The organism is Pseudomonas quasicaspiana, assembly GCF_021147825.1.
GTDB lineage: Bacteria > Pseudomonadota > Gammaproteobacteria > Pseudomonadales > Pseudomonadaceae > Aquipseudomonas > Aquipseudomonas quasicaspiana.
In genome coordinates this window covers 1-55,709 of record NZ_JAGTPI010000033.1, presented here as the reverse complement: position 1 = coordinate 55,709, position 55,709 = coordinate 1, and the positions used below count along the sequence as shown (strand labels likewise).

Here is a 55,709-nt window from a genome sequence, read left to right as displayed (position 1 = left end):
GCCAGGTCTGTCGCCGTGGAGAAACCGCGCAGCGCCGCTTCGCGCATAATGGCGTGCTTGGGCTTGATCGCCGGGATCATGTCGGCAAAGGCACGCAAGGAGTCGCGCAGCGTGTCGGCGGCATCGAACAGTGGCTCCTTGTCTTCCTGATTGTCCTTGTTGTAGGCCAGTGGCTGGCCCTTCATCAAGGTCAGCAGGCCCATCAGGGCGCCGAATACGCGGCCGCTTTTGCCACGCACCAACTCCGGTACGTCAGGGTTTTTCTTCTGCGGCATGATCGAGCTGCCGGTGCAGAAACGATCCGGTAGATCGATGAACTGGAACTGGGCGCTGGTCCACAGCACCAGCTCTTCCGAAAAGCGCGACAAATGCATCATCGCGATGCTGGCGGCCGAGCAGAATTCGATGGCGAAGTCACGATCCGAAACGCTGTCCAGCGAGTTACCGCCGACGACGTCAAAGCCCAGCAGTTTGCAGGTCAGTTCGCGATCAATCGGGTAAGTCGTACCGGCCAGTGCTGCGCTGCCCAACGGCATGCGGTTCAGGCGCTTGCGGCAGTCGACCAGACGCTCGTAATCGCGACTGAGCATCTCGAACCACGCCAGCATATGGTGACCGAATGTGACCGGTTGCGCGGTCTGCAAATGGGTGAAGCCCGGCATGATGGTGTCGGACTCACGCTCTGCCTGACCCAGCAGGCCCTGTTGCAGGCGAGTGATTTCCGACAGGATCAGGTCGATCTCGTCACGCAGCCACAGGCGGATATCAGTTGCCACCTGGTCGTTACGGCTGCGACCTGTGTGCAGTTTTTTACCGGTGATGCCGATGCGGTCAGTCAGACGCGCCTCGATATTCATGTGCACGTCTTCCAGATCGACGCGCCACTCGAAGCTGCCCGCTTCGATCTCGGTCTGGATAGTCTTCAAGCCGTCAATGATGGTGTCGCGTTCGGCATCGGTGAGAACGCCGACCTTGGCCAGCATCGTCGCGTGGGCGATGGAGCCCATGATGTCGTGGCGATAAAGGCGTTGGTCGAAGGTGACGGAGGCCGTGAAGCGCGCGACGAAGGCGTCGACGGGTTCACTGAAGCGGCCGCCCCAGGACTGGTTGGTCTTGTCGGTGCTCATGGATTCGCTCGTGATCTGCTGAAGAATGACATGCCCGCGTCTGCTCGCCGGGCACTCGCGATCATAACAGGTTGGCATTTTTTTATTTGCGGGCAGCTTGCCGCACAGCCCCGCACAGTCGAGACTGGGCTGATGCGAAATAGCTTATTGAAACAACCCTCGCCCAAAGGGCCTGGCAAAGAGTTTTTCCTCCCTGAGCTGTGCCTTCCGCAAGCGCTGTTGGTACTGGTCCTGCTCGCCGAATTATTGGTTCTGGTGTTGGTGCTGGTCGAACCCATGCGTCCGGGCTTTGATTGGGTGCGGCTGGCGCTCATGTCGTTGTTCGTGCAGTGGATTGTGCTCTTGTCAGCGGCTTTGTTGTGCGGGCTTCGACCGTGGCTGGCACGCTTGCCTGCGGGGCGTGCGGGGGTATTCGGTTGTTTGCTGGTTGTGGCGATTACCCTGCTCTGCACGGCAGTCACCGACGTTTGCCAACTGACCGGCAGAGTGACGTTTGGCGTGATGGTCGAGCGCTACGTACGTTATGGCCTTATCGCGCTGATCATGTCGGCCCTGATGCTGCGCTACTTTTATTTGCAGAGTCAGTGGCGCAAGCAGCAGCAGGGCGAGTTGCGTGCGCGCATCGAATCGCTGCAAGCGCGTATCCGGCCGCATTTTCTGTTTAATACCCTGAACAGCATCGCGAGCCTCGTGGCGACCAATCCGGTCAAGGCCGAGCAGGCGGTGCTGGATCTTTCCGACCTTTTTCGGGCCAGCCTGGCCAAGCCGGGAAGCCTCGTCACCTGGCGCGATGAGCTTGAGTTGGCAAAACGATATTTATCGATTGAGCAATATCGTCTTGGCGAGCGTCTACAGTTGGACTGGGTGATCAGTGGAATTCCAGACGACCTTCCAATTCCCCAGCTAACCTTGCAGCCACTACTCGAAAACGCTTTGCTTTATGGGATTGCACCTCGGGTCGATGGAGGTGTCGTAAAGGTAGAAGCAGATTATGAAAGGGGGGAGTTCATATTGTGTGTAAGCAATCCCTATGACGAAGTTGCCAGTCGGCAGACTTCCAACGGCACTCAGCAAGCACTGGTAAATATCGGTGCGCGCCTCACGGCACTTTTTGGTCCGCACGCGAGTCTGAGCGTGGAGCGCCGTGACGGTCGTCACTACACCTGTCTACGCTATCCTTGTGCGAGACTCACGCAGGAAGCCAGAGCTATATGAATGTCCTGATCGTTGATGACGAACCCCTGGCCCGCGAACGGCTTAGCCGGATGGTCAGTGAAATTGAGGGTTATCGGGTTCTGGAACCCGGTGCGTCCAATGGCGAAGAAGCCTTGGCGCTGATTGAAAGCCAAAAGCCGGATATCGTTTTGCTGGATATCCGCATGCCAGGCATTGATGGCCTGCAAGTCGCTGCCAGATTGTGCGAGCGGGAAACCCCGCCTGCTGTCGTCTTTTGTACTGCGCACGACGAATTTGCCCTTGAAGCTTTCCAGGTCAGCGCGGTCGGCTACCTGGTTAAACCTGTGCGGCCTGAGCATTTGATTGATGCCCTGAGAAAAGCCGAGCGCCCAAACCGCGTGCAGTTGGCGGCCATGACGCGCCCTGCGGCAGAAAGCGGCAACGGACCACGCAGCCACATCAGTGCACGGACCCGTAAAGGTATCGAGTTGATCCCGCTGGATCATGTGATCTATTTCATCGCTGATCACAAGTACGTCACCTTGCGCCATGAAGGGGGCGAAGTCCTTCTGGATGAGCCTTTGAAGGCACTCGAAGATGAATTCGGCGACCGTTTTGTGCGTATCCATCGCAACGCACTCGTTGCCCGTGAACGTATCGAGCGTCTGCAACGCACGCCTCTGGGGCATTTCCAGTTGTTCCTCAAAGGCCTCAATGGCGATGCCTTGATCGTCAGCCGTCGGCATGTGGCGGGTGTGCGCAAGATGATGCAGCAGCTGTAAAGCGGATTGAAATGCTATTCCTGTGGGAGCGGTGCTTGCCCGCGATAAGGCTGGACGTGATCTAAAGTGAACCGCGTCCAGCCTTATCGCGGGCAAGCACCGCTCCCACAATGTGTTCCAAGTCAAGAACTCACTGCTGGGATGATGCGTTGCACTGGTGCGACGACAGAGCACTGAGCCGTTTTTCCTGAACTGTTATCATCCGTTGCAACTACTACCCTGTACGGATTGATACATGTCCTCTCGCGAAATCCGCATTGCCACCCGCAAAAGTGCGTTGGCCCTCTGGCAAGCCGAATACGTCAAAGCCCGCCTGGAGCAGGCTCATCCGGGGCTGGTCGTGACATTGGTGCCGATGGTTAGCCGTGGCGATAAGTTGCTTGACTCGCCCCTGTCGAAAATCGGCGGTAAAGGGCTTTTCGTCAAGGAACTGGAAACAGCTCTGTTGGAGGATCGCGCGGACATCGCGGTGCATTCCATGAAAGATGTGCCCATGGACTTCCCGCAAGGCCTTGGCCTGTTTTGCATCTGCGAGCGTGAAGACCCGCGAGATGCGTTTGTCTCCAACCAATTCGCCAGCCTTGAGGCGTTGCCCGCTGGCAGCATTGTCGGCACCTCCAGCTTGCGTCGCCAGGCTCAGTTGCTGGCGCGTCGTCCTGATCTGAAAATTCATTTCCTGCGCGGCAACGTCAATACCCGTCTGGCCAAACTCGATGCGGGCGAGTACGACGCGATCATTCTTGCTGCAGCGGGTTTGATTCGCCTCGGGTTCGAAGACCGGATCACCGCAAGCATCAGCGTCGACGACAGCCTGCCAGCCGGTGGCCAGGGTGCAGTGGGTATCGAATGCCGCAGCGTCGATGCTGAAATTCACGCCCTGCTTGCGCCGTTGCATCACGATGCAACCGCCATCCGGGTGGTTGCCGAGCGCTCGCTGAACAAGCACCTCAACGGTGGCTGCCAGGTGCCCATCGCCTGTTACGCCGTGCTTGAAGGTGAGCAGATCTGGTTGCGCGGTCTGGTGGGCGATCCGTCAGGTGCATTGCTGTTGCGTGCCGAAGCGCGTGCGCCACAGGCTGATGCTCAGGCGCTGGGTGTTCAGGTTGCAGACGCACTGCTGGAGCAAGGCGCAGAAGACATCCTGAAGGCTGTTTACGGCGTGGCGGAACGAGAATGAGTGGCTGGCGACTGCTGCTGACCCGTCCGGCAGATGAGTCTGCCGCGTTGGCGCAGACTCTGGCTGACGCCGGGGTGTTCAGCAGCAGCTTGCCATTGCTCGATATTGAGCCGCTCCCGTCCAGTCCCGAGCAGCACGCTCTGGTTCAGGATCTGGACCTCTACAGCGCCGTGATTGTGGTCAGCAAACCCGCTGCGCGCCTTGGTTTGAAACTGGTTGCACAGCTCTGGCCGCAGACCCCCATCCTGCCCTGGTTCAGCGTCGGTGCAGGCACTGCGCAAATTCTTCAGGACTATGGCCTGGATGTCAGCTGGCCCGAGAGCGGCGACGACAGTGAGGCGCTGCTGGATCTGCCCAGGTTGCAACAATCCATCGCCATACCCGGCTCGCGCGTGTTAATCATGCGCGGTGAAGGCGGCCGCGAGTTGCTCGCCGAGCGTTTGCGCAGTCTTGGCGCCAGTGTTGATTATCTGCAACTCTACACACGTAACCTGCCCTATTATCCATCGTCGACGCTGGCTCAGCGTATCCAGGCGGAACGCTTGAACGCGGTAGTGGTCAGCAGTGGGCAGGGTTTTGAACACTTGCGTCAGTTGGCGGGCGATGCCTGGCCTGAGCTGGCGCGTTTAACTATATTCGTGCCGAGCCCACGTGTTGCCGACATGGCGCGCGAAGCCGGAGCCCGAACAGTTCTGAATTGCCGCGGCGCCAGCGCTGCGGCTTTGCTGGCAGCGTTACGGGAACACCCCGGGCCTGCCCCTCAGGCGTATTGATCGACGTGCTCTCTTTACCGATTACGCCCAAATGCAAAGGATGGATACGTGAGCGAAACAGCCTTGCCTAAAGATGATTCCGAATCTGTGCTGACACCACCGACACCCGACCCATTGCGCCCTGAGCGTCCGGCCGGACGCAGCAACGGGCTGGTGGTGCTGGCTTTGTTATTTGGCGTTGCTGGCATCGCCGTCGCCGGTTGGGGGGTATGGCAACTGCGCGCTGTTCAGGCGAGCCATCAACTGCAACGCACTCAAATGCAGGATATCGCCGCGCAAACCCTGACATTGCAAACCAGCGAGAAACAGCTCTCCGAGCGGCTGGCGCAATTGCCTCCTGCCGATGAGCTGGAAGAGCGTCGGCGTCTGGTTGCACAGTTGCAAGGCGATCAGCAACGCTTGAGCCAGCGGCTGGAAACCGTACTCGGTGCCAGCCGCAAGGACTGGCGTCTTGCCGAGGCCGAGCATTTGCTGCGTCTGGCGAGCTTGCGCCTCTCTGCATTGCAGGACATCAACAGCGCTCAGGCGTTGGTGCAGGGCGCTGACGAGATTCTTCGCGAGCAGGATGATCCAGGTTCCTTTGCCGCCCGTGATCAACTGGCGAAAAGCCTGGCGTCGCTGCGCAGCATCGATCAGCCGGACCGTACCGGTCTGTTCCTGCAGCTTGCAGCGTTGCGTGATCAAGTCGCCCAACTCAATGAGCTGGCCCCGGAATACAAAGACAAGGGCGAGTCGCTGCTTGGATTGACCGATGGCAAAAGCGAAGACAGCCATCTGGTGCAGTGGTGGAATGAGATCTCCCACTACATTCGCATCGATTTCAACGCCGACAAAAATATTCGTCCCTTGCTGGCCGGACAAAGCCTTACCCAGGTTCGCCTCGCGCTGAGCCTGGCGCTCGAACAAGCGCAATGGGCAGCCCTGAATGGCCAGCCACAAGTGTTTGAACATGCACTTGCCGAAGCCAAAGAGGTGTTGCGCACCAACTTCAATCAAGATGATTCCCAGAGCAAGATGCTATCCGCACGTCTGGACGAGCTTTCCAAACAGCCGGTTTCGGTGATGACTCCTGATCTCGCCCAGAGCCTCAGTGCCGTTCAGGCCTATCTTGAGCGGCGTCATGCCTCGGCCGGTGCGCCGGCAGCCGTGAAAAGCCAACCTGCTGAAGCCCGCGAGGGGACCAGCCCATGAAACGTGCCTATGTGCTGTTGTTCATCGCAATCGCCGTAGCTGCGGCGATTGGTGTGGCGATTGCCGAGCATTCCGGCTACGTCCTGATTGCCTATAAAAACTTCCGCTACGAATCCAGTCTGTGGGCCACATTGGGCCTGTTGTTTGCCATCTGGCTGGTGCTTGTCGTGGTGCGTCTGCTGGTCCGTCTGCTCACGACGTCCGGTTCGGTCGCAAATCCATGGTCGCGGCGCAATCGCACCCGACGCATTCAGGTGGCGATCGAGCAAGGTCAAATGGATCTGGTCGAAGGCCGCTGGGCCAGCGCACAGCGCCATTTGCATCGTGCCGCCGAATCAGAGCCGCAGCCCTTGCTGTATTACCTCGGTGCGGCTCGCGCCGCCAACGAGCTAGGCCATTACGATGAGAGCGACAGCTTGCTCGAGCGCGCCCTTGAACGTCAGCCTCAAGCAGAGCTGGCGGTTGCTCTGAGCCACGCCCAGTTGCAGCAGGACCGTGGCGACAGCGATGGCGCGTTGGTGACATTGCAGGCCATGAACGAACGCCATCCTCACAACGCGCAAATTCTGCGTCAGCTACAGCGGCTGTATCGCGAGCGCGGTGAATGGTCTGCGTTGATCAAACTCATGCCTGAACTGCGGAAAGACAAGGTTCTGCCACCGCAGGAGCTGGCGGAACTGGAGAAACGCGCCTGGGGTGAAAACCTCACGCTGGCGGCCTACCGCGAGCATGATGAAAACGGTAGCTCCGCGGGGTTGCCCGGTCTCGATAGCGCCTGGAAAGGCTTGACCTCGGCGCAACGTCAGGAGCCGCAACTGGTGCTGGCTTATGCCGAGCAGCTGCGCCGGTTAGGCGCAGACGCACAGGCCGAAGAGGCGCTGCGTGCTGCGCTTAAACGTGAGTACAACAGCCACCTCGCTCGTCTGTACGGTCTGGTGCGCGGCAGCGATCCTTCACGGCAGCTTCAAACCGCAGAGGGCTGGTTGAAAAACCATCCTGATGATCCGAGCCTGCTGCTGACCCTGGGTCGGCTGTGCCTGCAAAGCAGTTTGTGGGGCAAGGCGCGGGACTATCTGGAAACCAGCCTGCGATTACAGCGCAATCCGGAAACCTGTGCAGAGCTGGCGCGTCTGCTTGGCCAATTAGGCGAGACCGAGCGCAGCAACCAGCTCTTCCAGGAAGGCTTGGGCTTGCTTGACGAGCGACTGCTGGCACGACCACTCCCCGCCTTGGCAGGCTGATCAAACAGCCAGGATCTCTGGCTGCTTGAGATGTGTTTTGGCCGCCTATGTAGGAAAAGTCTTTCCTGTTTGCTTTTTGTAGGCAATGTCCTTCAAGAGATCGTGATGAAGCGTGCATCCATCGTCTGCAAATGCCCACCTAAACAGGGACGTATCCTTACGCTGGTGCCTTGAAAGGGTTGAGCGCTTTCACTACCGTAACTGCCTTCGTCTCTGGTTACGGATTTGCCATGCAACTGGCTCGCACACGCTCCCTGTTTTTTCTGGTGTTTATTGCCTGTGCAATGATCGTCGGCTCTGTTGTTTATCTGCAGTGTGTTGTCGTCGGGCTCTCACCTTGTGTGCTTTGTCTGTGGCAGCGTGCCGTCTTCGTGGCCAGTGGTCTTGTGGCATTGATCGCTACAATCCATGCGCCAGGCCGGGCAGGATGCGGGGCTTACAGTGCTGTCATCCTGCTGCTCACCTTGTCGGGTGCGGCAATAGCCGGTGGGCAAGTCTGGCTGCAGACGGCAACCATCGACCAGACCGCAGAGGTGATTGCGCAGGTCGAACGGCTGCTGGATATGCTCTCGCTTCATTCGCAGGTCGACAGATTGCGCAGTGATGCCGCGTTTTGTGCGGAAATTTCCTGGTCTTTGTTCGGCATCAGTTTGCCTGAGTGGAGTTTGCTGGCTTTTGTGGGCCTGGCGCTGGTCATGCTGTACGCACTGTTCAACGCTTCGGTCCGCGCTCCGACTGCCGAAAGTCGGGCCGGGGATTAAACACTTGTATGAACTTTATCTCCTGCGTACCTTGATGGGCTGGTCGTGCGGGCATAATCTGGCCCGCAAGCGTTATTGGATATATGCATCATCTGTTGCCCACAAAGCCTGTGTCGTCGACGCCGACGAGATCAAAACCAGGCCTGCGCAGACTGCATGCCCCTGAAGGGAAGTGATCATCATGTTGGAAAGCTGTCAGAACGCGCAGGAACGCTGGGGCGGGGTCAATAAGCTGATTGATCGCTGGCTGCAGGATCGCCTTGAACTGATACGCGTCTACGATGCTCTCGGTGACACACCCGAAGCCTTGGCGGCGGATCGTGAAGGCCTTCAGAAATTCTGCGAAGTACTTGTCGATTATGTTTCGGCCGGGCACTTCGAAATCTATGAGCAGCTCAACAGTGAAGCCAAGGCTTTCAATGATGAGCGTGGTCTTGAGCTGGCAGATACCATCTACCCGCGTCTGAAAGTCATCACTGAGTCCGCACTGGCCTTCAATGATCGCTGCGACAATGGCGACTGCTCTGATTGCACCGTTGTTGCTGCGGAGTTCAACAAACTGGGCGGCTTGTTGCATGAGCGTTTCGAGCTGGAGGATTGCCTGATCGAGGTGCTCCACAACTCCCACAAGGAAGAAGCGGCAACTCAAGCCTGATGACTTCTGCGTGAATGAAAAAAGGGGTGCCAGTGGGCACCCCTTTTTTGTTTCTGTCGGGATTAAAATTGAATCTCACTGTGGGAGATTCTGTTGTCTTCAAGCTTGATCGGCTTTAGCCGGGAGAGCGGTATTTCTGACGAAGAAAACTTAGCGAATGTACCGACGCCCTCCCGGCTAAAGCCGGTCCTGCGGGATTGTGGAACCTGCGGGAGCGAATTCATTCGCGAATGCGGCATTTCAAGCGATACATCAGCTGCGGATGTGCCGGCCCTTCGCGAATGAATTCGCTCCCACGGATTTGTGTTTGCAGGCCAACTGAGAATCTCCCACAGAGTTCAGTGCTGGATGATTACTGCGACACCCCAACCAGTTCGATTTCAAACACCAGCGGCGTGAATGGATCGATCAAGTCACCGGCACCCTCTGCGCCGTAAGCTTCAGCCGAAGGAATGACCAGGCGCCATTTGGCACCGACGGGCATATTTTGCAGTGCAGTGGTCCAGCCGCTGATTACGCTGTCGAGGCGAAACCATTGTGGCTGGGCGCTTTGGTCGAAGACGGTGCCATCTGGCAGACGACCGACGTAGCGAACCTGAACCCGGCCATCAACGCTTGGCTTGGGGCCTTTGCCTGCGACCAGTTCGGTCATCAATATGCCGTCTGCCAACTCGGTGACACCGGGTTTGGCTTTTTCGCTGGCCATGAATTTCTGTTCGCCTTCCATTGCAGCTTCGCTGAGCGGCTCGACGCTGCCTGACGCTTCGGCTTCGGCCACGGCGGCGTCATGTTCGCGCAGGATCTGCTCGATGCGCTCCTTCTTCAGCGCCAGAGGTTTGCCTTGGTAAGACTGCTGCAAGCCTTCAATCAGGGCAGGCAGATCAAGGTCCGGCACTTCCTGATGCAAACGCTCACCCAGGCTTGCGCCGAGGCTGTAGGCGAGATCGTGTGCCTCGCTGGAAGGTGCGGCGTGCACAGCCTGAGCCACCGGCAACAACAGGAACAACGACGTTAACAGGTAGCGCGACATGAATGCTCTCCGGCCTGGGAAGGCAGCGATTATGCCAGTGCAATGGCCCGTGTGTGATGAGTGTTTGAAGATGAATTTCGCACTGCATTGGCAGTGACTGCAACAAGCATTTATCCGGGTATGCAACAGGGAGCGTTTCATGCTGTCAAGATGCCCTAGCGGCGCTGCGGGCAGAGGTCTAGTATGGGCCGCAAATCAGTCAGCCTGGAGGTAAGTCATGTCGGCCAAAAACAAGCCAGTAAATACCCCGTTGCATTTGCTACAACAGCTGTCGAGCAGCCTGCTCGAACACCTCGAAGACGCCTGCTCCCAAGCGCTGGCTGATGCGGAAAAACTGCTCGCCAAGCTTGAAAAACAACGTGGTAAAGCGCAGGAAAAACTGCACAAGTCGCGTACCAAATTGCAAGACGCAGCCACCGCTGGTAAAGCCAAGGCACAAGGCAAGGCCAAGTCTGCCGTGGCTGAACTTGAAGAGTTGCTGGACGCGTTGAAAGAGCGCCAGAGCGAAACTCGCGGCTACATCCTGCAGCTCAAGCGCGACGCTCAGGAAAGCCTGAAACTGGCTCAAGGCGTTGGCCGGGTCAAGGAAGCCGTCAGCAAGGCGCTGGACAGCCGTGCCGCTAAACCGGCTCCTGCCAAAGCAGCTCCGGCCAAAGCGGTCGCTGCAAAAGCCAAAGCACCAGCGGCCAAAACCGTTGCTGCAAAAGCTCCCGCTAAAACTGCGGCCAAGGCTCCAGTCAAAGCACCTGCCAAAGTAGCGGCCGCCAAGCCTGCCGCGAAAACGGTTGCCAAGGCTGTTCCTGCCAAAGCAACGCCAGCCAAAGCAGCCGTAAAACCGGCCGCCAAAGCACCGGCTGCCGCAGCAAAACCAGCCAGCAAGCCAGCCGTTAAAACCGCAGTCAAAGCCCCTGCGAAAACCACGACAGCAAAGCCAGCGTCAGTTGCTAAAGCCCCGGCCAAAACTGCAGCGGCAAAACCTGCCGCAGCGAAAGCGCCAGCCAAACCTGCCGCTGCTGCCAAGCCAGCCGTCAAAGCACCTGCTGCAAGCGCAGCCAAGCCAGTTGCGAAACCTGCTGCTAAAACTGCTGCCGCCAAGCCGGCTGTGAAAGCACCGGCCAAGGCTCCTGCCAAACCAGCCGCAGCCAAGCCCGCTGCTAAACCAGCTGTCGCCAAGCCAACTGCGGCGAAACCAGCCGTGAAGCCTGCCGCTAAACCCGCTGCTGCCAAGCCAGTCGCTGCCAAACCTGCAACGCCGACTGCTCCCGCTGCGACTGCAACCCCTGCTCCAGCGCCAGCCACTGCTGCGACGCCTGCGCCTTCGGCATCCAACAGCAGCACCCCGACCAGCGCTTCCTAAGGCCGGTCCATCGCGACGCGCAGCACCTGCAGCGCGTCGTGATTTTGCCCGGCGGCCTCGCCCGCCAGGCAAATCAACCAATCCCCTTGTTCTGCGGTTTCCTGTGCCGACCATTTCAGTGTCTGCGCTTCCAGCCTCCTCAGCAGTTCTCGTTCCGCCTCCAGTTCCAGGGCTTTGACTTGCTCGCGTAGCACGCTCAAGGGCGTATCGTGCTGAGCGCTGTTGCGCCATTGCGTGCGCAATTCCCGGAGCGGGCGCACCACGTCGTCATGCCAGGGCGTGGCCAACTGTCCGATTTCCAGCGCGCGTTCGGTTGTGCAAACGACACCGCGTTGACTCAGCCATGCGCCGCACAACAGCAGGCAAACATTGGCGCCGCTGGCCTGCAGGCTCAGACAAGCCTGCTCGACACCCGGCCTGGCATACAAATCGAGGGTGAAACTCCAAAGGTCAGAAGGCATAGTGCGCTACCTGTTTGAGACGAAGCTGGTAGACTCCGCCGCCATTATGATTCGACTTCAAAGCCTTACCTTACAGCGTGGCCCGCAACGTCTGCTAGAAGACGCCGAGCTGACCCTGCACGCCGGTCAAAAAGCCGGCCTGATCGGTGCCAATGGCGCCGGTAAATCCAGCCTCTTCGCTTTGCTTCGGGGTGAACTGACCCCCGATGCCGGTGACTGTCTGCTGCCCGCCGACTGGCGTATCGCACACATGCGCCAAGAGGTCGACACCCTTGAGCGCATCGCCGTGGACTATGTCCTCGATGGCGACCTGCGCTTGCGCGAGGTGCAGCGCCTGCTGGTTGAAGCTGAAGCTGCTCAGGACGGCGCAGCCCAGGCACGTATGCACTCGGAGTTGGATAGCGCCGACGGCTATACCGCCGATGCACGGGCCCGCAAGTTGCTGGCCGGGCTGGGCTTCAGCAATGAACAGATGGAAAAGCCGGTCGGAGATTTCTCCGGTGGCTGGCGGATGCGCCTGAACCTGGCGCAAGCCTTGATGTGCCCTTCGGATCTGTTGTTGCTCGACGAACCGACTAACCACCTGGATCTCGATGCGATCCTGTGGCTGGAGGACTGGCTGAAGAGCTATCCCGGCACGCTGCTGCTGATCTCCCACGACAGGGATTTTCTGGATGCCGTGGTTGACCATGTCGCGCACGTCGATCAGCGCAAAATAACCCTCTATCGCGGCGGCTACAGCGCTTTCGAGCGCGCCCGTGCGGAACGTATGGCCCAGCAGCAACAGGCCTACGAGAAGCAGCAGGCGCAGCGCGCGCACATGGAAAAGTTCATCACGCGCTTCAAGGCTCAGGCCACCAAAGCCAAGCAGGCACAGAGCCGGATCAAGGCTCTGGAGCGTATGGAAGAGCTGTCCGCGGCGCATGTGGACTCGCCATTCGACTTCACTTTCCGTGAGTCCAGCAAGATTTCCAGCCCGTTGCTGGATCTGTCCGATGCGCGTTTGGGTTATGGCGACAGAGCGGTGCTGGAGAAGGTCAAGCTGCAACTGACCCCGGGTGCCCGTATCGGCTTGCTCGGGCCAAACGGCGCGGGTAAGTCGACCCTGATCAAAAACCTTGCGGGTGAACTCGAACCTTTGAGCGGCCACATGGCTCGGGGCGAAAACACGGTGGTGGGCTACTTTGCCCAGCACCAGTTGGACTCGCTGGATGCCAAGGCCAGCCCGATGCTGCACCTGCAGCGTATCGCTCCGACCGAGCGCGAGCAGACGCTGCGTGACTTCCTGGGTGGCTTCGACTTCCGCGGCGGACGTCTTGATGAGCCGGTGCTGAATTTCTCGGGTGGTGAGAAGGCGCGTCTGGCCCTGGCGTTGATCGCGTGGGACCGGCCGAACCTGTTGCTGCTCGATGAACCTACCAACCACCTGGATCTGGAGATGCGACTGGCGTTGACCATGGCCCTTCAGGAATTCAGTGGCGCGGTATTGGTGGTCTCCCACGATCGGCATCTGCTCAAAAGTACGACCGATGATTTCCTGCTGGTCGCTGACGGCCGTGTTCAGGAGTTCGACGGCGACCTGGAAGATTACGCACGCTGGCTGGCTGAGTATCGGCTGCGCAATGCGCCGGTCAGCAATACGCCGATCAACGTCGACAAGACCGATAAAAAGGCCCAGCGCCAGCAAGCGGCTGCGCTGCGTCAGCAGTTGGCTCCGCACAAGAAGTTGGCGGACAAGCTTGAGCGCGACCTTGGCACGTTGCACGAGCGGCTCGCCAAGGTTGAGGCGGAACTGGCCGACAGCGCCAATTACGAAGCGGCCAACAAAGACAAACTGCGTGATTTGCTCGCCGAACAGGCGAAGCTCAAAGTGAGTGAAGGCGAGTTGGAAGAGTCGTGGATGGAGGCTCTGGAGTTGCTGGAGTCCATGCAGGCTGAACTGGAAGCACTTTCGTGAGCACGTCGAGGGACTGATGGAAGCATTTGCATCGCTGGTTCCGCCGCACTGGGTGGAGCCGATCTGGCTGGGATTGCAGATACTGCTGATTCTGGTCGCCGGTTACATGGCGCAGCGGCTGGTGGGCCGTTTTCTGACCCGTCTCGGCGAGCGCTATCCGTTGCCCCCTGAACTACTGCTGCCACTGCGCGGTGGTTTACGCTGGTTCATCATGGGCAGTGCATTCGTGATTGTGCTGGGCCAGCTCGGGGTTTCTGCCACGGTACTGTGGACCGCTCTCTCAGGCTTCGTGGCGGTCGCTGCGGTGGCGTTTTTCGCCATGTGGAGCGTGTTGTCCAACCTGCTTTGCGCCGTGTTGATCTACACCATCGGGCCGTTTCGAATTGGCGATGTGGTGGAGTTGGTCGACACCCTCGACAAGCCGGGCGTCAAAGGTCGCGTGCTGGAAATCAACCTGATGTTCACCACCCTGATCGAGCCTCCCGAGGCCGGTGGCGCGCTGGTGCAGGTCCCCAACAGCCAGTTCTTCCAGAAGTCGGTGCGTCGCTGGCGCGGTTCCGATGGCTTCCCGACCATTGCGGTCGACAAAACGCCGGAAAATTAATTTTCGCGGCACCCCCTGATGGATCTAGTCAATTGCCCGAGAAGCCACTAGCTTATCGGGCATTGGTGTTTGTCCGAGGTGTGTAATGTCTTTTGATACATGGCTGGCTTTCTTTGCTGCTTGTTGGGTGATCAGTCTGTCGCCGGGTGCAGGCGCTATCGCGTCGATGTCCAGCGGCTTGCGTTATGGTTTCTGGCGCGGCTACTGGAATGCCTTGGGCCTGCAGATCGCATTGGCGGCACAGATCGCAATTGTCGCTGCGGGCCTCGGCGCGGTGCTCGCTGCCTCGGACATGGCATTCACACTGATCAAGTGGTTCGGTGTGGCCTATCTGGTTTATCTGGGCATCAAGCAATGGCGGGCACTGCCTGCCGACCTGTCCGAAGACTCGGCCGTTCGGCCTGTTGGTAAGCCCATGGCGTTGGTCGTCCGCGGGTTTCTGGTGAACATCAGTAACCCGAAGGCAATGGTCTTCATGCTGGCAATCCTGCCGCAGTTCATCGACCCTAACGCACCGCTGCTCGCTCAGTACCTGACCATCGGAGCAACAATGGTCACTGTGGACATGATTGTCATGGCGGGCTACACCGGGCTGGCTTCGAAGATATTGCGCGCGCTCAAGACCCCAAAACAGCAACGCCGCATGAACCGGACCTTTGCCGGTTTGTTCGTGGGCGCTGCGGGTTTCCTGGCAACGCTGCACAGGGCGTAGCAGCAACCTTTGTGGGAGCCGAGCTTGCTCGCGATGAACGATAACGCGACCGGACTTTTAAACTGTGTCGTCCTTATCGCGAGCAAGCTCGGCTCCCACAGGGGGCCGTTCAGACTTTTGACCCGCTCTGAAGATTACAAATACTCCCCCGCAGCCTCCGGCTGATACTCCACCGCCAGCAATGTCAGCTTGAGGGTCTTGCCGCCCGGGGCGGGCCAGTCGATGTGTTGGCCGACCTGCAGGCCCAGCAAGGCTGAGCCAATAGGTGCGAGGATTGAGACTGTGTCCTCGGCACCGGCATCTTTCGGGTAGACGAGCTTCAAGTGGTAATCCTTGCCACTGACTTCTTCGCGGCAATGCACTTTTGAATTCATGGTCACGACACCGGCGGGTACGTCTTCGTGGCTGACCACTTGCTCGGCGCGGTCCAGCTCGGCTTGCAGGGCTTCGAGGCCGGGAGTGGTTTCCTCAAGGCTCTCGATCAACTGTTCAAGACGCTGCACGTCCAGCCGGGTCAGGATGATGGAAGGTTGTGTCGACATGTTGGCAGGCTCCTTTTTCTGCGCTGCATAAAACAAAACCCCGCCTGAAGTGGCGGGGTTTTGAAGGGCTTCATCGATGAAGCATGTCTGGACACTAACACAGCAGGGGCATTACACAACCCGGCAAGACCGTTATGCGTCGGGAGACTGAGTAGCGTCAGCCACTTCTCGGCGCTGGTCTGCATTGGCGCGAATCTGTCGGCGTCGATTGTCGTCTGCCGAGCGCCATTCACGGATGTCTTCCACATGGCGGAAGCAACCGAGACACACTTTCTGCTCGTCGAGCCGGCACAGGCTGATGCAAGGCGAAGGCACTGCCGGGCTGACGTTACTGTACAGCGGCTTGGGCGGTCGGACGGAAGTAGCGGTCACGCTCAAATCTCGTCGAAGTCTAGTTCGACGCCAGCCTGCTCCAGCGTGAAGCGCTTGAGCATTTCGCTCAACAGCTCATCGCTGGTGTCGCAACTCCAGCGCTGCTCTTCTTCGTCGTAGTCGAAGTGAAAGCCGCCCGAACGCGCTGCCAGCCACAGCTGACGCAGGGGTTCCTGACGGCTGAAAATCAGCTGAGTGCCATTTTCGAACTTGACGGTCAACACACCGGCCGAGTTTTCAATGTCCAGATCCAGACCACTCTCGTCGAAAACATCTTCCAGATTTTGCTGGGTGGCATCGACCAGGTCGTGAAAGCGGGCTTCGGTCAAACTCATCAGGGGAACCTCAAAAAGTGTCTGCTGTTGGCGCAGCGACGCAAGATACGGTCGCTTTGAAGCAAATGCAAAGCTTACCCGCCCAACGAACAACACAGCGCCAATAATTCGCTCTGGCTACCACTGAATCAGTGGCGGAGCGTCAAAGCCCCGCCGGACGGGAACCCGGCCACGTAGGCAAGCCGCTGGGTGGCCGGTATACTCGGGCGCAATTAATGCTTTTACAAAGGATTTCGCCATGAAGCGCCTGATCTCTTCGCTTGCTGCGCTTGTCGCGGTCGCTTGTCTTGTTACTGCCTGCGGCCAAAAAGGCCCGTTGTATCTGCCGGATGACCAGAAATCTTCCGATGACCAGGCCAAGTCGCAATCGCACAAGCATCTTTAAGGGAATTACATGGACGCCTTCAACTACCGCGATGGTGAGCTGTTCGCGGAAGGTGTAGCGTTGTCTGCCATTGCCGAGCGTTTCGGCACGCCGACCTACGTCTACTCCCGCGCTCACATCGAAGCGCAATACAACGCCTATGCTGATGCCCTGAGCGGTATGCCGCACCTCGTCTGCTACGCCGTCAAAGCCAATTCCAACCTGGGCGTGCTCAACGTACTGGCGCGTCTGGGTTCAGGCTTCGACATTGTTTCCCGTGGCGAACTGGAGCGAGTGCTCGCTGCAGGCGGCAAAGCAGAAAGGATCGTGTTTTCAGGGGTCGGCAAGACCCGTGATGACATGCGCCGCGCGCTGGAAGTGGGCGTGCACTGCTTCAACGTCGAGTCCACCGACGAGCTTGAGCGTCTGCAGATTGTCGCGGCCGAAATGGGCGTTCGTGCCCCGATCTCGCTGCGCGTCAATCCGGACGTCGATGCTGGCACGCATCCGTACATCTCCACCGGCCTCAAGGAAAACAAATTCGGCATCGCCATCGCTGATGCTGAAGACGTCTACATCCGCGCTGCACAGTTGCCGAATCTGGAAGTCATCGGCGTCGATTGTCACATCGGCTCGCAACTGACCACGCTTGAGCCGTTCATTGACGCGCTTGATCGCCTGCTCGCGCTGGTGGATCGTCTTGGCGATTGCGGCATCCTGCTGAGCCACATCGATCTGGGTGGCGGTCTTGGCGTGCGTTATCGCGATGAGGAGCCACCGCTGGCTTCGGATTACATCAAGGCCGTGCGTGAGCGGATGGAAGGTCGTGACCTGTCACTGGTTTTCGAACCCGGCCGCTTCATCGTTGCCAACGCGGGCGTGCTGCTGACTCAGGTCGAGTACCTCAAGCATACCGAGCACAAGGATTTCGCCATCGTCGATGCGGCGATGAACGACCTGATTCGCCCGGCGCTGTATCAGGCCTGGATGGACGTCACTGCCGTTCGCCCACGTGACAGCGCGCCTCGCGCCTACGACATCGTCGGGCCGATCTGCGAAACCGGCGATTTCCTCGCCAAGGGCCGCGAACTGGCTCTGGCTGAAGGTGATCTGCTGGCCGTGCATTCGGCCGGTGCCTACGGTTTTGTCATGAGCTCGAACTACAACACCCGCGGTCGCACCGCTGAAGTGTTGGTCGACGGCTCGCAGGCTTTCGAAGTACGCCGCCGCGAGACCGTGGCCGAGCTGTTTGCTGGCGAAAGCCTGCTGCCGGAGTAACCCATGCTGCTGCGTTTTACCAAGATGCATGGCCTGGGCAACGACTTCATGGTTTTGGACCTGGTCAGCCAGCACGCGCATATTTTGCCCAAGCACGCCAAACAATGGGGTGACCGGCACACCGGCGTCGGTTTCGATCAGCTGTTGCTGGTTGAGACCCCGACCAATCCGGATGTCGATTTCCGCTACCGGATTTTCAACTCCGATGGTTCCGAGGTTGAGCAGTGCGGCAATGGTGCCCGCTGCTTTGCGCGTTTCGTGCTGGACAAGCGTTTGACCGCCAAGCGCCTGATCAAGGTCGAAACCAAAAGCGGAATTATTGAGCTGGAAATCCGCAATGACGGGCAGATCAGCGTCGATATGGGGCCGCCACGGCTGGTCCCGGCGGACATCCCGTTTCAGGCCACCGAGCAGGCATTGAGCTACAGCGTCGACGTTGACGGCCAGACGGTCGAGCTGGCCGCGGTGTCCATGGGCAACCCCCATGCGGTGTTGCGCGTGGACGACATCAACAACGCGCCCGTGCATGCACTGGGTCCGAAAATTGAACACCATCCGCGCTTTCCGGCGCGGGTCAACGTAGGCTTTCTCTACGTCGTCGATCGTCAGCGTGCGCAATTGCGTGTCTGGGAGCGCGGAGCCGGGGAAACCCAGGCCTGTGGTACTGGTGCGTGTGCGGCAGCCGTTGCGGCGATCAGCCAGGGCTGGATGGATTCGCCTCTGCTGATCGATCTGCCGGGTGGACGTCTGTCTATCGAGTGGGCTGGTCCGGGCCATCCGGTCCTGATGACCGGTCCCGCTGTACGGGTCTATGAAGGCCAGGTTCGTCTATGAGTGAGCAAAAGCGATGACTGACAAGCCTAAGACTTCAACCGACAAGCCTGGCGAATCGCCGGTCGATACCGCAGCGCCAAACCTTGAAGCAGAGGCGATCATCGCTTACCTGCTCGACCGCCCGGATTTCTTTGCCGAGCACGACGAGTTACTGGTGTCGATGCGTATCCCGCATCAGCGCGGCGATACCGTTTCGCTGGTCGAGCGTCAACTCAAGCTGCTGCGCGAGCGCAACATCGAGATGCGCCATCGTCTGTCGCAGTTGATGGACGTCGCCCGGGACAACGACCGGCTGTTCGAAAAGACCCGCCGTCTCAACCTCGCGCTGATGGATGCCAGCAGTCTCGAAGAAATCGTGATCGCCGTTGAAGACAGCCTGCGGCAGGACTTTCAGGTGCCTTTTGTCAGCCTGATTCTGTTCAGTGACAGCGCGATGCCGGTTGGCCGTTGGGTCAGCAGTGTGGATGCGCAAAAAGCTATAGGTGGTTTGATCGGCGACAAGACCGTGTGTGGCGCGCTGCGCGAGCATGAGCTGACCTTCCTGTTTGGCGCTGAGCAGGGCAAGGAAGTCGGTTCAACCGCCGTCGCGACCCTCAGCCATCTCGGCCTGCATGGCGTGCTGGCCATTGGCAGTCGCGATCCGCAGCATTACAAAAGCTCGGTGGGGACCCTGTTTCTCAACTACATCGCCGATGTACTGAGCCGTCTGCTGCCGCGCTTCACCCACTCCCTACGCTCGGTTCGCTAGTGATGGAACGACAGCTGGACGCTTACTGCACACATTTGCGCAGTGAGCGCCAAGTGTCGCCACACACACTTGAAGCCTATCGCCGTGACCTCAACAAGGTGCTGGCGTACTGCGAGAAGCAACAGCTGAACAGTTGGGCTGCGCTGGATATTCAACATCTGCGCAGCCTGATCGCCCGCCAGCATCAGCAGGGGCAATCCTCGCGCAGCCTGTCGCGTCTGCTGTCAGCAGTACGTGGGCTTTATCACTACCTCAATCGCGAAGGCATCTGCGAGCACGACCCGGCCAATGGCCTGTCGCCCCCCAAAGGCGAACGACGCCTGCCGAAAACCCTCGATACCGACCGTGCCCTGCAATTGCTGGACGGTGGTGTTGAAGACGACTTCCTCGCCCATCGTGATCAGGCGATTCTGGAGTTGTTCTATTCGTCGGGCTTGCGCCTGTCCGAGCTGACCGGTTTGAACATGGAGCAACTGGACCTGAGCGAAGGCCTGGTGCAAGTGCTCGGCAAAGGCAGCAAGACCCGCGTTCTGCCGGTGGGCAGGAAGGCCCGTGAAGCGCTGCAGGCGTGGATCGCACTGCGGGCGCTGGCCAATCCTGAGGATGACGCCGTGTTCATCAGCCAGCAGGGCCGACGCCTCGGGCCGCGCGCCATTCAGAAGCGGGTCAAGGCCGTTGGTGAGCGCGAGTTAGGGCAAAACCTGCACCCGCACATGCTGCGGCACTCGTTTGCGAGCCATCTGCTTGAGTCGTCCCAGGATTTACGCGCAGTGCAGGAGTTGCTCGGTCACGCTGATATCAAGACCACGCAGATTTATACCCATCTGGATTTCCAGCATTTGGCATCGGTCTACGACAGCGCCCATCCGCGGGCCAAACGCAAAGGTTCTGACCATGATTAAGCTGATCACCTTCGACCTCGATGACACGTTATGGCACACCGCACCGGCTATCGTCGGCGCCGAAGCCACCCTGCGTGACTGGCTGGCTGCCAACGCGCCAAAGCTTGGTCCGGTGCCTGTCGAGCATTTGGGGGAGATTCGTGCGCGGCTCGTGGAAGCTGATCCGACCTTCAAACACCGCATCAGCGCACTGCGGCGGCGCGTGCTGTTCCATGCGCTGGAAGACGCCGGTTATGCCTCGGCTGAAGCTCAAGCGCTGGCTGATCAGGCTTTTGAGGTGTTTCTGCATGGCCGCCATCAGGTCGAGATATTCCCGGAGGTCCATCCGACCCTGGAGATTCTGGCCACGACCTACACGCTGGGTGTGATCACCAACGGCAATGCCGATGTGCGTCGTCTGGGGCTGGCCGATTATTTCGCCTTCGCGCTGTGTGCCGAAGATCTGGGGGTTGGCAAGCCAGACCCTGCGCCATTCGTGGAGGCACTCAAGCGTGCGAATGTCGATGCGGGCGCTGCGGTGCACATCGGCGATCACCCCGGCGATGACATCGCAGGCGCCCAGCAGGCCGGTATGCGAGCGATCTGGTACAACCCGGCGGGTAAGCCTTGGGAAGCAGACAAGCAGCCTGACGCCGAGATCAGCAGCCTGACGCAGTTGCCAGGGGTGTTGAGTCGCTGGGTGTAGGTGATGTGCGGTTGCTGATGACTGTGGGAGCTGGGCTTGGTCTGGGCGGCATTCCGACGATAAGGCTAGACGCGATCTAAAGTGAACCCAGTCCAGCCTTATCGCGGGCAAGCCCAGCTCCCACAGGGGATCGCGTCTCTTCCATAAAATTTACCCAAAAAAAAGCCCGCAGCGACAGCGGGCTTTTTCTTATCCGGCAACAGACTCCCTTAGATAGGGCGGCTACCGTATTTGTTATCCGGCTTCTTGGGCGGATCGGCGACCACGTTGGCCTCCACTTCCTGCACCTTGCCACCGCGGGCGAGGAACTCTTCCATGGCACGAGCCAGAGCATCACGCTCTTTGTTCTTGGCTTCGACACTAGGCAGTTCATCAACCGAGACAGCAGCCTTGGCCTTGCCTTTGGTCGGGGTTACCGTAGCTTCCGCACCGTCATCGGCATCAGCGCCATCTTCTTCGGGAGCAGCCGCAAGCTCCTCACCGTCCTCTTCACCTTCCAGATCATCAACCAGATCGTCGTTGTCATCGTCGCTCATGTTCTACCTCATGACTTGCGAAAGCAGATTAGTTATAGCCCAGCTGCGTACGTTTACGAATGCTGCCGGAAGAAATTCAACATCCGCTGCAAAACAGCGGTTATGCCTGTTCACCCTGAAGGGTGGCGAGGACGTTGCGAGCACCGCCAGCATCACGGTGCTCACCCAGATAAACACCTTGCCAGGTGCCTAGCGCCAATCGACCCGCCGAAACCGGCAATACCAACTGGCAGCCTAGCAAACTGGCCTTGAAATGCGCCGGCAGATCGTCAGGGCCTTCGTCTTCATGTTCAAAGCCGTGGGTGCCTTGTGGCACCAGACGGTTGAAAAAGCGCTCGAAGTCACGACGTACAGCCGGGTCGGCGTTCTCGTTGATGGTCAACGAAGCCGAGGTATGCTGCAGCCACAAATGCAGCAACCCGACTCGACACTCTCGCAGCTCCGGCAAGCCTGCGAGAATTTCATCGGTTACCAGATGAAACCCGCGTGGCCTTGCCCGCAGGGTAATTCTGGTCTGTTGCCACATACAGTTCTCCGCATATTCGGCGCGCATTCTAACGCGCTGGCAGAAAAAGCAAAGCGCGCAATAATCCGTCTTTTCTGTAAGCCATCAGCGCTTGTTCGCCAACTTGACCTGTCTTTCCGCAAACTGTCAGGAATGCCCCTTGCAAAGCCATTCATGTACTGGGGTGAGAGGTTTGAACCAGGCAATCTATCGACAAACGCCAGACAAAAAAATGCCCGGTAAACCGGGCATTTTTTTACAGTGGCTTACAAGTTGTAGCCACGCTCGTTGTGTTGCGCAAGGTCGAGGCCGACAGCTTCTTCCTCTTCAGTGACACGCAGACCCATAACAGCGTCCAGCACCTTGAGGATGATGAAGGTCACAATCGCGGTGTAGATGATCGTGAAGCCGACGCCTTTGCACTGAATCCAGACTTGAGCTGCGATGTCAGTCACGGTGCCGAAGCCGCCCAGAGCAGGGGCTGCGAACACGCCAGTCAGGATTGCGCCGATGATGCCGCCGATGCCGTGAACGCCGAAAGCATCCAGGGAGTCGTCGTAGCCCAGCTTGCGCTTGAGGCTGGTGGCGCAGAAGAAGCAGATCACGCCTGCAGCCAGACCGATGATCAGGGCGCCCATTGGGCCAACAGTACCGGCAGCCGGAGTGATGGCAACCAGGCCAGCAACCACGCCCGAAGCGATACCCAGTGCGCTTGGCTTACCGTGGGTCAGCCACTCGGCGAACATCCAGCCCAGAGCAGCAGCGGCGGTCGCGATCTGGGTAACCAGCATCGCCATGCCTGCAGTGCCGTTGGCAGCCGCAGCGGAACCGGCGTTGAAGCCGAACCAGCCTACCCAGAGCATTGCCGCGCCGATCAGGGTGTAACCCAGGTTGTGCGGAGCCATTGGAGTGGTAGGGAAGCCTTTACGCTTGCCCAGTACCAGACACGCAACCAGACCCGCTACACCCGCGTTGATGTGAACAACGGTGCCGCCTGCGAAATCCAGGACTCCCCAGTCCCACATCAGGCCGCCGACGCCGCCCCAGACCATGTGCGCGATTGGCGCGTAGACCAGAGTGAACCAGATAGCCATGAAGATCAGCATCGCGGAGAACTTCATGCGTTCTGCGAAAGCACCGACGATCAGGGCTGGAGTGATGATGGCGAAGGTCATCTGGAAGGTGACGAACACCGCTTCAGGGAACAGTGCAGCAGCGCCGGTGATGCTGGACGGCGTGATGCCTGCCAGGAACGCTTTGCCCATACCGCCGAAGAAGGAGTTGAAGTTGACGACGCCTGCTTCCATACCGGTAGTGTCAAACGCAATGCTGTAGCCGTAAACGACCCACAGGATGCTGATCAGGCCGGTGATGGCGAAACACTGCATCATCACAGAAAGAATGTTTTTCGAGCGGACCATGCCGCCGTAGAACAGCGCAAGACCAGGGATGGTCATGAACAGCACCAAGGCTGTCGAGGTCAGCATCCAGGCGGTGTCACCTGAGTTGAGTACTGGGGCTGCCACTTCGTCTGCCGCCATGGCCAAGCCAGGGGTTACGAGGGACAACAGGGCTCCTAGCCCTGCGAATTGACGCAGAGTCATATTGTTTTCTCCTGGGGCGTTGGGTTGGCGGCTTAGATTGCGTCGGTATCGGTTTCGCCGGTACGGATGCGAATTGCCTGTTCCAGATTCACAACAAAGATCTTGCCGTCACCAATCTTGCCGGTGTTGGCTGCTTTGGTTATCGCCTCGATAACGCGATCCAGATCCTTATCGTCAATGGCAACATCGATCTTCACCTTGGGAAGGAAGTCGACTACATATTCCGCACCGCGATACAGCTCGGTGTGGCCTTTCTGACGTCCGAAGCCTTTGACTTCAGTAACGGTGATGCCCTGCACGCCGATTTCGGACAGCGACTCGCGCACGTCGTCCAGTTTGAACGGCTTGATGATGGCAGTGACTAGCTTCATGAAACTTTCTCCCGAATTGGTGGACTTGCCCCAGGAAAACAAACCCGACTCAAGTCTAAGCGCAGTGCCTGGCTTTGTAACGCATCGGTCGCCTGAAGGAGGTCCGACCAACCCCAGAAAACCGCTTTTGACGAAACATTCCCCGCTCCGCCTGCCGCACTGTAATCGTCAACGCGACTGCATCAGTGCATGGGTCATCAGCGACTAAGCAGAAAGCTTGCCATCTCCTGATTTTTCATTGAATACAGGCCCTTGATCCCTGTTTCAGGCACCGGAGCAGCCTTGCGGAGTGCGTCGACGCACAACTAAAGTGCGTCCGTGCACGCGCTGGTGCGCCATTATCGTGCGCCAGCTGTCGCTAGAAATGACTATAGACGCTCCGTGCTACACTGCCGCTTATCTGAAACCGGAGGTAGACATGCTCGCGCCCAAAGCTTTTCTCGATGCCCTGAGCGGCCACGCCTCGCGCTTGTTCAATGGCGAAACACCGATTCCGCGTAATGAATTTGAAACCCAGTTCAAAGCCCTGCTGCAAAGCGGCTTCAGCAAACTGGATCTTGTCAGTCGGGAAGAATTCGACAGCCAGATGGCCGTCCTCGCCCGCACCCGTGCCCGCCTCGAAGCGCTGGAGGCAAAGGTTGCGGAGATGGAAGCGAAGCTGAACCCGCCTGCGGGTGAGTAAATAGCGCCGAGTGTGTGGGCTGTGCCCTTATACCTGATTTGGAATGATGTTCTTGTGGGAGCGAGGCTTGCCCGCGATAAGGCTGGACGCGGTTCACTTTAGATCGCGTCCAGCCTTATCGCGGGCAAGCCTCGCTCCCACAGGGATTTGCATTTGCTGTACGACAGCTTGTTGTCAGGATAGAAGGGAAATTTCCTGCAGACACAAATTGGTGCATACCTTGTGAGCAGGAACTCACCCCGCAACCAACAACCGCTCCAGCTGTTTCGTATACGGCGAAAGATCACCAATGGTGCGCGCGACCCATTCAGGGTCGTAATAGGTGTCCAGATAGCGCTCGCCGCTGTCGCACATCAGGGTCACCACTGAACCCTTCAAGCCCTGCTCCTGCATGTCCAGCGCTACCTTCAGCGCGCCCCAGACGTTGGTCCCCGTCGAACCGCCCGGTTTCTTGCCGATCAGCTTTTCCAGCCAGCCAAGGGTAGCAATGCTGGCTGCATCAGGGATTTGCAGCATGTCGTCGATGACCCCCGGCAAGAACGAAGCTTCTACTCTGGGTCGCCCGATGCCCTCGATACGGCTGCCCTTGAGGCTGATCAGGCTTGTATCGCCGCTGCGGTAGCTGTCGTAGAACACCGAATTCTCCGGGTCTACGACGATCAGTCGGGTGGCATGGCCCTTGTAGCGTATGAACCGGCCAATGGTCGACGACGTACCGCCCGTTCCTGCGCTCATCACAATTGCGGTCGGGACGGGATGTTCTTCGCCACTCAACTGATCAAAGATGCTGTCAGCAATGTTGTTATTACCTCGCCAGTCCGTAGCCCGTTCCGCGTAAGTGAACTGATCCATGTAATGACCGTTGTCGAGGCGAGCCAGACGCTCGGCTTCGAGGTACATGTCGCAGGATTGCTCCACGAAGTGGCAGCGCCCGCCGAGCATCTCGACCTGATGGATTTTCTTGCTGGCGGTATGGCGCGGCATGACCGCCGTGAAAGGCAACCCCAGCAGTTTTGCGAAGTAGGCTTCTGATATGGCTGTGCTGCCGGATGAAGCCTCCACCACATGGGTGCCCTGGTGAATCTTGCCGCTGCAGATCGCATGAAGAAACAACGAGCGCGCCAGACGATGTTTCAGGCTGCCGCTGGGGTGAGTGCTTTCGTCCTTGATGTAAATATCGATGTCGCCAAGTGCCGGAACATCGAGCTTGAGCATGTGCGTATCGGCCGAGCGGCGCTGATCGCAGTCAAGGGTTTTGATCGCGTTACGAATCCAGTTATTCATCACTCTGCGCTCCGGCAAAAACACATCTATTCTTGAGGGCAAAGGTTACCGATTGCTGGAAAAAAGAATTTCTTTTTGTTCTACTCGATCAGCTATTTGATAGAAAAATTTTCTACGAAAGGACTGATTTGAAAAATGGACAGTCTTGATCGCCATATCCTCAGCATTTTGCAGCGTGATGCCACCATTGTGCTGAAAGACCTGGCTGACGCCGTCAACCTCTCAACTACGCCGTGCTGGAAGCGAGTCAAAAAGCTCGAAGATGCCGGGTACATCAAATCCAGGGTCGCGCTTCTCGACCCGGAAAAACTCGGGCTGGGATTGTCGGTTTTCGTTCAGATCAAAACCCGGCGCCATGACACCCAGTGGCTTGAGCAATTCGCCCAAACCGTCATGCAGTACGAAGAGGTCATGGAGTTCTACCGAATGGCGGGCGAATGGGACTACATGCTGCGCCTGGTGGTCAGCGACATGGCCGCCTACGACCGCTTCTACAAAAAGCTGATCAGCAGCACCGAAGGCCTTTCGACCATTACCTCCAGCTTCGCCATGGAGCAGTTGAAGTACACGACGGCGCTTCCGTTGCCCCGCAGTTAGGCCTGTTCCCTGAGGGGGAACAGGCTGATTTAACGGTCGGCTAGAAGTTGTAGCTGACTGTGGCGCTGACGTTACGCTCCTCGCCCAGATAACAGTAGCTCAGGCTTGCACAGGACGCAACGTAGGATTCGTTGGTCAGGTTGTTCGCGTTAACCCGCACGTCGACGCCTTTGAGCCCGACTTTGCTGAGGTCGTAACCGACTGACGCATCGAACAGTGTGTAAGACGGCACCTTCAGGGTGTTTTCAGAATCCGCCCAGCTATAGCCGACGTAGCGAACCCCTGCACCCAGCCGCAAACCATCCAGCGCACCGCTATTGAAGGCATAGTCGCCCCAGAGAGACGCCATGTGTTTAGGCGCTTGGGTTGGCGAATTGCCTTTGTTCTCGATGACATTGGTCGGTGTGCTCAACGTGCTGATCATCGATTTGGAGTATTCGATGTCGGTCAGGGTGTAGCCGCCCAGCACTTTGAAGTTATCGGTTAATTGCATGTGCGCTTCCAGTTCCAGACCCTGAGAGCGAACCGCGCCAATGGGGCGATAGAAATTCTCTTGCGGCAGCTTGGACGCCAGGTTTTCTTGATCAATGCGGAATACCGAGGCGGTGAACAGGTTGTCCGTGCCGGGTGGTTGGTACTTGATGCCTGCTTCCCACTGAGTGCCGTCTGTTGGCGCGAGAGGGTTGCCGTCGCTGTCGGCGTATGAGTTCGGGTTAAACGACTCGGAGTAGCTCAGGTACGGCGCAATGCCGTTATCGAACAGATACAGCACGCCTGCCCGTCCGGTGAGTTTGGTGCGTCGATCACTGATTTCGGTGCCCTCAGGCCGCCCGGCTTCTGCTAGTCGGTTCTCGTCCGAGGTTTCTACCCAGTCCTGACGCAGGCCCAGAGAGAAGCGCCATTTATCCAGCTCGATCAAATCCTGTGCATACACGCCGGTTTGCTCCAGACGGCGCACATAGCTGGTTGGGCTGAAATAACTGATCGCTGAATTGCCGTAGACGGGATCGAAGCCGTTAAGCGAGGCGACTGAGCCACTGGTCCAGTCCACCACGGTCTTGCGTCGCTGGTAGTCGACACCGAGCAGCGTCGTGTGTTTGGCCGAGCCAGTGAAGAACTCTGCCTGCAGCATGTTATCGACGATGAACGCGTGCAGCCGCTCGTCTCCGCCGGAGTAATAGCGCGTCAGTTCGTTGCTGGTGGGCGTCGTCCAGTCGTAGGCGTAGATCTGATCGTTCTTCACCTTCGAGTCCAGATAACGGAAGTTCTGTCTGGCGGTAAATACGTCGTTGAAGCGGTGCTCGAACTGATAACCGAAAGACTGTTGATCGCGGCTGAAGCCATCGACGCCAGGCTCGCCATCGAAGAAGTGCTCGGAGATACGTTGACCGTTGCGCTTACGTAGCGTGCCGCTGGCCGGTACGCCGCCGTGATAGCCGCCTTCAGGATCGTGTTGCAGATAGGCTTGCAGGGTCAGCGATGTGTCTTCGCTGAAGTCGATGCTGACGGTCGGTGCCAGCGCATAGCGCTTCTCTTCAACGTGATCGAACTGCGTGTCTGACTTATCCACAAGCCCGGTCAAGCGATAGGCAATGCGCTTGTCGTCATCCACAGGCCCGCTGAAATCGAATCCCATGCCGCGCTGACCTTGCGTGCCGACGGTAGCCTGAACCTGATGATACGGCTCGAACAGCGGTTTCTTGCTGGTCAGGGCCACCAGACCACCCGGCGAACTGCGTCCGTAAAGCACCGACGACGGACCTTTCAGAATGTCGACCCGCTCCAGAAAGTACGGATCAACCTGCATCGTGCTGTAGGTGCCGCTATCGCCCATGGACTTGAGACCGTCCAGGTAAATGTTGTCCACAGAGCCGTCGTTGAAACCGCGCAGAGCCACATAGTCATAGCGGTGAGTTGCACCGTAGGGATTGGTCAGCACGCCCGGCGTATACCGCATGGCCTGCGCGACGGTTTGTGAACCCTGGTCATCCATTTGCTGACGCGTCACCACCGAGACTGACTGCGACGTTTCCAGCACCGACGTGCTGGTCTTGGTGGCGATCTGGCTGTGAGTCGCGTTGTAGCCTTCCATGCTGCCCAAGGCGTTACCCAGTGCGAACCCGCGAATGTCGGTGCTGGGCAAGGCCATTGCCTCGCCCGTCGTTTCGCGCAGCACATAACTGCTGCCGTCCTGACTGACGGCTTGCAGGCTGTTACTGCCGAGCAGGATGGTCAGAGCCTGATCCGGGGCATAGTTGCCTTGCAGGCCCGGCGATTGCTTGCCGGCCGTTTGCGCTGGGGTGGCGGCCAATGTGATACCCGCTTGCCGGGCGAACTGGTTCAAGGCTTCGCCCAACGGACCGGCCGCGATGGAATAGCTGCGCACAGCACCTATCGCCGCTGGATCGTCCTGGGCTTGCACCGCTACAGGCAGCGCGGCAGTGCCCAACGCCACGAACATCAATGTCGCGCGCACCGCTGTGGCGAGGTGTGTTGCGCGCGCGTCAACGGCGACGTTTTGCAGGCTTGATTGCGATTTACCTAGAGGCCGGGTCATGGACGATTCCGTAAAGTCAGTGAAGAGAACAGAGGGACTGATCTCTAAGCCGGACTTGTAGGCAAAACCCGCCAAAAAATTTCAGATCATGCCTCGCGCTGCAACGTGACCCACCAGCGCGTGCGATACCTGAGCTGGACAGGCAACGTCTGGGTAACAACCGTGAGCAATTTGTCGGTGTCTTCGAGCCGAAACACGCCCGAAAGACGCAGGTCGGCAACATCGTCAGCGCAGCCCAGATGACCGTGGCGATAAGCTCCGACCTCGGTGAGGAAGTCTCGGAGGCGCATGTTGCGGGTCACGATCAGGCCTTCGCTCCAGGCACCAGCATCCATGTTCAACGCAGGCAGTTGAACCGCTTCGCGAGACGACACCAGATAATGCTGCCCGGCGCTCACCGTGACGGGAGACGCGGCGGGCGAGCGGATAATCGACTGGCCTTCAAGCACGCTGAGACGCGTCTGGTCCTGATACTGCCTGACGACGAAGCGTCCATTGATACCTTCGAACAACCCATGGCGGCTCTGCACCAGCAGTGGTCTGTGGGTTGGGCTTTGGACATCTGCACCGCACCCCACGAGAATCTCACCACGATTCAAGGTAATCAGACGGCGTTCGGCGTTGAAGTTCTGATCCACCGCGCTGTCGGTATTCAATTGCAGGCTTGAACCGTCGGTTAGCTGAAAACGCCCACGCTGCCCGACGCTGGTCGCGAAATCTGCGCTCCATTGTTGCCAGGGCATAACCTCTCGCGACAGCCAGGCACTTGAACCCACAACGACCAGACCGGACAGTAATTTCAGGGTTTGTCTGCGGCTCAAACGTTGGGCGCTGTTTTCCAGTGCTTCCAGGGCTGCACCCGGTGCAGGAATATTCTGAAAGCGGCTGTTGAGCTCGTTGTTCAGGGCCTGGATACGCTGCCAAGCGCACTCATGGTCGGCATGTGCAACACGCCACTGCTCACATTGCTCGCGCAATTGTGGGGTGTGCCCTTGGCTGTTGAGGCGCATCGACCACTGAATCGCCTGTTTCACGACCTGTGGCGAAGGCTCTTGCGAACGCGCATGAGCAGAGGCGCCGCTCACGCTGGATACCGCAACAGATAACAGTGATAAAGCGCGTCGGCGACATAGCGTTCTACCGAGCGCACCGACACGCTCATTCGTTCGGCGATCTGCTTGTAGGGCATGCCTTCACACTGAGCCAGCAGAAAGGCCTGACGGACTTTGGGTTTCAAGCCATCCAGCATCTTCGCAATGCTCTCCAGCAACTCGAAAACCAGCTCACGGGACTCGGGCGAAGGCGACTCGTTGCAGGGTAAATGCGCGATGGCTTCAAGATAGGCGCGCTCCAGCTCCTCGCGTCGCCAGTGATCAATAACGATCCCTTTGGCAACAGTGCGCAGAAACGCACGGGGCGCTTTCAGCTCAAGCAGTTCGTGGCGATTGAGCAGCCGGACAAACGTATCCTGCGCCAGATCCGCCGCATCGGCTGCATTGCCCAGCTTGCTGCGCAGCCAGGTGTTGAGCCAGCCGTGATGATCGATGTAGAGCGAACGCAGTGTGGCGTGATGAGAGGGCATCGTGGCGCGCCATCCCAGCGCGGCGTAAATGATAATGAGTCGCATTGTGTTAAAGCGCTGCACAATTTGCAACTGCTTAAGGGATGGGACGCCAGCTGCTTGTGGCTTATGCCCTCAGGTATTGCAGGACGGTTTCGATGCTGGCCAGTGGCGGCGCGGACATTAACTGCCCCGTCGGGCACCACGGATAACTGACCTGCTGCAACCAATCCATCACCGGCTCCACCTCTGCAGCCGGGCAGACCAGCATCTGCTCGATGGTGATCTTCAAATGCGTCGCCAATCCTGAATCAAACTGCCAGTCATATTGCCCGCAACCGAAGCGCAGATCCCCGGTGGCCTTATCCGACATCCCCACCAGCCACGTGCAGTGATGCTCGGTCGCCTCCTCGGTCGGCGGCTCACCGATGCAGAATGTGTAGACGTTTTCATAGGTCTGCCCGAAACGCCGCACCAGCACCTCCGCGATACCGTCCCGGCCTTCAACGGTGGGCGGGAATGAAATAGCCCCGGTGTGGACAACCATCTCCAGCGTGGCGTGGCTGACGAATGCCTGGCGTAGCAAGTGTGGGCGATTGCCGTCTTTGGCTAGGATGTAGTGTTCGATGGCTTGGGCTGGGGTGGGCATTGAGGGGCTCTTTTTGTTTGGAAAATGGCTTGGGCAATCAGCCTATCGTATGACCCGATCAATGGACCGATCAAACCAAATCCCCTTTGAAATGCATTTTCTGTAGGAGCTGCCGAAGGCTGCGATGCATTTATTCTGACATACCGCTATCGCAGCCTTCGGCAGCCCTCATAAAACCAAAATAACTTACTGAATCTAAATGCTTTTCTGTAGGAGTGAGTTTGCTCGCGATAGCGTCAGTTCATGCAATAAGGTCGTCGGCCAAGAAATTGAATCGCGAGCAAGCTCACTCCTACAGGGTCCGTGTTTGCTGGCATAGCGGACGTGCCCCATTAACACCCTGTATCCATTCATTCCTTCAAAGCTCGCCCCAATGTCGCAGGATGCGAGGGTCGTTTTTTCAAGGAAGAATCATGTCTCTGGCCATTGTTCATAGTCGTGCCCAAGTGGGCGTTGAGGCACCTGCGGTTACGGTCGAAGCGCACCTTGCGAACGGTCTGCCTGCGCTGACGCTGGTGGGTTTGCCGGAAGGTGCGGTGCGGGAAAGCAAGGATCGGGTGCGCAGTGCGATTCTCAATTCCGGGCTGAAATTTCCGGATCGGCGTATCACGCTCAACCTCGCTCCGGCTGATCTGCCCAAGGACGGCGGCCGATTTGATCTGGCGATCGCTTTGGGTTTGCTGGCTGCCAGCGGTCAGGTGCCACTGGCGGCGTTGCAGGATGTGGAATGCCTCGGCGAGCTGGCGCTGTCGGGTGCGATCAGGCCGATTCAGGGTGTGTTGCCTGCAGCGTTGGCAGCACGCGCGGCGCAACGCACGCTGATCATCCCGGCGGTAAATGCAGAAGAGGCATGTCTGGCGTCGGGCTTACGGGTGATTGCGGTCAATCATTTACTGGAGCTGGTGGCGCATTTCAACGGACAGACGCCTATCACGCCGTACCAGTCCAGCGGGCTCATACATCAGGCCATGCCTTATCCGGACCTCAGCGAAGTGCAGGGCCAGACGGCCGCCAAACGGGCGCTTATCATCGCCGCTGCTGGCGCGCACAACTTACTGTTTAGCGGCCCTCCCGGCACCGGCAAAACACTGCTCGCCAGCCGCTTGCCGGGTTTGCTGCCACCGCTGGATGAGTACGAAGCGCTGGAAGTGGCGGCGATTCAGTCGGTCGCCAGCCAGATCCCGCTGACCAGTTGGCCGCAGCGGCCGTTTCGTCAGCCTCATCACTCGGCATCCGGCCCCGCATTGGTCGGCGGGGGCAGTCGCCCGCAGCCCGGCGAGATCACCCTCGCCCATCACGGCGTTCTGTTTCTTGATGAGTTGCCGGAGTTTGATCGACGGGTGCTTGAGGTGCTTCGCGAGCCCTTGGAGTCAGGCCACATCGTGATCTCCCGAGCGCGGGATCGGGTGCGGTTTCCGGCGCGCTTTCAATTGGTCGCTGCCATGAATCCGTGCCCCTGTGGATATCTTGGCGAGCCGACCGGAAGGTGCCGGTGTTCGACGGAGCAGATTCAGCGCTACCGCAACAAACTGTCCGGACCGTTGCTGGACCGTATTGATCTGCACCTGACTGTCGCCCGAGAAACCACCGCTCTCAACCCGACTGTACAAGGCGGTGAAACTACCGCCAGCGCTGCGGCAATCGTTGCCAAGGCGCGGGATCGCCAGAACCAGCGTCAAGGTTGCGCGAATGCGTTTCTGGATATGCCCGGTCTGCGCAAGCATTGCGTGTTAACCAGTGAAGACGAGGCCTGGCTGGAAACGGCATGTGAGCGATTGACCTTGTCGCTGCGTTCGGCGCATCGGCTGTTGAAGGTGGCAAGGACGTTGGCCGATCTGGAGCAGGTGGACGAGATTAATCGCAGCCATGTTGCGGAGGCGTTGCAGTACCGGCCGGCGAGTGGTTGAAATTGCTGGTTCTGCGGGATTGCGCCTATCAAAAAATATTCAATCATCTGATTTGGAATACTTTTTACCTGTAGGAGCGCGCTTGCCCGCGAATCGGTCTATCAGTTGATAAATATATCGGCTGCGCTGACGCTATCGTCCGGATGCGGCCCAGACCAAGCGCTCTAGTTAAAAATGAAATAACCAACTGAACTTAAGTGCTTTTCTGTAGGAGTGAGCTTGCTCGCGATAAGCCTCAGTTCATGCGATAAATTTGTCGACCAAGAAATCGAATCGCGAGCAAGCTCACTCCTACAGGGGGGCGTGTTTGTTGGCAGACGGCGTGGCGCCATGGACGCCGCTCGGTAAGGTCGACGATAACTAAATAACCAGTTCGACCTCAGCGCCATTGAAAATAGTTTGCAATGCGTCTTTTAATGCGGAGAACTGCGTTGACGAGTCGTTACTTCCTTGCGGTATTTCTGCCAAAAAACTTGAACTACCAAAAAAATCAATAAACTCAGGTTTGACTGTCACTTCGAGACTATCAGAATGCAAACTAACTTTTGCAATTGCATTAGATATCTCATATTCCGATTGATGTGTTTGAAAGCCGATGCCATCATTGACAGTCGCGTTATCTTCATCGTCCAGGCGGGTAATAATAATGAAGTTCGCCGGATTTTCTGGATCATCACCCAAGGCAACTATTAATACTCCGTCTTCCTCGTAGCACTTGATGGTCGACGCAACAAACTTTTTCATTATATCCTTCCTTCGTCGCATGACCGAGGGCGTCGCTTCAGCCCAAGGTTCAGGCCTTGTGAGGCGGCCAGGCTCGGAATATATATCAGAACTATCGGACCGGACAAGGCAATGAGTGGCTCAAAAAATGCGGTGCAGAAAATAGAGATAGCCATTCAGGCGATTGCTGACGAAATCATACGCAATAAAAATAACGCTTTGTTGTTCACAACAAATGAGCAGTTGGAACAATTTAAAGCGGTGCTAGATACGACGTTAAATAAAATAAATCTCGGTAGTGTTCCTGAGAAAAGTGATCGCAATCTTGGTTTGGCGATAATCATTGTAGATCAATGGCCCTATGAGTTTAGCTTGGGGATTAAAATTGTTGAGGCGGAACAGGCTTATAAAGATTTATAGCTGCTTTTGGCTTGTCATCCTTCGCAGTCATGTGGCCGATGCGTTACAGCATCGGCCGGGGAGTAGTTGAAAGGTTTGTATCTACAGGCCGGCGCCATCTGTGTGTGATGTGATCCAAGGACTTGCGCAAAACCTGTGGGAGCTGGGCTTGCCCGCGATAAGTGCGACTCCGTTTATCTGGCAGACCGCGGTGCCCTTATCGCGGGCAAGCCCGGCTCCCACATGACAGCGACCAGCCATGGTTCTGTGTGCGCTCCTCAAGTTTTCCACAGGCTGGTTTCCTACAGTCGGAGCGGAGTTATCCACAGATCGCCAGCGTCCTGTGCCGACAGTCGTGTCCGCCTCAACGGATTAACCTCTCTCCCGGCTGAATATTCAGCTACTGGATTTGGCGATCTGGTTGGGAACCAATACATTGACTATTAAGTGTGGGCAGATCTTGCCCAAGCTTTATGGCTGTTGTGTGCGGGAGATCTTAGGGTCTGCCGGAATGGTTCTCCCCCGGTTCGCCAACCTGCACACAGCCGCCACCTATTCGTTTGGCGATGTCTAGGCGGTGGAGTCATTTATTCTAGAGAACTTCTACCTGATGGATAAACACACTCAGCCACCCCACATCCCCATGCTCTTCATCCGCCAGAAAAAACACATGCACGCCATCTGCCTTGAAGGCCAGGTCTGGTTCTGCGCGCGCGACCTTGGTTATCTGATGGGGATTTTTCTGGATGAGCACCGCGCTCGCAAACTGGCACCCGATCAACGCAAAACCGTTTTGCTGGAGCGCTACGGGGTCACTCAGGACACGTTGATGATCAGCGAGTCAGGGGCCTACATGTTATTGCTCTATCAGCACGGGGCTCAAAACGGGCCGTTGCGCGAATGGCTTGAGCATCATGTGGTGCAGGCCTTGCGCGACAGGCATGAAGTCCCGACAGCGCAACGCCCGGTGCTGGGGTTGATGCATTGGCCAGAGATGACCCTGAGTCTGCTGAACTGGCAGAACGAATCGTGGATTCGCGTGCGGGACATGCCAGAGATCTTGCTGGAGCGTTCACGGCAGAACGCCGGAAAGACTGCTTCGTGGTGGCGACGGTTGTTGGCGTAAGCCATACAGTTGGCGCCGCGCACTGTATCTTGCGACACATCTGCCTCCTGCTTAAAGTGTCGCGCACTTAAGTGAGGAAACATCCAGATGGAATTCAACAACGGCTTCCTGCTCAGCCTCTCGCTGTGCCTGGAAATTGGCCTGGCCAATATGGCGATGATCAATATCGCCATGCAGCGCGGTTTCGCTCAGGGTGTCTGGCTGGGGCTTGGCACCTGTGTTGGCGATTTGATTTATGCCGTGCTGGCAATGATGGGCATGGCAGTGTTGTTGCAATTCGAGGCGGTGCGCTGGGTGCTGTGGATTGGTGGCTCGCTGGTGCTCTGTTTCCTGAGCGTGAAAATGCTGCTCAGTGCTTTCAAGACCGACGGGACGATGCAGCAGAGCGGTGAGCAGTGGGGCAAGACCAATCTGGCGTTGTTCTCCAAGGGCGTCATGCTGGCGATGTCTTCGCCCAGCGCCATCCTGTGGTTTGCTGCTGTAGGCGGCGCGATCATTGCGCGTCAGGGGCATGACGTGGCGAGCGCGGGTCTGTTCCTGTCAGGCTTTTTTGCGGCGGGTCTGCTGTGGACGATTTCACTGTGCGCGGTGGCCTGGCAAGGCGGTCGGCTCATCGGCGAGAAGCTGATGAAGTACACCTACATTGCGTCGGCGCTGATCTTTGCTTACTTCGCAGTGTATGTCGTGGTGAGTGGGTATGTGGAGTTTGTCGGGGCCCCGGTTGGTCTCTAGGGGCCAACATGCACTCCCCTTGAATTGAAATGCAGCTGCCCCGGTGTTGATGGCACCGCGCTGTCTCGCGGCAAACATAGGGCCTGTAGGAGCTGCCGAAGGCTGCGATCGCGGTGTATCAGGACAAATGCTTCGCAGCCTTCGGCAGCTCCTACAGAAAATGCATTTCAATCCAGTGGTTTGCATGGTGCTCGTGCGCTCCTACAGTTCTATGTTTGCAGCGCGAAAGCATGGTGTCAGCAAAACTGACCTTCAACAAAAAACGCCCCGAAGGGCGTTTTTGTTTATCACTTAACCATCAACGAAACCGGTCAACCTCGGTGCGCAAATCAGCGGCCAGGGTGTTCAGTTCTTCTGCGGTGATAGCCAGGTGCGAGACAACTTCACGTTGTTCGCTGTTGGCCAGCGCGATGCTTTGCAGGTTGCTGCTCAACAAGGTAGCGGTGCTGCTTTGTTCCTGGGTAGCGGTGGTGATCGCGGCGAATTGCTGACCGGCCGAGCGACTTTGCTCGTCGATCTGCTCCAGCGCGGCAGCCACTTTGGCGTTACGTGCCAGGCCTTCCTGCATCTGGGCATTGCCCTGTTGCATGGTGGAGATGGCGTTGCCGGTCTCTTGCTGGATGCTGGTGATCATCCCGGAGATTTCGTTGGTCGCATCCCGCGTACGGGTTGCCAGGCTACGCACTTCGTCAGCCACCACGGCGAAACCACGACCTTGTTCGCCAGCCCGTGCTGCTTCGATGGCCGCGTTGAGGGCCAGCAGGTTGGTCTGGTCGGCAATCGAGGTAATCACACCGACGATGCTGCCGATTTCCTGAGAGCGTTGCCCCAGGGTATTAATGACCGATGCAGTGCTGTTGATAGAGGCAGCAATCTGCTCCAGGGACGACGAGGCTTCCTGCATCGAGGCGCGACCGATACGGGTCTGCTGAGCGTTTTCCTGAGCCAGACGTTCGGTGTTGCCCATGTTGTCGGCGATGTTCAGTGACGTGGCACTGAATTCTTCAACCGCGCCCGCCATGCTGACGATTTCACCCGATTGCTGTTCCATGCCGCGATAAGCACCGCCGGACAGACCGGACAGCTCATGGGCGCGGCTGCTGACTTGTTGAGCGGCCGTGCGGATGTGAGAAACCATGGTCGACAGGGCTTCGCCCATCTTGTTGAAGCTGGTTGCCAGTTGGCCAATTTCGTCATGGCTGCTGATGTTCAGGCGCACGCTCAAATCACCGGCACCCAGTGCTTCGGCCTGACGCACCAGCTCAGACAGCGGACGCAGTTTGCTGCGCAGCAGCCAGATGGCGGAGCCCACGGCAATCAACATCGCCAACAGGCTGCCGATGGCCAGTTGCGTACCGACGTTCCAGGTCACGGCGCTGATTTCGTCCTTGGGCATGTTTGCCAGAACGGTCCATGGCCCACCGCTGAAGGGTTGGGCAACGCTGTAGAAGTCCTCGCTGGTGTCGCTCCAGTACTGGCCTTTACCCGGCTGTTTGCCTAAATCAGCAACCGCTTTGGCCGCTTGATCAAGTGCCTGCACGCCTGCAGGCGGTACCAGCCAGCGGTTTTGATCGTCGAGCAGGGCCAGAGAGCCGGTTTTGCCGATGCGGAAGTTTTTCAGGTTTTCGAACTGGGTTTTCTCTGCGTCGGTGTAATCGAAGCCGACGAACAACACCGCAATGACTTTGCCGGAGCTGTCTTTCACGGGGGTGTATTGCGTCATGTAGGAGCGCTCGAACAGCACGGCTTTACCGACGTAGCCCTGACCTGACATCAAGCGGTCGTATGCAGGGTGCTTGCGGTCGAGCATTGTGCCGATGGCTCTGCTGCCATCCTGCTTGGTTAGCGAGGTGCTGATGCGGATGAACTCGTCGCCGCTGCGCACGAAGACCGTGGCCACGCCTTCAGTCAGTTGACGGAACTCGTCAACTTCCTTGAAGTTGTTGTTCAGCGCGTGGTCTCCCAGGATCAGGCTGGGTGTCTGTGTCCCGGCGACTGTAACCGGTTGGTCCGCCTGAACGGTAAGGCCACTGGCGAAACGCTTTTCAAACAACCCGCTCAGACGCTGGGTGCTGACCCGCAGTGTGCTGTGAAACGTGTTGAGCTGGTCGGCCAGCAAGCGGGCCTCACTCGACATGTGCTCTTCACGAATGACGAGGTTGGCGGAGTCCAGCGAGCGCAGCGCGAAGACAGTACTGCCGGAGATGACAACTGCCAGAATAACGGCCAGAGCAATACCGAGTTGCGAAGCAATTCGTGCACGAGGCTTGGACATGACGGCTCCTGGCCGAACGGAGGGTCTTGAGTGACCTCTAATAGCCGTTCAGCTGAATGTAATTAAGTGAAGGTAGCCTTGGTTGTACAGAATTTGTACAAAGGGGCGTCGATTCTAACATCGGCCCGGGACTTCAATACTTGAGTATCGTTCCCGGAATTAGCCGACTAGTTTACGGCATGTGTCGCAATGCCACTATCCCTTGAGGATTTGCACCTCAGGTAATTCCATGGCGTTGACCTCGCTTTGCAGGAAATCTCCCAACCGGCGCAGGCGTTCGCTGCCGGGTCGGGTTCTGGGCCAGACCAGGTAATAATCTTCGCCGCTATAAACAGCGGTACGCCACGGCAGACTCAAACGATTCTGGGCAACATCTTCGGCGACCATGAGCAGGTCCCCCATGGAGACGCCATAACCCCGGGCGGCGGCAATCATGCCCAGTTCCAGTGTGTCGAACACTTGTCCGCCTTTAAGTGAAACCTGTTCTGATAAGCCCGTGCGCTCAAGCCAACTGCGCCAGTCCCTGCGGTCTGGCGTCGGGTGCAGCAATTCTGCGCTGGCCAGGCGTTGGATATCCCAAGGCTGATCGTCGACCAGATTCGGCGCTCCGACGGGAATCAGCAATTCCGGGAACAAGCGTATTGCCTCCCACTCAGCGGGGAGATGGCCACGACTGAGCAGCACGGCGCAGTCGAACGGCTCGTGACTGAAGTCCACCACATCTATTTCCATCCACGCACTGGTCAACTGCACTTCGTTGCCTGCCTGCAGGTGGCGAAAGCGACTGAGCCGCGCCAATAGCCAGCGCATGGTCAGGGTCGGCGGCGCTTTCATACGCAAGATCCCTTCATCGACGGAGAGCGTGTTGCAGGCGCGTTCCAGTGAAGAGAAGCCATCGCGCACGCCGGGCAACAAGGTCCGCGCGGCTTCGGTCAGCTGGATGTTACGACCGATGCGCTGAAACAGTCGGCAGGCAAAGTGTTCTTCAAGGGTACGAATGTGCCGACTGACAGCACTTTGGGTGATCGACAGTTCTTCGGCTGCCCGCGTGAATGAGCTGTGCCTCGCCGCCGCTTCAAATGCGCGCAATGCATAAAGAGGAGGAAGACTGCGAGGCATTCAGAACGCTCCTACCGCGGGGGATGGCGATTTTAGCTAAAAAACTAACAGATGAGTTTTACTCATGCTAACGATCTTTATTATCCCTTTGTGCTCGTCCCCTTAAGTACCGAGAATGGGCGGCTCATAACTGCCCCCTGAAATCGAGCGTCGCGCCATGCAACAACCTGCCATCAAAGAACTCTGGATCATCCTGCGCCTTGCCGGGCCGCTGATCGCTTCACAGATGGCGCACATGGTCATGGTTTTCACCGACACGGTGATGATGGGCCACATTGGCCCGGAAGCCTTGGCGGGCGGCGGTTTGGGCGCGGCCACTTACAACTTTATTTCGTTCTTCTGTGTTGGGGTCATGGCCGCTGTCGGTACGCTGGTCGCCATCCGTCATGGTGCAGGAGACAGCAAAGGCGCCGCGCAACTGGTTCAGGCCGGTGTCTGGCTGGCGTGGGGCATGGCATTGATCGCCATGCTGATCCTGTGGAACCTCGAGCCAATCCTCTTGCACTTCGGCCAGACCGAATCCAACGTGCATATGGCCGGTCAATTTTTGATCACCTTGCCGCTGGCGTTACCCGGCTTGCTGACGTTCATGGCCTTGCGCGGTTTTACCAGTGCGTTGGGGCGTGCAGGCCCGGTCATGGCAATCAGCGTGGGTGGCGCGATTGCCAATTTCGTCCTCAACTACGCCCTTATCCATCAGATGTTCGGGCTGCCCAATCTGGGCCTGATGGGTATTGGCCTGGTTACTGCGGTGGTCACCAATGGTATGGCGTTGATTCTCGCCCTGCATATCCGTCGCCATCCGGTCTACGCGGCCTACCCGATCCGCGAAGGTTTCTGGCAGCTGTCGCGCAGTCATCTCAAAGAGCTGTGGAAGCTGGGCTTGCCCATTGGCGGGACCTACGCGGTTGAGGTTGGTCTGTTTACTTTTGCGGCGTTTTGCATGGGTGCGATGGGCAGTGCGCAAATGGCGGCGCACCAGATCGCCCTGCAGTCGGTGTCGATGGCGTTCATGATTCCGGTGGGGATTTCCTACGCAGTGACCATGCGCATTGGTCTGCACTATGGCGCGGGCAATCTGCTGCTGGCTCGCACTGCCGGGCGTGCGGGGATTATCTTTGGCTCATTGGTCATGCTGATGTTCGGCATGCTGTTCTGGCTGGCGCCGCATCTGGTGATCGGGCTATTCCTTGATATCAAGGATCCGAAATTCGCCGAGATTGTAGAACTGACGGTCAAGTTGCTGGCGATTGCCGCCTGGTTTGAAATTCTGGACGGTGCGCAAACCATCGCCATGGGCGCGATCCGTGGCTTCAAGGATGCCCGCACCACCTTCCTTATCGGGCTTGCCAGTTACTGGCTAGTGGCGGCCCCGGCGGCGTGGATATTTGGTTTCTACACCAACCACGGTGCCGAGGGCGTCTGGTGGGGGCTGGCGTTGGGGCTGCTGTGCTCAGCGATTGCGCTGACCTTTGCCTTCGAAAGAAAGACCTCGCGGTTATTGCGCCGGGAAGCTGCGGCGGTGCCGGTGATGGGGTGAGGATGTTTGATGTTGTCTGCTACCGCTGTAATGGACCAAACAGACAACACTTAAAACTCTAAACTCACACGGAACCTGTGGGACCGAATTCATTCGGGAAGGCGGTATATCAAGCGCTACACAAGGTGCGGATGTACCGGCCCCTTCGCGAATGAATTCGCTCCCACCGGGAACAGACATAGCATCTGCCACAGAAGACGCGTCCGCAGGCAGATCAAAGGCTTTCGTGAGAGCGCCTGGTCCAAATCAGGGGCGCTACATCAAACCTGTGGGACCGAATTCATTCGGGAAGGCGGTATCTCAAGCGATACACAAGGTACGGATGTACCGGCCCCTTCGCGAATGAATTCGCTCCCACCGGGAACAGACATAGCATCTGCCACAGAAGACGCGTCCGCAGGTAGATCAAAGGCTTTCCAGGCACCCCGTAAGAGCGCCTGGCTCAAATCACGGGTGCTACATCAACCCTGTGGGACCGAATTCATTCGGGAAGGCGGTATTTCAGGCGATACACAAGGTGCGGATGTGCCGGCCCCTTCGCGAATGAATTCGCCCACCGGGAACAGACATAGCATCTGCTACAGAAGACGCGTCCGCAGGTACATCAAGGCTTTCCAGGCACCCCGTGAGGGCGTCTGGCTCAAATCCCGGGTGCTACATCAAACCTGTGGGACCGAACTCATTCGGGAAGGCGGTATTTCAGGCGATACACAAGGTGCGGATGTACCGGCCCCTTCGCGAATGAATTCGCTCCCACCGGGAACAGACATAGTATCTGCCACAGAAGAAGTGTCCGCAGGCAGATCAAAGGATTTCGTGAGAGCGCCTGGTCCAAATCACGGGCGCTACATCAAACCTGTGGGACCGAATTCATTCGGGAAGGCGGTATCTCAAGCGATACACAAGGTACGGATGTACCGGCCCCTTCGCGAATGAATTCGCTCCCACCGGTATGTGCGCTTGCAGTCCAATCCGGTGACAGGTAGCCCGGAAATCAAACCCGGCTCAACGCCTCTGGCGCTTGCTTGTCCCGCTTCAGGTACTTGATCAACTCCGGCAGCGGCAGCGGTTTGCTGATCAGGTAGCCCTGAACCTGATCACAGCCAAAACCGCGTAACAGCGCCAGCTGCTGAGCGGTTTCGACACCTTCGGCCACCACTTCAAGGCTCAGGTTGTGAGCCAGGTTGATCATGGCGTGGACCAGCTTGCGATTTTCTTCGCGCTGTTCCATCTCGCCGACGAAGCTTTTATCGATCTTCAGCAGCGCGATTGGCAGGTTGTTGAGGTGCACGAACGACGAAAACCCTGTGCCGAAATCATCCAGTGAGAAGCGGACCCCCAGGCGTCCAAGCGCATCCATGGTTTGTTTGACCAGATCGCTGCGGCGCATAACGGCAGTTTCAGTCAGTTCGAATTCCAGCCATTGCGCATCAATGCCCCGCTCGGCAATCAATCGGCCTAATGTCGTCAGCAGCTGGTTGTCCTGAAACTGGCGGAATGACAGGTTAATCGCCATGTGCAGTTGCGGCAGACCATTTTCCAGCAACCCCTGCATATCGCGCAGAGCCCGGGATATCACCCAATAGCCCAATGGCACGATCAGCCCGCTTTGTTCCGCCAGCGGCACGAACTCGCTGGGTGGCAGCAAGCCTCGCTCCAGGTGTCGCCAGCGGACCAGCGCTTCGAGGCCGACGATGCGGCCGCTGGTCAGGCAGAGCCGCGGTTGGTAGTGCAACTCCAGCTCATCGCGTCGCAACGCGCGGCGCAACTCGCCTTCCAGATCGGCGAGGCTACGGGCGTTGCGATTGAGCCGGTCGTTGAAGATATGAAAGGTGCAGCCCTGAATGCCTTTGGCTTGCTGCATCGCGATATGTGCATGCCACATCAGCGGATCAGCGCCTGCTTCTGCGCGGGAATGAGCGATCCCCAGGCTGCAGCCGATGAGCAGACTTTCGCCGTCAACCCAGTAAGGCTCGGACAAGGCTTCGGTGATGCGTTCGGCCATCCACTCGGCGCGCTCCGGTGCGCGGCGGGTATCGATCAGCAGTGCAAATTCATCGCTGCCCAGTCGGGCAATCTGGTCGCCGACTTCCATCTGGCTTTTGAGTCGCGCCACTACCTGCAAAATCAGGCGGTCCCCGGCTTGATGGCCCAGTGCATCGTTGGCGCGGCGGAAGTTATCCAGGTCCAGATGGCCCAGCGCCAGGCCACGACCGTCGTTGTCCAGCAGGCGCGCTGCCAGCAGGGTCTGGAAACCCTGGCGGTTGGCGATGCCGGTCAGTGTGTCTTGCTCGGCCAGGCGTTGCAGGGTGTTTTCCAGCAGCGCGCGCTCGCCCACGTGGCGCAGGCAGTTGCGCAGTGCTGCGGGCGTCATTTCGCTGCGAATCAACCAGTCACTGGCGCCAAGCGGCGCGATCAGTGGCTCTTCTTCAAGCAGCATGACCACCGGCAGGTTGCAGCGGCCGGGCGGAGGCTGGAGCTCTGGAGTGGTCAGTAATACCGTATGGTGGTCATCAACCAGTGCGGCGTTAATATCGTTCCAGTGCGAAAAGAACAACGGATTTGCCTGATTCTGCTCTTGCGTGAGGCAACTGCGAAGCAATACCAGCCATTCCGGCTCGTGGGCCAGCACTAACAACCGCAAGGGTTGGACAGGCGTAGGCAAGCTAGCTCCCTAGACTCGAAAAGAGACAAACAGAAGGCCCGGAATAAGGGGCAAAACAGAGCGTTAGTTCAGCATTCGGATAAGCAAATGTAACAAAACCAAAAAAATTAGATAGCAGCGGGCGATATAAGACCTCACTCATTGGCAGACGGTCGCTGCACAATCGCCATAGCCTGCTAAAATGCCCGCCCATTTCGTTAGTGACTCTTTTTTTCATGTCCCGACTCAATCCTCGGCAACAAGAAGCCGTGAACTACGTCGGCGGCCCTCTTTTGGTGCTCGCCGGTGCAGGCTCCGGCAAGACCAGCGTGATCACTCGCAAGATCGCCCACCTGATCCAGAATTGCGGGATCCGCGCCCAGTACATCGTCGCCATGACCTTTACCAACAAGGCCGCCCGGGAGATGAAGGAGCGGGTGGGTACCCTGCTGCGCGCTGGCGAAGGTCGCGGCTTGACCGTATCGACGTTTCACAACCTGGGGCTGAACGTCATCCGCAAGGAACACGCACGGCTGGGGTACAAGCCGGGCTTCTCGATCTTCGACGAGACCGACGTTAAAGCCCTGATGACCGACATCATGCAGAAGGAATACTCGGGCGACGACGGCGTCGACGAGATCAAGAACATGATCGGCTCCTGGAAAAACGACCTGATCCTGCCTGCGCAAGCGCTGGAAGAAGCCCGCAACCCCAAGGAACAGACCGCTGCCATCGTTTACACCCACTATCAGCGCACGCTCAAGGCGTACAACGCAGTGGACTTCGACGATCTGATTCTGTTGCCGGTAAAGCTGTTTCAGGAACATGCCGACATTCTGGAGAAGTGGCAGAACAAGGTCCGCTATCTGTTGGTGGACGAATATCAGGACACCAACGCCAGCCAGTATCTGCTGGTGAAGCTGCTGATCGGCGTGCGCAATCAGTTCACCGTGGTAGGCGACGACGACCAGTCGATCTATGCCTGGCGCGGGGCGCGTCCGGAAAACCTGATGTTGCTCAAGGAAGACTACCCGTCGCTGAAGGTGGTCATGCTGGAGCAGAACTACCGCTCGACCAGCCGTATCTTGCGCTGCGCCAACGTGCTCATTTCCAACAACCCTCACGAGTTCGAAAAACAGCTGTGGAGTGAGATGGGGCACGGCGATGAAATTCGTGTGATTCGTTGCCGCAACGAAGACGCCGAGGCCGAGCGCGTGGCTGTTGAAATCCTCAGCCTGCACTTGCGTACTGATCGGCCTTACAGCGATTTTGCGATCCTCTATCGCGGTAACTATCAGGCCAAGCTGATCGAGTTGAAGTTGCAGCATCACCAGGTGCCGTATCGCCTGTCCGGCGGTAACAGCTTCTTCGGACGTCAGGAAGTTAAAGACCTGATGGCCTACTTCCGCTTGCTGGTTAACCCGGATGACGACAACGCCTTCCTGCGGGTGATCAACGTGCCGCGCCGGGAAATCGGCTCCACTACCCTGGAAAAGCTCGGCAATTACGCCACCGAGCGAAAAATCTCGATGTACGCCGCCACCGACGAAATTGGCCTGGGCGAGCATCTGGACAGCCGTTACACCGACCGCTTGCAGCGCTTCAAGCGCTGGATGGACGGCGTACGTCAGCAGTGCGCGCAGAACGATCCGATTGCCGCGCTGCGCAGCATGGTCATGGACATCGATTACGAGAACTGGCTGCGCCAGAACAGCTCCAGCGACAAGGCTGCCGACTACCGCATGGGCAACGTCTGGTTCTTGATCGAGGCGTTGAAAAACACCCTCGAGAAAGACGAAGAAGGTGAAATGACCATCGAAGAAGCCATCGGCAAGCTGGTCTTGCGTGACATGCTCGAGCGTCAGCAGGAAGAAGAGGACGGCGCGGAAGGCGTGCAGATGATGACTCTGCATGCTTCCAAAGGCCTGGAGTTTCCGTACGTGTTCATCATGGGCATGGAAGAGGAAATTCTCCCTCACCGCTCCAGTATCGAAGCCGATACCATCGAGGAAGAGCGCCGTCTGGCTTACGTGGGCATCACCCGTGCGCGTCAGACCCTGGCGTTTACCTTTGCTGCCAAGCGCAAGCAGTACGGTGAGATCATCGACTGCTCGCCAAGCCGCTTCCTTGATGAACTGCCGCCCGACGACCTGGCCTGGGAAGGCAATGACGACACCCCGACCGAAGTGAAGGCAGTGCGCGGTAATACCGCATTGGCGGACATCCGCGCGATGTTGAAAAAGTAATTTTTACTATTGATTGCGCAGATTCGCGCACCCGAGGAAGCAACGTGGAAGCATTGCATCAGAAGATTCGCGCAGAAGGCATCGTACTTTCCGATCAGGTATTGAAAGTCGACGCTTTTCTCAATCATCAGATCGACCCGGTGCTGATGCAGCAGATTGGCGACGAGTTTGCGGCGCTGTTCGCGGATTCGGGCGTGACCAAGATCGTTACCATTGAGGCCTCAGGTATTGCGCCTGCGGTGATGACCGGTTTGAAACTGGGTGTGCCGGTAATTTTCGCCCGCAAGCATCAGTCGCTGACCCTGACCGAAAACCTGCTGCTGGCCACGGTGTATTCGTTCACCAAACAGACCGAAAGCACGGTAGCGATCTCGCCTCGTCATCTCAACAGCAGCGATAACGTGCTGATCATTGATGACTTTCTGGCTAACGGAAAAGCGTCTCAGGCGCTGATTTCCATCATCAAGCAAGCAGGCGCAACGGTCGCCGGGCTGGGCATCGTGATCGAAAAGTCCTTCCAGGGCGGCCGCGCCGAACTGGACGCACAGGGCTATCGTGTCGAGTCCCTGGCGCGGGTTAAATCCCTGGCGGATGGGGTTGTAACGTTTGTTAATGAGTAGCACGTATTTCTGTAGGAGCGCGCTTGCCCGCGATGGCGTCCTGCCAGATATTAAGGTATCGACTGCCATGCCGAATCGCGGGCAAGCGCGCTCCTACAGTGGGTAGAACTACATCAACCCGCACTCCACCATCGACAGCGGGTCACCGTCGCCGATGATCAGGTGATCCAGCACCTTTACGTCGATCAGCCACAACGCATCGCGCAGGCGTTTGGTCAGGTCGATATCGGCCTGGCTGGCGTCGGTGACGCCCGAGGGGTGGTTATGGCAGAGGATCAGGCTGGCTGAGTTATGGGCCAGGGCGCGCTTGACCACTTGCCGAGGATGCACGTGGGCGCTGTTGATCGAACCGTGGAACAGGATTTCGAAAGTCTGAACCCGATGCTTGTTGTCCAGAAACAGGCAGCCAAACACCTCATGGGGTTCATGGCGTAACAGCGCCTTGAGGTAGTTGCGCACCTGCTCCGGGCTTTCCAGAGCAGAGTCGCGCCTCAGGCTTTCCGCCATGTGTCGGCGAGCCATTTCCATGACGGCCTGCAACTGCGCGAATTTGGCAGGCCCAAGCCCCAGATGTGAGCTGAACATGGTCAGGTCAGCATCCAGTAACGGTCGCAGCCCACCGAATTGATTCAACAGGTATCGGGCGAGGTCTACAGCGCTTTTTCCGGCCACACCGGTACGCAGGAAAATAGCCAGCAGCTCTGCGTCGGACAGGCTCGCCGAACCCAGCTCCAGTAGCCGCTCACGCGGGCGTTCGGCCTCAGGCCAGTTGCGAATACTCATACCACCTCCATGTGTGTGGGGACCGCTGTTCCAGCACGGTCGCTGTGCTATCTTAGCCCATCTTTTTTGCGCGGCGATCGGCCTGGGAAACGCCCATCGCCGCCGCGTACCACTCGACTAAAAGGCAGGCCTATGCAGCGGCTGTATCGGAAACGCATCGTTCTTGGCGTTGGCGGCGGTATCGCGGCCTACAAGAGCGCAGAACTGGTGAGACGCTTGCGTGACCAGGGTGCTGAAGTGCGTGTCGTCATGACCCGAGGTGGTGCCGAGTTCATCACTCCGCTGACCATGCAGGCCCTTTCCGGGCATCCGGTTCATCTGGATTTGCTAGACCCGGCCGCAGAAGCGGCGATGGGGCATATCGAGCTGGCCAAATGGGCCGATCTGATCCTGATTGCACCCGGCACCGCAGACCTTATTGCGCGTTTGGCACAAGGTATTGCCAACGATTTGCTGACCACGATTGTTCTGGCCACCGACGCCATTGTGGCCGTTGCCCCGGCGATGAATCAGGCCATGTGGCGCGACGCTTCCGTGCAGGCCAACATCCGCTTGCTGGAAGAACGTGATTTCCGCATATTCGGCCCTGCTTCCGGCAGTCAGGCCTGTGGCGATGTTGGCTTCGGGCGCATGCTTGAACCCAATGATCTGGCCCAGTCCGCCGCCGATTGCTTCCAGCGTCTGTCTTTGACCGGCAAGCACGTGCTGATTACGGCCGGTCCGACCCAGGAAAACATCGACCCGGTGCGTTACATCACCAATCACAGCTCCGGCAAAATGGGTTTTGCCCTGGCCGAGGCCGCGATCGAGGCTGGCGCACGCGTCACGCTGATCACCGGCCCGGTTAACCTGCCGACGCCTGATCGTGTGTCGCGCATCGACGTCGTCAGCGCCCGGGACATGCTGGCCGCCTGTGAGGCTGCGATCCCCTGCGATCTGTTCATCGCTTCCGCAGCGGTCGCGGATTACCGACCTGAGGTGGTTGCCCCGCACAAACTCAAGAAGGATCCGTCTACGGGTGACGGCCTGTTGCTGCAGATGGTCCGTAACCCGGACATCCTGGCGACTATCGCTACCCGCCCGGATCGCCCGTTCAGTGTTGGCTTTGCCGCTGAAACTGAACACTTGCTCGACTATGCTGCACGCAAGCTCAAGGACAAGAACCTTGATCTGATCGTCGCCAACGATGTTGCCAACCCCAGCATCGGCTTCAACAGCGAAGAGAATGCTTGCAGCGTGATCGACCGCGCGCTGCATGCAACGATTTTTGCCCAGACCAGCAAGGGCAAGATTGCCCGCCAGCTGATCACTTTTATCGCCGAACGAATGAACCAGGTTTAATTACGAATGCACGCCCTACAAGCCAAGATCCTCGACCCTCGCATTGGCAGCGAATTTCCTTTGCCGGCCTATGCCACTGTTGGCTCCGCCGGGCTCGACCTGCGCGCCATGCTCAAAGAGGACACTGTCCTGGAACCAGGCCAGACACTGTTGATCCCGACCGGCCTGTCGATCTATATCGGTGATCCAGGGTTGGCGGCATTGATTCTGCCGCGCTCCGGTCTTGGTCACAAACACGGTATTGTTTTGGGTAACCTGGTGGGTCTGATCGACTCCGATTACCAGGGCGAACTGATGGTCTCCTGCTGGAATCGGGGACAGACCGCTTTCAATATTTCTATAGGCGAGCGCATTGCCCAACTGGTGCTGGTACCGGTGGTGCAAGCGCATTTCGAACTGGTTGAAGAGTTCGATGAAAGCCAACGTGGTGCTGGCGGTTTCGGTCACTCAGGCAGCCACTGACCTTTGAGCCGATGACTGGATGCCGGGCAGCCTGGGGCTGTTGCGGCATCGAGTGAGTGACTGTCCAGCTTCAGGATGAATGACCGGGGAGCGTTCAGGTGCAAGGCAGCCAACAGCATGCAACATCCGATACCCAGCCTCCGGCGCCAGCTCTGGCTGTGCTGGTTCCGGGCATTTTTCCTGCGCTGATCGCGCTGATCATTGCCAGCGCTCTGGTCTATCTCGCCCTGACCAGCAATCCTCAGGGGCGTCAGCACCTTGAGCAAGCCTGGGGTGGTAGTCAGGCTTCGGCAATGGGGCGGGCTCTCAAGCAAATCGTTGCCGAGACTCAGGCCGCGGCCCGGGATCCTGCACTCCTTCAGGCTTTGCAAAGCGCTAACCCTGCTCTCATCGACGAAGCGCAAAACCGGCTGCGCTTTCGCGATGGCGTACTGGGCGCCCGTCTCAACCCACCAGGTATGTCTGAAGTGGGCAGCCAGGGTGCGTTGCCTGTCAGTTTCTCCACGCTGGACATGCTCAACAAAGTGAGTCGCGGCGAGGAGCCTGTGCCTGAGGCTCGCGCAGTTGGCGAGCGCTGGATGATCTACAGCGCCGCGCCGCTGCGTTCTGACCCGTCTGCACCGGTCAGCGGCACGCTATTGCTGGCCTTTGATCCGCAACGATTGCTCGATGCGCTTCCCGTCATGCCTGAATCGACGGGCAAGATTCGTTTGATTCAGCAGTTTGGTAATGGTCCAGAGCAGGTTTTGCTGCAGCGCGGCGAAGCGGATGGCGCCAAACCACAACGGCTGGAAACGGGCTATGCAAACTGGAAGCTGGAGTTCACGCCCGGCCCGGCGCTGGACTCCTCACCTCCCTGGCTATTGCTGACGCTGGCGGCACTCGTCGCTCTAGCCGGTGTTTTGCTGGGGCTTTACCTCAATGAAAGGGCTCTGCAACGGGCCATTTGCGCCGACGTCCGACAACTTGATCAGCTGCTTCAAGAACTCTCTCGCGGAAAAGCCGTCAAACCCTTCGGTTTGGGCCTGCCTGTCCTCAATGGGCTGGCTAGACGTCTTGCCTGTTTTTCACCTTCCCTTCAACAACCGGTAACGGAAATCGTTGATAAGAAGGATGGATCAGGCTCGGCTCCTGGCTCCAAGATGACCGACTTAAAGACACGCAGTGCTTCAGCATCGGCTTCACACGTCGCCACTGGTGACGACTGGACCGATCCGCTGTTTCAAGATACCGACATTCTCGATATCGACATCCTCGACGAAAACCAGGACTTCCTGAGATCGGAGCACCCCCCAGTTATGAGCAGTCCAGCATCTGTGGCACCAAAATTTCCTGACGATATCTTCCGCGCCTATGACATCCGCGGCATCGTGGGTGACACCCTCAGCGCCGAAACGGCGTATTGGATTGGTCGCGCCATTGGCTCCGAAAGCCTGGCCCAGAACGAGCCCAACGTCAGCGTTGGCCGCGATGGACGTCTTTCCGGCCCCGAGTTGGTCCAGCAACTGATTCAAGGTCTGCACGACAGCGGTTGTCACGTCAGTGATGTTGGCCTGGTGCCAACACCTGCCTTGTACTACGCGGCCAACGTGTTGGCGGGCAAGACCGGTGTGATGCTGACCGGCAGCCACAACCCCAAGGATTACAACGGTTTCAAAATCGTTATCGCTGGCGACACCCTGGCCAACGAGCAGATCCAGGCGCTGCACGAGCGCATCAAGACGGGCAATCTGACTTCGGCCAAAGGCAGCATCACTAAAGTCGACATCCTTGATCGCTACTTCAAGCAGATCAAAGAAGACATCGTCATGGCCCGCAAGATGAAAGTGGTCGTGGACTGCGGCAACGGCGCTGCCGGTGTCATCGCCCCGCAACTCATCGAGGCGCTGGGCTGCGAAGTGATTTCGCTGTTTGCTGAAGTGGACGGCAACTTCCCGAACCATCACCCGGATCCGGGCAAGCTGGAAAACCTTCAGGACCTGATCGCGAAGGTTAAAGAAACCGGCGCTGATCTGGGCCTGGCTTTCGACGGCGACGGCGACCGTGTGGGCGTTGTCACCAACAAAGGCAACGTGGTCTACCCAGACCGTCTGCTGATGCTGTTCGCGCTGGACGTGCTCAAGCGCAATCCGGGTGCCGACATCATTTTCGACGTCAAATGCACCCGTCGTCTGACACCTTTGATTCAGCAGCATGGCGGTCGCCCGGTAATGTGGAAGACCGGTCATTCGTTGATCAAGAAAGAAATGAAGAAAAGCGGCGCGCTGCTCGCAGGCGAAATGAGCGGCCACATCTTCTTCAAAGAGCGTTGGTTCGGTTTTGACGACGGCATCTACAGCGCTGCGCGCCTGCTGGAGATCCTCAGTCAGGAGTCGCAATCGGCTGAAGATCTGTTCGAGACCTTCCCGAACGACATTTCGACGCCTGAAATCAACATCAAAGTGACTGACACCACCAAGTTCAGCATCATAGAAGCTCTGGAGAAAGATGCTCAGTGGGGCGATGCCAAGCTGACCACCATTGACGGCGTACGAGTGGACTATCCGAAGGGCTGGGGTCTGGTGCGCGCTTCCAACACAACACCGGTACTGGTGCTGCGTTTTGAAGCCGAAACCGAAGCCGAGCTGCAACGTATCAAGGATGTGTTCCACGCCGAACTGAAAAAGGTTGCGCCGGACCTTCAACTTCCGTTCTGATTGTTTTTTCCTTTGACTGGAGCCTTGAATGACCCTCGAACGTGATTCCGCCGCCAACATCGCCAAAGTATTGTCCGAAGCGCTCCCCTACATTCGCCGCTTTGTGGGCAAGACGCTGGTGATCAAGTACGGCGGTAACGCCATGGAGAGCGACGAGCTGAAAACCGGCTTTGCGCGCGACATCGTGTTGATGAAGGCTGTTGGCATCAACCCGGTGGTGGTTCACGGCGGGGGGCCTCAGATCGGCGATCTGCTCAAGCGGTTGTCGATCGAGAGTCACTTCATCGATGGTATGCGTGTCACTGATGCGGAAACCATGGATGTGGTGGAAATGGTTCTCGGCGGCCAGGTCAACAAGGACATCGTCAATCTGATCAACCGTCATGGCGGCAGCGCCATCGGCCTGACCGGTAAAGACGCCGAGCTGATTCGCGCCAAGCGTCTGACCGTTACACGTCAGACGCCGGAAATGACCAAGCCTGAAATCATCGATATCGGCCACGTCGGCGAAGTAGTCGGTATCAACACCGACTTGCTGAACATGCTGGTAAAAGGCGATTTCATCCCGGTCATCGCGCCCATCGGCGTGGGCGCAGACGGCGAGTCTTACAACATCAACGCCGATCTGGTGGCAGGCAAAGTCGCTGAAGCCCTCAAGGCTGAAAAGCTGATGCTGCTGACCAACATTGCCGGCCTGATGGACAAGCAAGGCCAGGTACTGACCGGCTTGACCACCGAGCAAGTCAACGGCCTGATCGCCGATGGCACGATCTACGGCGGCATGCTGCCGAAGATCAAATGCGCGCTGGAAGCGGTGCAAGGCGGCGTGACCACCTCGCACATCATTGACGGTCGTGTACCAAATGCCGTGCTGCTGGAAATCTTCACCGACACCGGTGTAGGTACCCTTATCAGTAATCGCAAACGTCACTGATCACGCTTGATGCTTCATGAAAGCCCTGCCGGTTTCCGGCGGGGTTTTTTTATGGCTGTTGTTGCTGGCGGTCGGACAACATGCAAACTACTGGATTGAAATGCATTTTCTGTAGGAGCTGCCGAAGGCTGCGAAGCATTTCTGCTGATACATCGCGATCGCAGCCTTCGGCAGCTCCTACAGGCCCATGTTTGCCGAGACAGCGGGGTGCTATCGACACTTGGGCATCTCTCAATGAATACATCCACTACTTCAGCTTATTGAGTGTGAGCTGGAAACTCAGGGCGCTGTCAGTCGCTGAATCCGGGCGCGATCTTGTGTAAACGCTGCCTCGGCCTGGGCGCGAGCTTGTTGATAGCGCTGTATATTCAGGTCGAGGTCATGTTGCTGGTCGCGGAGATCGCCCATCTGGTCAATCAGTGATTGAGGCACCGGTTTGCCGGCCCGCTCCAGATCCGCCGCCTGCCCCTGTAACGAAGTCTGCTGCGTGTCCAGGCCTTTGAGATTGCCTTGCGCCAGGGCAATCAAGGCATCCAGTTCGGAAAGTTTGCGGGCCTTGGCGCGATCGACATCTTCGACATTGCTGTAAAGATTGAGCAATTGCGCGTCTGCGCTTGCCTGGGCCTTTTTCGCCTGGGCCTGATGGACCTCATCGGCGGTTGGCGGGGGCGGCACCACCTGCACGACGCGGCCTTGGGCATTGAGGACCTCATAACCCTTGGCAACGTACTCGGGTGGTACACCCTGACGATCCAGCACCGTCACGCCGCGGCTATCAACATAGCGATAGAGCAACGGCTGCGGGGCGTCAGCAGCCTGGATCGCTGCAAACGGACTGATTACAAGGGACAGCAGCAAGCAAACCAAGCGTGGCTTAGTCATTCAAACATCCTTGATATCTCAATCCGAATGGCGACGGACATGACGCTCCTAGATCCCGAACTGCGCCCGATACGCCTCAACAGCAGGCAGGTGCTGTTTGAGTTGCGGATCGTCGGCCAGGAACTCCAGCACCTGATTCAGCGAGACGATGCTGACGACCGGGATCCCGAAATCGCGTTCCACTTCCTGAATGGCCGACAGCTCGCCATTGCCGCGCTCCTGACGGTTGAGTGCAATCAGCACGCCCGCCGCAGTCGCTTCCTGGCCTTTGATGATCTGCATGACTTCGCGAATTGCGGTGCCTGCGGTGATCACGTCGTCGATGATCAGCACATTGCCGGTCAGTGGTGCGCCGACCAGACTGCCGCCTTCACCGTGATCCTTGGCCTCTTTGCGGTTGAAGCACCAAGGCAAATCGCGCCCGTGATGTTCAGCCAAAGCCACGGCTGTTGTGGCTGCCAGAGGAATCCCCTTATAGGCTGGGCCAAACAGTACGTCGAAGGAAATACCACTCTCGACCACCGCTGCGGCGTAGAAACGACCCAGCTGTGCAAGGGCCGAACCGCTGTTGAACAGGCCCGCATTAAAGAAGTACGGACTGGTGCGACCGGACTTGAGAGTGAACTCACCGAACCGCAAAACCCCACGGTCGATGGCAAAACGAATGAAATCGCGTTGATACGCTTGCATGAAAAAAGCCCCGAATACCACGGATTTAGCTAATTAGGTAGAGCTCGGGTATCATACACGCACGTGATTTTTGGGGCCATTTATGCGGATCATCAGTGTGAACGTAAATGGCATTCAGGCGGCAGTCGAGCGCGGTTTGCTCAGTTGGCTGCAGGCTCAGAATGCCGACGTCATCTGCCTTCAGGACACCCGCGCATCCGCCTTCGAACTGGACGACCCAGCTTATCAGCTGGATGGCTATTTCCTTTACGCGTGCGAAGCTGAAGTTCCGGCCCAAGGTGGCGTGGCGCTTTACTCGCGGCTGCAACCGAAGGCGGTAATCAGCGGCCTTGGCTTTGAAACAGCCGACCGCTACGGGCGTTACCTGCAAGCAGATTTCGACAAAGTCAGTATTGCCACCTTGCTGCTTCCTTCGGGAATGAACGGCGACGAAGACTTGAATCAGAAATTCAAGCTCATGGACGATTTCGGCAAATATCTGGATAAACAGCGGCGCAAGCGTCGTGAGTACATCTATTGCGGCTCGTTGTACGTGGCGCAGCAGAAGCTCGACATCAAGAACTGGCGTGACAGCCAGCAATCTCCTGGCTTCCTCGCGCCCGAGCGTGCCTGGATGGACGAGATTGTCGGCACCATGGGTTATGTTGATGCCCTGCGTGAAGTCAGCCGTGAAGGCGATCAGTACAGCTGGTGGCCGGATAGCGAACAGGCAGAGATGCTCAATCTCGGCTGGCGCTTCGACTATCAGTTGCTGACACCGGGCCTGCGACGCTTCGTGCGTAGCGCGCGTCTGCCACGTCAGCCACGCTTCTCGCAGCACGCACCGCTGGTAGTGGATTACGACTGGACGCTAACGATCTAGTATCCACCACCCACAAAAAAGCCGACTTCGTGTCGGCTTTTTCGTTTGGGTCGGGACCCGCAATCCCGGTGGGAGCGAATTCATTCGCGAAGACGTCGGTACATCCACTGCATGTGCATCGTCGGAAACATCGCCTTCCCGAATGAATTCGGTCCCACAGGGTGGGCGCGAGGCCTATTTGGTCAGCCGCGATGTAAGCGGATACTGTTACATCCATCGCCCACAAAAAAGCCGACTTGGTGTCGGCTTTTTCGTTTGGGTCGGGACCCGCAATCCCGGTGGGAGCGAATTCATTCGCGAAGACGTCGGTACATCCAC

General features: G+C 58.0%; 54 protein-coding genes (1 of these 54 running past the window's edge). 32 read left to right on the top strand and 22 right to left on the bottom strand.

The genetic code is table 11. The features are described from left to right. On the bottom strand, nucleotides 1-1,127 hold the 5' portion of the coding sequence (gene argH / locus KDX30_RS18520) for an argininosuccinate lyase (RefSeq protein ID WP_122396899.1). The gene continues 268 nt to the left of window position 1, outside the view; 1,127 of the gene's 1,395 nt are visible here — the first part of the coding sequence; the start codon lies at nucleotides 1,125-1,127; its stop codon lies off the left edge, out of view. Nucleotides 1,128-1,259: 132 nt separating this feature from the next. On the opposite strand from argH, the gene KDX30_RS18515 reads away from it, so the two are divergent. The 8 genes from KDX30_RS18515 to KDX30_RS18480 all read left to right on the top strand — a co-directional run bounded on the left by KDX30_RS18515 (nucleotide 1,260) and on the right by KDX30_RS18480 (nucleotide 8,883). Then, nucleotides 1,260-2,342 (top strand): sensor histidine kinase, encoded by a 1,083-nt coding sequence (locus KDX30_RS18515; RefSeq protein ID WP_027899426.1) that lies wholly within the window; start codon nucleotides 1,260-1,262, stop codon nucleotides 2,340-2,342. Next, nucleotides 2,339-3,085, top strand: a complete 747-nt coding sequence (locus KDX30_RS18510; RefSeq protein ID WP_027899425.1) for a LytR/AlgR family response regulator transcription factor — start codon at nucleotides 2,339-2,341, stop codon at nucleotides 3,083-3,085. The genes KDX30_RS18515 and KDX30_RS18510 overlap by 4 nt, the downstream gene beginning before the upstream one ends. A gap of 235 nt (nucleotides 3,086-3,320) precedes the next feature. Continuing rightward, nucleotides 3,321-4,262 carry a hydroxymethylbilane synthase gene (gene hemC, locus KDX30_RS18505; RefSeq protein ID WP_027902933.1) on the top strand — a complete coding sequence of 314 codons (942 nt, stop codon included), beginning with the start codon at nucleotides 3,321-3,323 and terminating at the stop codon, nucleotides 4,260-4,262. Next, nucleotides 4,259-5,035: a uroporphyrinogen-III synthase gene (locus tag KDX30_RS18500; protein WP_231677150.1), complete on the top strand. Its 777-nt coding sequence runs from the start codon at nucleotides 4,259-4,261 to the stop codon at nucleotides 5,033-5,035. Before hemC ends, KDX30_RS18500 begins: the two co-directional genes overlap by 4 nt. A 48-nt stretch (nucleotides 5,036-5,083) precedes the next feature. Further along, complete coding sequence (locus KDX30_RS18495; RefSeq protein ID WP_099270262.1) at nucleotides 5,084-6,226, top strand: uroporphyrinogen-III C-methyltransferase; 1,143 nt, start codon at nucleotides 5,084-5,086, stop codon at nucleotides 6,224-6,226. Continuing rightward, on the top strand, nucleotides 6,223-7,467 hold the full coding sequence (locus tag KDX30_RS18490; RefSeq protein WP_231677149.1) for a heme biosynthesis protein HemY: 1,245 nt from the start codon (nucleotides 6,223-6,225) through the stop codon (nucleotides 7,465-7,467). The genes KDX30_RS18495 and KDX30_RS18490 overlap by 4 nt, the downstream gene beginning before the upstream one ends. Nucleotides 7,468-7,697: 230 nt before the next feature. Beyond that, nucleotides 7,698-8,228: a disulfide bond formation protein B gene (locus KDX30_RS18485; protein WP_231677148.1), complete on the top strand. Its 531-nt coding sequence runs from the start codon at nucleotides 7,698-7,700 to the stop codon at nucleotides 8,226-8,228. A 181-nt stretch (nucleotides 8,229-8,409) separates the two neighbouring features. After that, nucleotides 8,410-8,883, top strand: a complete 474-nt coding sequence (locus KDX30_RS18480; RefSeq protein WP_027902928.1) for an Rsd/AlgQ family anti-sigma factor — start codon at nucleotides 8,410-8,412, stop codon at nucleotides 8,881-8,883. Nucleotides 8,884-9,235: 352 nt separating this feature from the next. On the opposite strand, the gene KDX30_RS18475 is transcribed toward KDX30_RS18480, so the two are convergent. Beyond that, nucleotides 9,236-9,913 carry an FKBP-type peptidyl-prolyl cis-trans isomerase gene (locus KDX30_RS18475; protein WP_027902927.1) on the bottom strand — a complete coding sequence of 226 codons (678 nt, stop codon included), beginning with the start codon at nucleotides 9,911-9,913 and terminating at the stop codon, nucleotides 9,236-9,238. 217 nt (nucleotides 9,914-10,130) lie between these two features. Between KDX30_RS18475 and KDX30_RS18470 the strand changes: the two genes are divergently transcribed. After that, on the top strand, nucleotides 10,131-11,270 hold the full coding sequence (locus tag KDX30_RS18470; RefSeq protein WP_122396660.1) for an AlgP family protein: 1,140 nt from the start codon (nucleotides 10,131-10,133) through the stop codon (nucleotides 11,268-11,270). On the opposite strand, the gene KDX30_RS18465 is transcribed toward KDX30_RS18470, so the two are convergent. Next, nucleotides 11,267-11,731, bottom strand: a complete 465-nt coding sequence (locus tag KDX30_RS18465; RefSeq protein WP_099270267.1) for a TIGR02444 family protein — start codon at nucleotides 11,729-11,731, stop codon at nucleotides 11,267-11,269. The two genes, KDX30_RS18470 and KDX30_RS18465, sit on opposite strands and share 4 nt — an antisense overlap. A 46-nt stretch (nucleotides 11,732-11,777) precedes the next feature. Here KDX30_RS18465 and KDX30_RS18460 point away from each other — a divergent pair, with 46 nt between their 5' ends. From KDX30_RS18460 to KDX30_RS18450, 3 genes are all read left to right on the top strand, one after another. Continuing rightward, nucleotides 11,778-13,688 (top strand): ATP-binding cassette domain-containing protein, encoded by a 1,911-nt coding sequence (locus tag KDX30_RS18460; RefSeq protein ID WP_099270348.1) that lies wholly within the window; start codon nucleotides 11,778-11,780, stop codon nucleotides 13,686-13,688. A gap of 16 nt (nucleotides 13,689-13,704) precedes the next feature. Further along, nucleotides 13,705-14,292, top strand: coding sequence for a mechanosensitive ion channel family protein (locus KDX30_RS18455; RefSeq protein WP_027902923.1), 588 nt, complete (start codon nucleotides 13,705-13,707; stop codon nucleotides 14,290-14,292). Nucleotides 14,293-14,377: 85 nt separating this feature from the next. Next, nucleotides 14,378-15,004, top strand: coding sequence for a LysE family transporter (locus tag KDX30_RS18450; protein ID WP_099270268.1), 627 nt, complete (start codon nucleotides 14,378-14,380; stop codon nucleotides 15,002-15,004). A 134-nt stretch (nucleotides 15,005-15,138) separates the two neighbouring features. Here KDX30_RS18450 and rnk read toward each other — a convergent pair whose 3' ends face one another. The 3 genes from rnk to cyaY form a co-directional block, all read right to left on the bottom strand. Then, nucleotides 15,139-15,546, bottom strand: a complete 408-nt coding sequence (gene rnk, locus KDX30_RS18445) for a nucleoside diphosphate kinase regulator (RefSeq protein ID WP_099270269.1) — start codon at nucleotides 15,544-15,546, stop codon at nucleotides 15,139-15,141. A 132-nt stretch (nucleotides 15,547-15,678) separates the two neighbouring features. Next, nucleotides 15,679-15,918, bottom strand: coding sequence for a DUF1289 domain-containing protein (locus KDX30_RS18440; RefSeq protein WP_027902920.1), 240 nt, complete (start codon nucleotides 15,916-15,918; stop codon nucleotides 15,679-15,681). Between the two features lie 2 nt (nucleotides 15,919-15,920). Continuing rightward, a complete protein-coding gene (gene cyaY / locus KDX30_RS18435) occupies nucleotides 15,921-16,253 on the bottom strand; it encodes an iron donor protein CyaY (protein WP_099270270.1) in 333 nt (110 codons plus the stop codon). A gap of 238 nt (nucleotides 16,254-16,491) precedes the next feature. Between cyaY and lptM the strand changes: the two genes are divergently transcribed. Genes lptM through KDX30_RS18405 form a run of 6 tightly spaced genes read left to right on the top strand, consistent with a single transcriptional unit; the run spans nucleotide 16,492 to nucleotide 21,064 of the window. After that, on the top strand, nucleotides 16,492-16,638 hold the full coding sequence (lptM, locus tag KDX30_RS18430; protein ID WP_049827215.1) for an LPS translocon maturation chaperone LptM: 147 nt from the start codon (nucleotides 16,492-16,494) through the stop codon (nucleotides 16,636-16,638). A gap of 9 nt (nucleotides 16,639-16,647) precedes the next feature. Beyond that, nucleotides 16,648-17,895, top strand: a complete 1,248-nt coding sequence (gene lysA, locus KDX30_RS18425) for a diaminopimelate decarboxylase (protein WP_122396658.1) — start codon at nucleotides 16,648-16,650, stop codon at nucleotides 17,893-17,895. A 3-nt stretch (nucleotides 17,896-17,898) separates the two neighbouring features. Beyond that, nucleotides 17,899-18,729, top strand: coding sequence for a diaminopimelate epimerase (dapF, locus tag KDX30_RS18420; protein ID WP_122396657.1), 831 nt, complete (start codon nucleotides 17,899-17,901; stop codon nucleotides 18,727-18,729). 13 nt (nucleotides 18,730-18,742) lie between these two features. Next, nucleotides 18,743-19,477 (top strand): DUF484 family protein, encoded by a 735-nt coding sequence (locus KDX30_RS18415; protein WP_231677147.1) that lies wholly within the window; start codon nucleotides 18,743-18,745, stop codon nucleotides 19,475-19,477. A gap of 2 nt (nucleotides 19,478-19,479) precedes the next feature. Next, nucleotides 19,480-20,379 carry a tyrosine recombinase XerC gene (gene xerC / locus KDX30_RS18410; RefSeq protein ID WP_027902915.1) on the top strand — a complete coding sequence of 300 codons (900 nt, stop codon included), beginning with the start codon at nucleotides 19,480-19,482 and terminating at the stop codon, nucleotides 20,377-20,379. Then, on the top strand, nucleotides 20,372-21,064 hold the full coding sequence (locus tag KDX30_RS18405) for an HAD family hydrolase (RefSeq protein ID WP_231677146.1): 693 nt from the start codon (nucleotides 20,372-20,374) through the stop codon (nucleotides 21,062-21,064). Before xerC ends, KDX30_RS18405 begins: the two co-directional genes overlap by 8 nt. A gap of 209 nt (nucleotides 21,065-21,273) precedes the next feature. Here KDX30_RS18405 and sutA read toward each other — a convergent pair whose 3' ends face one another. From sutA to glnK, 4 genes are all read right to left on the bottom strand, one after another. Then, complete coding sequence (gene sutA, locus KDX30_RS18400) at nucleotides 21,274-21,600, bottom strand: transcriptional regulator SutA (RefSeq protein WP_027899839.1); 327 nt, start codon at nucleotides 21,598-21,600, stop codon at nucleotides 21,274-21,276. A 100-nt stretch (nucleotides 21,601-21,700) separates the two neighbouring features. After that, nucleotides 21,701-22,126 carry a secondary thiamine-phosphate synthase enzyme YjbQ gene (locus KDX30_RS18395; RefSeq protein WP_122667311.1) on the bottom strand — a complete coding sequence of 142 codons (426 nt, stop codon included), beginning with the start codon at nucleotides 22,124-22,126 and terminating at the stop codon, nucleotides 21,701-21,703. A 245-nt stretch (nucleotides 22,127-22,371) separates the two neighbouring features. Then, nucleotides 22,372-23,709, bottom strand: a complete 1,338-nt coding sequence (locus KDX30_RS18390) for an ammonium transporter (protein WP_027899841.1) — start codon at nucleotides 23,707-23,709, stop codon at nucleotides 22,372-22,374. Between the two features lie 32 nt (nucleotides 23,710-23,741). Beyond that, nucleotides 23,742-24,080 carry a P-II family nitrogen regulator gene (gene glnK, locus KDX30_RS18385; protein ID WP_002555808.1) on the bottom strand — a complete coding sequence of 113 codons (339 nt, stop codon included), beginning with the start codon at nucleotides 24,078-24,080 and terminating at the stop codon, nucleotides 23,742-23,744. A 418-nt stretch (nucleotides 24,081-24,498) separates the two neighbouring features. On the opposite strand from glnK, the gene KDX30_RS18380 reads away from it, so the two are divergent. Next, nucleotides 24,499-24,762 (top strand): accessory factor UbiK family protein, encoded by a 264-nt coding sequence (locus tag KDX30_RS18380; protein ID WP_087271569.1) that lies wholly within the window; start codon nucleotides 24,499-24,501, stop codon nucleotides 24,760-24,762. A 234-nt stretch (nucleotides 24,763-24,996) separates the two neighbouring features. Here the strand turns inward: KDX30_RS18380 and KDX30_RS18375 are convergent, their stop codons facing one another. Continuing rightward, a complete protein-coding gene (locus tag KDX30_RS18375) occupies nucleotides 24,997-26,046 on the bottom strand; it encodes a PLP-dependent cysteine synthase family protein (protein ID WP_231677145.1) in 1,050 nt (349 codons plus the stop codon). A gap of 135 nt (nucleotides 26,047-26,181) precedes the next feature. On the opposite strand from KDX30_RS18375, the gene KDX30_RS18370 reads away from it, so the two are divergent. Continuing rightward, on the top strand, nucleotides 26,182-26,643 hold the full coding sequence (locus tag KDX30_RS18370; protein WP_231677144.1) for an Lrp/AsnC family transcriptional regulator: 462 nt from the start codon (nucleotides 26,182-26,184) through the stop codon (nucleotides 26,641-26,643). Nucleotides 26,644-26,683: 40 nt separating this feature from the next. On the opposite strand, the gene KDX30_RS18365 is transcribed toward KDX30_RS18370, so the two are convergent. From KDX30_RS18365 to KDX30_RS18350, 4 genes are all read right to left on the bottom strand, one after another. After that, nucleotides 26,684-29,104: a TonB-dependent siderophore receptor gene (locus KDX30_RS18365; RefSeq protein WP_231677156.1), complete on the bottom strand. Its 2,421-nt coding sequence runs from the start codon at nucleotides 29,102-29,104 to the stop codon at nucleotides 26,684-26,686. A gap of 182 nt (nucleotides 29,105-29,286) precedes the next feature. After that, a complete protein-coding gene (locus KDX30_RS18360; RefSeq protein WP_277423598.1) occupies nucleotides 29,287-30,285 on the bottom strand; it encodes a FecR domain-containing protein in 999 nt (332 codons plus the stop codon). Next, nucleotides 30,282-30,782 (bottom strand): sigma-70 family RNA polymerase sigma factor, encoded by a 501-nt coding sequence (locus tag KDX30_RS18355; RefSeq protein ID WP_095093285.1) that lies wholly within the window; start codon nucleotides 30,780-30,782, stop codon nucleotides 30,282-30,284. Before KDX30_RS18355 ends, KDX30_RS18360 begins: the two co-directional genes overlap by 4 nt. 106 nt (nucleotides 30,783-30,888) lie before the next feature. Beyond that, nucleotides 30,889-31,410: a hypothetical protein gene (locus KDX30_RS18350; protein ID WP_231677143.1), complete on the bottom strand. Its 522-nt coding sequence runs from the start codon at nucleotides 31,408-31,410 to the stop codon at nucleotides 30,889-30,891. 413 nt (nucleotides 31,411-31,823) lie between these two features. Here KDX30_RS18350 and KDX30_RS18345 point away from each other — a divergent pair, with 413 nt between their 5' ends. Continuing rightward, nucleotides 31,824-33,317: a YifB family Mg chelatase-like AAA ATPase gene (locus KDX30_RS18345; protein WP_231677142.1), complete on the top strand. Its 1,494-nt coding sequence runs from the start codon at nucleotides 31,824-31,826 to the stop codon at nucleotides 33,315-33,317. 360 nt (nucleotides 33,318-33,677) lie between these two features. Here the strand turns inward: KDX30_RS18345 and KDX30_RS18340 are convergent, their stop codons facing one another. Beyond that, complete coding sequence (locus KDX30_RS18340) at nucleotides 33,678-34,061, bottom strand: hypothetical protein (protein ID WP_231677141.1); 384 nt, start codon at nucleotides 34,059-34,061, stop codon at nucleotides 33,678-33,680. A 111-nt stretch (nucleotides 34,062-34,172) separates the two neighbouring features. Here KDX30_RS18340 and KDX30_RS18335 point away from each other — a divergent pair, with 111 nt between their 5' ends. From KDX30_RS18335 to KDX30_RS18325, 3 genes are all read left to right on the top strand, one after another. Continuing rightward, nucleotides 34,173-34,460, top strand: coding sequence for a hypothetical protein (locus KDX30_RS18335; RefSeq protein ID WP_231677140.1), 288 nt, complete (start codon nucleotides 34,173-34,175; stop codon nucleotides 34,458-34,460). A gap of 589 nt (nucleotides 34,461-35,049) precedes the next feature. Further along, nucleotides 35,050-35,565 (top strand): BRO family protein, encoded by a 516-nt coding sequence (locus tag KDX30_RS18330; protein ID WP_122396645.1) that lies wholly within the window; start codon nucleotides 35,050-35,052, stop codon nucleotides 35,563-35,565. A gap of 87 nt (nucleotides 35,566-35,652) precedes the next feature. Then, a complete protein-coding gene (locus KDX30_RS18325) occupies nucleotides 35,653-36,297 on the top strand; it encodes a LysE family translocator (protein WP_099270282.1) in 645 nt (214 codons plus the stop codon). A 298-nt stretch (nucleotides 36,298-36,595) separates the two neighbouring features. On the opposite strand, the gene KDX30_RS29970 is transcribed toward KDX30_RS18325, so the two are convergent. Continuing rightward, on the bottom strand, nucleotides 36,596-38,572 hold the full coding sequence (locus KDX30_RS29970) for a methyl-accepting chemotaxis protein (protein ID WP_231677139.1): 1,977 nt from the start codon (nucleotides 38,570-38,572) through the stop codon (nucleotides 36,596-36,598). Nucleotides 38,573-38,767: 195 nt separating this feature from the next. Beyond that, nucleotides 38,768-39,691, bottom strand: coding sequence for a LysR substrate-binding domain-containing protein (locus KDX30_RS18315; RefSeq protein ID WP_095093248.1), 924 nt, complete (start codon nucleotides 39,689-39,691; stop codon nucleotides 38,768-38,770). Nucleotides 39,692-39,848: 157 nt separating this feature from the next. Between KDX30_RS18315 and KDX30_RS18310 the strand changes: the two genes are divergently transcribed. Next, nucleotides 39,849-41,231: a NorM family multidrug efflux MATE transporter gene (locus KDX30_RS18310; protein ID WP_122396643.1), complete on the top strand. Its 1,383-nt coding sequence runs from the start codon at nucleotides 39,849-39,851 to the stop codon at nucleotides 41,229-41,231. A 994-nt stretch (nucleotides 41,232-42,225) separates the two neighbouring features. Here the strand turns inward: KDX30_RS18310 and KDX30_RS18305 are convergent. After that, entirely contained in the window at nucleotides 42,226-43,896 is a 1,671-nt protein-coding gene (locus tag KDX30_RS18305; protein ID WP_231677138.1) for a putative bifunctional diguanylate cyclase/phosphodiesterase, read from the bottom strand. 215 nt (nucleotides 43,897-44,111) lie between these two features. Here KDX30_RS18305 and rep point away from each other — a divergent pair, with 215 nt between their 5' ends. Further along, entirely contained in the window at nucleotides 44,112-46,121 is a 2,010-nt protein-coding gene (gene rep / locus KDX30_RS18300; RefSeq protein WP_231677137.1) for a DNA helicase Rep, read from the top strand. A 44-nt stretch (nucleotides 46,122-46,165) separates the two neighbouring features. After that, complete coding sequence (locus tag KDX30_RS18295) at nucleotides 46,166-46,741, top strand: xanthine phosphoribosyltransferase (protein WP_122806907.1); 576 nt, start codon at nucleotides 46,166-46,168, stop codon at nucleotides 46,739-46,741. 108 nt (nucleotides 46,742-46,849) lie between these two features. Here KDX30_RS18295 and radC read toward each other — a convergent pair whose 3' ends face one another. Further along, complete coding sequence (radC, locus tag KDX30_RS18290; protein ID WP_122396640.1) at nucleotides 46,850-47,524, bottom strand: RadC family protein; 675 nt, start codon at nucleotides 47,522-47,524, stop codon at nucleotides 46,850-46,852. 132 nt (nucleotides 47,525-47,656) lie between these two features. Between radC and coaBC the strand changes: the two genes are divergently transcribed. The 4 genes from coaBC (at nucleotide 47,657) to argB (ending at nucleotide 52,957) form a co-directional block, all read left to right on the top strand. Beyond that, nucleotides 47,657-48,865 (top strand): bifunctional phosphopantothenoylcysteine decarboxylase/phosphopantothenate--cysteine ligase CoaBC, encoded by a 1,209-nt coding sequence (coaBC, locus tag KDX30_RS18285; protein ID WP_231677136.1) that lies wholly within the window; start codon nucleotides 47,657-47,659, stop codon nucleotides 48,863-48,865. A gap of 6 nt (nucleotides 48,866-48,871) precedes the next feature. After that, nucleotides 48,872-49,327, top strand: coding sequence for a dUTP diphosphatase (dut, locus tag KDX30_RS18280; RefSeq protein ID WP_095093254.1), 456 nt, complete (start codon nucleotides 48,872-48,874; stop codon nucleotides 49,325-49,327). 98 nt (nucleotides 49,328-49,425) lie between these two features. Next, nucleotides 49,426-52,023, top strand: coding sequence for a phosphomannomutase/phosphoglucomutase (locus tag KDX30_RS29585; RefSeq protein WP_319946090.1), 2,598 nt, complete (start codon nucleotides 49,426-49,428; stop codon nucleotides 52,021-52,023). A gap of 28 nt (nucleotides 52,024-52,051) precedes the next feature. After that, on the top strand, nucleotides 52,052-52,957 hold the full coding sequence (argB, locus tag KDX30_RS18270) for an acetylglutamate kinase (RefSeq protein ID WP_027899861.1): 906 nt from the start codon (nucleotides 52,052-52,054) through the stop codon (nucleotides 52,955-52,957). 279 nt (nucleotides 52,958-53,236) lie between these two features. Here argB and KDX30_RS18265 read toward each other — a convergent pair whose 3' ends face one another. Together KDX30_RS18265 and pyrE are read right to left on the bottom strand one after the other, a co-directional pair. Further along, entirely contained in the window at nucleotides 53,237-53,839 is a 603-nt protein-coding gene (locus KDX30_RS18265; protein WP_027899862.1) for a hypothetical protein, read from the bottom strand. A gap of 48 nt (nucleotides 53,840-53,887) precedes the next feature. Further along, on the bottom strand, nucleotides 53,888-54,529 hold the full coding sequence (gene pyrE / locus KDX30_RS18260) for an orotate phosphoribosyltransferase (RefSeq protein WP_099270291.1): 642 nt from the start codon (nucleotides 54,527-54,529) through the stop codon (nucleotides 53,888-53,890). An 82-nt stretch (nucleotides 54,530-54,611) separates the two neighbouring features. Here pyrE and KDX30_RS18255 point away from each other — a divergent pair, with 82 nt between their 5' ends. After that, a complete protein-coding gene (locus KDX30_RS18255) occupies nucleotides 54,612-55,391 on the top strand; it encodes an exodeoxyribonuclease III (protein WP_027899864.1) in 780 nt (259 codons plus the stop codon). Nucleotides 55,392-55,709: the final 318 nt, after the last annotated feature.

What these genes read in the sequence shown, in the direction of transcription:
- KDX30_RS18490 (WP_231677149.1), top strand. Translation starts at nt 6,223, where the DNA reads ATGAAACGTGCCTATGTGCTGTTGTTCATCGCAATCGCCGTAGCTGCG.
- KDX30_RS18405 (WP_231677146.1), top strand. Translation starts at nt 20,372, where the DNA reads ATGATTAAGCTGATCACCTTCGACCTCGATGACACGTTATGGCACACC.
- KDX30_RS18340 (WP_231677141.1), bottom strand. Translation starts at nt 34,061, where the DNA reads ATGAAAAAGTTTGTTGCGTCGACCATCAAGTGCTACGAGGAAGACGGA.
- lptM (WP_049827215.1), top strand. Translation starts at nt 16,492, where the DNA reads ATGAAGCGCCTGATCTCTTCGCTTGCTGCGCTTGTCGCGGTCGCTTGT.
- glnK (WP_002555808.1), bottom strand. Translation starts at nt 24,080, where the DNA reads ATGAAGCTAGTCACTGCCATCATCAAGCCGTTCAAACTGGACGACGTG.
- KDX30_RS18330 (WP_122396645.1), top strand. Translation starts at nt 35,050, where the DNA reads ATGGATAAACACACTCAGCCACCCCACATCCCCATGCTCTTCATCCGC.
- KDX30_RS18470 (WP_122396660.1), top strand. Translation starts at nt 10,131, where the DNA reads ATGTCGGCCAAAAACAAGCCAGTAAATACCCCGTTGCATTTGCTACAA.
- coaBC (WP_231677136.1), top strand. Translation starts at nt 47,657, where the DNA reads ATGCAGCGGCTGTATCGGAAACGCATCGTTCTTGGCGTTGGCGGCGGT.
- pyrE (WP_099270291.1), bottom strand. Translation starts at nt 54,529, where the DNA reads ATGCAAGCGTATCAACGCGATTTCATTCGTTTTGCCATCGACCGTGGG.
- argB (WP_027899861.1), top strand. Translation starts at nt 52,052, where the DNA reads ATGACCCTCGAACGTGATTCCGCCGCCAACATCGCCAAAGTATTGTCC.
- lysA (WP_122396658.1), top strand. Translation starts at nt 16,648, where the DNA reads ATGGACGCCTTCAACTACCGCGATGGTGAGCTGTTCGCGGAAGGTGTA.
- KDX30_RS18325 (WP_099270282.1), top strand. Translation starts at nt 35,653, where the DNA reads ATGGAATTCAACAACGGCTTCCTGCTCAGCCTCTCGCTGTGCCTGGAA.
- KDX30_RS18350 (WP_231677143.1), bottom strand. Translation starts at nt 31,410, where the DNA reads ATGCCCACCCCAGCCCAAGCCATCGAACACTACATCCTAGCCAAAGAC.
- KDX30_RS18500 (WP_231677150.1), top strand. Translation starts at nt 4,259, where the DNA reads ATGAGTGGCTGGCGACTGCTGCTGACCCGTCCGGCAGATGAGTCTGCC.
- rnk (WP_099270269.1), bottom strand. Translation starts at nt 15,546, where the DNA reads ATGTCGACACAACCTTCCATCATCCTGACCCGGCTGGACGTGCAGCGT.
- KDX30_RS18375 (WP_231677145.1), bottom strand. Translation starts at nt 26,046, where the DNA reads ATGAATAACTGGATTCGTAACGCGATCAAAACCCTTGACTGCGATCAG.
- KDX30_RS29970 (WP_231677139.1), bottom strand. Translation starts at nt 38,572, where the DNA reads ATGTCCAAGCCTCGTGCACGAATTGCTTCGCAACTCGGTATTGCTCTG.
- KDX30_RS18265 (WP_027899862.1), bottom strand. Translation starts at nt 53,839, where the DNA reads ATGACTAAGCCACGCTTGGTTTGCTTGCTGCTGTCCCTTGTAATCAGT.
- KDX30_RS18395 (WP_122667311.1), bottom strand. Translation starts at nt 22,126, where the DNA reads ATGTGGCAACAGACCAGAATTACCCTGCGGGCAAGGCCACGCGGGTTT.
- dut (WP_095093254.1), top strand. Translation starts at nt 48,872, where the DNA reads ATGCACGCCCTACAAGCCAAGATCCTCGACCCTCGCATTGGCAGCGAA.
- KDX30_RS18355 (WP_095093285.1), bottom strand. Translation starts at nt 30,782, where the DNA reads ATGCCCTCTCATCACGCCACACTGCGTTCGCTCTACATCGATCATCAC.
- rep (WP_231677137.1), top strand. Translation starts at nt 44,112, where the DNA reads ATGTCCCGACTCAATCCTCGGCAACAAGAAGCCGTGAACTACGTCGGC.
- KDX30_RS18455 (WP_027902923.1), top strand. Translation starts at nt 13,705, where the DNA reads ATGGAAGCATTTGCATCGCTGGTTCCGCCGCACTGGGTGGAGCCGATC.
- KDX30_RS18460 (WP_099270348.1), top strand. Translation starts at nt 11,778, where the DNA reads ATGATTCGACTTCAAAGCCTTACCTTACAGCGTGGCCCGCAACGTCTG.
- KDX30_RS18480 (WP_027902928.1), top strand. Translation starts at nt 8,410, where the DNA reads ATGTTGGAAAGCTGTCAGAACGCGCAGGAACGCTGGGGCGGGGTCAAT.
- KDX30_RS18450 (WP_099270268.1), top strand. Translation starts at nt 14,378, where the DNA reads ATGTCTTTTGATACATGGCTGGCTTTCTTTGCTGCTTGTTGGGTGATC.
- KDX30_RS18365 (WP_231677156.1), bottom strand. Translation starts at nt 29,104, where the DNA reads ATGTTCGTGGCGTTGGGCACTGCCGCGCTGCCTGTAGCGGTGCAAGCC.
- dapF (WP_122396657.1), top strand. Translation starts at nt 17,899, where the DNA reads ATGCTGCTGCGTTTTACCAAGATGCATGGCCTGGGCAACGACTTCATG.
- radC (WP_122396640.1), bottom strand. Translation starts at nt 47,524, where the DNA reads ATGAGTATTCGCAACTGGCCTGAGGCCGAACGCCCGCGTGAGCGGCTA.
- sutA (WP_027899839.1), bottom strand. Translation starts at nt 21,600, where the DNA reads ATGAGCGACGATGACAACGACGATCTGGTTGATGATCTGGAAGGTGAA.
- KDX30_RS18370 (WP_231677144.1), top strand. Translation starts at nt 26,182, where the DNA reads ATGGACAGTCTTGATCGCCATATCCTCAGCATTTTGCAGCGTGATGCC.
- KDX30_RS18510 (WP_027899425.1), top strand. Translation starts at nt 2,339, where the DNA reads ATGAATGTCCTGATCGTTGATGACGAACCCCTGGCCCGCGAACGGCTT.
- KDX30_RS18345 (WP_231677142.1), top strand. Translation starts at nt 31,824, where the DNA reads ATGTCTCTGGCCATTGTTCATAGTCGTGCCCAAGTGGGCGTTGAGGCA.
- KDX30_RS18485 (WP_231677148.1), top strand. Translation starts at nt 7,698, where the DNA reads ATGCAACTGGCTCGCACACGCTCCCTGTTTTTTCTGGTGTTTATTGCC.
- KDX30_RS18315 (WP_095093248.1), bottom strand. Translation starts at nt 39,691, where the DNA reads ATGCCTCGCAGTCTTCCTCCTCTTTATGCATTGCGCGCATTTGAAGCG.
- KDX30_RS18255 (WP_027899864.1), top strand. Translation starts at nt 54,612, where the DNA reads ATGCGGATCATCAGTGTGAACGTAAATGGCATTCAGGCGGCAGTCGAG.
- KDX30_RS18475 (WP_027902927.1), bottom strand. Translation starts at nt 9,913, where the DNA reads ATGTCGCGCTACCTGTTAACGTCGTTGTTCCTGTTGTTGCCGGTGGCT.
- KDX30_RS18390 (WP_027899841.1), bottom strand. Translation starts at nt 23,709, where the DNA reads ATGACTCTGCGTCAATTCGCAGGGCTAGGAGCCCTGTTGTCCCTCGTA.
- KDX30_RS18310 (WP_122396643.1), top strand. Translation starts at nt 39,849, where the DNA reads ATGCAACAACCTGCCATCAAAGAACTCTGGATCATCCTGCGCCTTGCC.
- hemC (WP_027902933.1), top strand. Translation starts at nt 3,321, where the DNA reads ATGTCCTCTCGCGAAATCCGCATTGCCACCCGCAAAAGTGCGTTGGCC.
- KDX30_RS18515 (WP_027899426.1), top strand. Translation starts at nt 1,260, where the DNA reads ATGCGAAATAGCTTATTGAAACAACCCTCGCCCAAAGGGCCTGGCAAA.
- KDX30_RS18335 (WP_231677140.1), top strand. Translation starts at nt 34,173, where the DNA reads ATGAGTGGCTCAAAAAATGCGGTGCAGAAAATAGAGATAGCCATTCAG.
- xerC (WP_027902915.1), top strand. Translation starts at nt 19,480, where the DNA reads ATGGAACGACAGCTGGACGCTTACTGCACACATTTGCGCAGTGAGCGC.
- KDX30_RS18465 (WP_099270267.1), bottom strand. Translation starts at nt 11,731, where the DNA reads ATGCCTTCTGACCTTTGGAGTTTCACCCTCGATTTGTATGCCAGGCCG.
- KDX30_RS18380 (WP_087271569.1), top strand. Translation starts at nt 24,499, where the DNA reads ATGCTCGCGCCCAAAGCTTTTCTCGATGCCCTGAGCGGCCACGCCTCG.
- cyaY (WP_099270270.1), bottom strand. Translation starts at nt 16,253, where the DNA reads ATGAGTTTGACCGAAGCCCGCTTTCACGACCTGGTCGATGCCACCCAG.
- KDX30_RS18415 (WP_231677147.1), top strand. Translation starts at nt 18,743, where the DNA reads ATGACTGACAAGCCTAAGACTTCAACCGACAAGCCTGGCGAATCGCCG.